Below are 55144 nucleotides of genomic sequence, written 5' to 3'. Positions count from 1 at the left end.
GCGCCATGACCAGCACCAGCAGCAGGACCACCAGCCCCACCACGGCGCCCTTGTTGCGCGCATAGCGCCGCGCGAAATCCCTCAACCGCTGACCTCCACGCGCGGATCGATGACCGCATAGAGCAGGTCCGTCACCAGGTTGAAGAGCACCACCATGACGGAGGTGGCGAAGAAGACGCCCAGCAGCACGGGATAGTCGCGCGCCAGCAGCGCCTCGAAGGCCAGGCGCCCGATGCCCGGCCAGGCGAAGACCGTCTCCACCAGGATGGAGCCGCCGATCAGCTGGCCGGCCTGGATGCCGGCGAAGGTGATGACCGGCAGCAGCGCATTGCGCAGCACATGGCGACGCACGACCTGCCCCTCCGGCACGCCCTTGGCACGCGCCGTCTTGACGAAGTCCTGGTCCGCCACTTCCAGCATGGTGGCCCGCGTCAGCCGCGCATAGACCGCCATGTAGAACAGCCCCAGCGTCAGCGCCGGCAGCACCAGGTGCTTGGCCAGATCGGGCACGCGGGCGAGGCCCGTGATATCGGCGCCCACCGTCATCATGCCGAAGCTCGGCAGCCATTCCAGCCAGACGGAGAAGACCAGCACCAGCATCAGCCCGACCCAGAAGATCGGCGTCGCATAGAAGGTCAGGGCGAGGACGGTGATGACGCTGTCCGCCCAGCGACCGACCCGCCCCGCGGCCAACGCGCCCAGCGTGACGCCAAGGCCGATGGCAAACAGAAACGCCGCGCCCGTCAGCAGCAGCGTCGCCGGCAGCCTTTCCCAGATCAGGGCGGCAACGCCCACCTGCTGCCGATGGCTGAAGCCGAGATCCAGCGTCAGCACGCCCTTCACATAGATCCAGAGCTGCACCAGCAGCGGCCGGTCCAGGCCGAATTGTTCGCGCAGCTGCGCGATGAAGCGCTCATCCGCCGCACCGGACTGCCCGGCAATCACGCTGGCCGGATCGCCGGGCGCGGCGTGAATCAGGAAGAAATTGCAGACGACGATCGCCAGCACGACGATCGCCGCCTTCACCACCCGCCGCAGCAGGAATCCAGGCAGCAGCGAGGGGTCCACGCTGGCTCAGGCCGTCAGGAAGACGTCGTCGTAGCTGGCATGCACGCCGGTGCCGAGCTTCACGGGGTTCTGCACCTTTTTGTCGTGGATGGTCGGGAAGGCCATTTCCATCAGCCAGATCTGCGGCACCTCCTCCACCAGGATCTTTTGCACTTCGCTGAAGGCCGCGGCACGCTCGGGCGCCGTCTGCGCCTCTCGCGCCGTGGCAAACAGCGCATCCACGCGCGGGTTCGAATAGCCGCCCGTATTGGTGAAGGTCACCTTCTGGATATTGGAGGAGACATAGGTGCGCTCCACGCCCAGCGTCGGGTCGCCGAACTGGTAGACGAAGTTGATCGAGGTCTCGTATTCCCAGGCGCCGATCCGCCGCGCCCAGGACCCGGCATCGGTGCTTTCCAGCTCCAGGTTGATGCCGACCTGGCGCAGCGACTGGCGCAGGTATTCCGAAAGCCGCGTCCAGATCTCGCCATAGGGCAGCACGAGATGCTTGATGGTGGTGCGCACGCCCTGGGCATTGGGGCGCAGCCCCGCGGCATCCAGAAGCTGGGCGGCGGCGCGCGGGTCGAAGCCGGGCAGCTTCACATTGGCATCGTGGAACTTCGTCGTGCTCGCCACCGGATTGGTCGCCGGCTTGCCGACGCCGAACCAAAGCCGCTGGGCGATGAAGTCGCGGTTGATGGCGCGCGAGATCGCCTGCCGCACCCGCACATCCGCCAGCGCCGGCACGCGATGATTGGTCTCGATCCAGGAGAGCGGGGAGAAATACTCCCACCCATCGGTGCGCACTTCCAGGTTCGGCCGCGCGCGCATCGCCGGCACGTCGAAGGGCTCGATATCGCCGGCGGCCGTCATCATCACCTGGCCGGTCTCCAGCGCCAGGCGGCGGGACTGGCTGTCAGGGACGATGCGGTAGATGATCGCGTCCAGATAGGGCTGGCCCGGCTTCCAGTAGTCCTCGAACCGCTCCAGCCGGATGAAGTTGCCGCGCTGCCACTCCGCGAACCTGAAGGGCCCTGTGCCGACCGGACGCTGCACCGCGGGAGCCGTGCGATAGTCCTGGCCGTCGAAGAGGTGCTTCGGCACGATGGCGCAGGCGGTGACGTCGAACATCAGCAGGAAGGGCTCGAAGGGCGCCTTCAAGGTCAGCGCGACGGTATGCGCATCCGGCGCCTCCGCCTTGTCGATCCGGCTGAAGATGGCGCGTGCGCGGGGCGCCACCTCCATATGGAACTTCATGATGGAGAAGATCACGTCCTCCGCCGTCATCGGGCGGCCGTCGTGGAACTTCACGTTCTGGCGCAGCCTGAAGGTATAGGTCAGCTTGTCGTCCGACAGCGACCAGCTCTCGGCCAGCTCCGGCATCGGCTCCAGCGTCGGGCTGAACTTGATCAGGCCCTGGAAGATCTTGCCGGCCGCGATCAGCGTCGGGCCCTGGTTGTTCACGCCGATCTGCAGCACCGGCGGCTCCGGCTGCAGGATGGTGGTCAGCGTGCCGCCGCGGCGCGGCGCGATGCCCTGGGCGCGGGCATCGGCCACGCGCATCAGGACGGGTGCTGCGGCAGTCGCGGCCATCAGGCCACGGCGCGTGATGCTCATTTTGCGAAGGCCCCCATGATCTTGCGCGAAGGCTAACGCTCGCCGGGCCGCATGGACAAGGCGGCATTCGCGCCTCTACCGTTCGGGGCATGAAGACATTCGCCGATCCTGCCCAGGAATTGCACAGCCCGCGCTTCTTCCTGCAGCGCGGGCAGGTTCGCGCCAATTACGAGGTGCCGGGCCGCGCCGCCTCGCTGGAGGCCGGGCTGCATCGCCTGGGCCTGGCCCCCACCACGCCGCCCCCCGCCCCGCGCGCGGCGCTGGAGGCGGTGCACCCCGCGGCCTATCTGGACTTCCTGCGAGATGTCCATGCGGCCTGGAGCGCCCTGCCCGGCGCGGGGCCGGAAGTGGTCGCGAATATCCACCCGACGCCCGAAATGCTGGCACAGGGCGCGCCGGTGCCGCAGGGCCTGGTCGGCAAGGTGGGATGGTACACGGCCGATGCCGGCTGCCCGATCGGGCCGCATACCTGGCAGGCCTCGATCGGCGCCGCCGCCTGTGCGCTCGCCGCGGCCGAGGAAGCCGCACAGGGTCGCAGTGCCTATGCGCTCTGCCGCCCGCCAGGCCACCACACCTATGCGGCGCGCGCCGGCGGCCATTGCTACCTGAACAACGCGGCCATCGCGGTGGAGGCGCTGAAGCGCGCCGGCGCGCAGCGCGTCGCCGTGCTGGATATCGACAGCCACCACGGCAATGGCACCCAGGGCATCTTCTGGGAGAGGCCGGACGTGCTGACCGTCTCGGTCCATGGCGACCCCTCGGGCTACTATCCCTGGTTCATCGGGCATGCCGAGGAACGGGGCGGCGGTGCCGGGATCGGCTGCAACCTGAACCTGCCCCTGGCGCAGGGCAGCGGCGATGCCGTCTGGCTCGCCGCCATCGGCACCGGTCTCACCGCCATCGGCAATTTCGGCGCGGATGCGCTCGTCGTCTCGCTCGGCTTCGATGCCAGCGCGCAGGAGCCGCTGAATTTTCTCTCCGTCACGGCGGATGGCTTTGCCGAGGCCGGGCGGATGATCGGGGCCGCGCGGCTGCCGGCCGCGATCATCCAGGAGGGTGGCTACAACGTCGAACTCCTCGGCACGCTGCTGGAGCGGTTCCTGACCGGATACGGCGGTTGATCTAGACCCGAAAAGAATCAACCCTGGGTGCGTGAGTTCCATCGCACGCATCCAGACCTTCGCCTTCGCGGGCATCGAGGCCCTGCCCGTCGAGGTGCAGGTGCAGATCGCGCCGGGCCTGCCCGCCTTCCTCATCGTCGGCCTGCCGGACAAGGCCGTGGGCGAATCGAAGGAAAGGGTGCGTGCGGCGCTGACCGCCATCGGCCTCTCCCTGCCGCCGAAACGTGTCCTCGTGAACATGGCCCCCGCCGATATCGCGAAGGAGGGCAGCCATTTCGACCTGCCCGTGGCGCTGGGCGTGCTGGCGGCGATGGAAGTGCTGCCGCGCGACGAGCTGCACGACTTCGCCGCGCTGGGGGAGCTGGCGCTGGATGGCAGCATCGCCCCCGTGGCCGGCGTGCTGCCCGCGGCCATGGCGGCCTCGGCCCGCGAACTCGGCCTGGTCTGCCCCGCGAGCCAGGGACCGGAAGCCGCCTGGGCCGGGCGCATCCAGGTGCTGGCACCGCCCGACCTGCCCTCCCTCATCAACCACTTCCGGGGCATCCAGACCCTGAGCCAGCCGGTGCCGCCGCGGCTGGAGGATGCGCCCTGGAGCGGCCCCTGCCTCAGCCAGGTGCGCGGCCAGGAAAGCGCCAAGCGGGCGCTGGAGATCGCGGCCGCCGGCGGCCACAACCTGCTGATGGTCGGCCCGCCGGGTGCGGGCAAATCCATGCTCGCCGCCCGCCTGCCCGGGTTGTTGCCCGACCTGACGCCGGCCGAGGCGCTGGAGATTTCGCTCGTCCATTCGGTGGCCGGCATGCTGACCGAGGGCCGGCTGCTGAAGCGCCCGCCCTTCCGGGACCCGCACCATTCGGCCTCCGTCCCCGCCTTGGTCGGCGGCGGCGCGCGCGCGCGGCCGGGGGAGATTTCGCTGGCGCATCTCGGCGTGCTGTTCCTGGATGAATGGCCGGAATTCCCGCGCGCGGCGCTGGAGGCGCTGCGCCAGCCGATGGAGACGGGCCGCACCACCATCAGCCGCGCCAATGCGCATGTGACCTATCCGGCGCGCTTCCAATGCGTCGCCGCCATGAACCCCTGCCGCTGCGGCCATCTCGGCGAGCCCGCCCGCGAATGCGCCCGCGCGCCGGGCTGCGGCCAGGACTACCAGCAGCGCCTCTCCGGCCCGCTGCTGGACCGGATGGATGTGGTGATCGAGGTGCAGCCCCTGCCCGCCGCCGAACTCACCCGCGCACCGCCCGGCGAGCGGACGGAGGTGGTGGCCGCCCGTGTCGCCGCGGCGCGCGAACGCCAGCGCGCAAGGGGTCTCGCCCGCTGCAATGCCGAGGCCGAGTGGGATGCGCTTCAGCCGCTGGCCGAGGCCGAGGCGCTGGCCTTGCTCGAGACGGCGGCGACGCGGCTGCGCCTGTCCACCCGCGGCCAGGTGCGCACCCTGCGCGTCGCGCGGACCATCGCCGATCTTGCGGCGGTCGAACGGGTCGGCCGCGGCCATGTGGCGGAAGCGCTGGCCTTCCGGCACCGGATGCCCGGCCGGGGCTGAGTCCCATCAAGCCCCGTCCGGGGCGCGCATCCGGATCGGCCGGCCGCCGAGCGGGACGCCGGTCACGGCATCGATCGCCACCGGCTCGATCTCCGCGCCGGTCTCCGCATCCACGAAGCGGGCGAGACCGCCACCGCGATGCCGCCGCGCCCAGGCGCCCAGCAGCATCAGCACCGGCAGGAAGTCGCGCCCCGCCTCGGTCAGCACATACTCCTCCCGCGGCGGCCTTTCCGAATACAGCCGCCGGGCCAGCAGCCCGTCCTGCGTCAGCGCCGCCAGGCGCTTGGTCAGCATGGTCGGCGCGATGCCGAGGTTCCGGCGGAACTGGTCGAAGCGCGTCAGCCCGCGATGCGCGTCCCGCAGGATCAGCATGCTCCAGGCATCGCCGACCGCGGCGAGGCCGCGTGCAACCGGGCATTCGGGAGGGGGGCTGTCGTGCTTGTCCATATCTTTTCAGTAGTGACTTGGTATCTTTTTGATAGTATCAGCCGGGGCAGCGGCCTTCCAGCCCCGAATGAGAGATCCATCAGATGAGCACGACACAGAACCGCATCGCCCTGGTCACGGGCGCCTCCTCCGGCATCGGCCTGGCCAGCGCCCTCGCCCTGGCCCGCGCCGGCTACCGGGTCTTCGGCACCAGCCGGAAGCCGGTGGCGGCAGCGCCGGGCGTGACGATGCTGGTCTGCGACGTCACGGATGCGGCCTCGGTGGCGGCCCTGGTGGCCGAGGTGATGCGCCAGGCCGGCCGCATCGACCTCCTGGTGAACAATGCCGGCATCGGGCTGATCGGCGCGGCGGAGGAATCCTCCATGGGGCAGGCACAGCGTGTCTTCGACGTGAACGTCTTCGGCGTGGCGCGCGTCGCGCATGCCGTGCTGCCGATCATGCGCGCGCAGAAGGGCGGCCGGATCGTGAACATGAGCTCGATCCTCGGGCGGATCCCCGCGCCCTTCAACGCCTTCTACGCCGCGACCAAGCATGCGATCGAGGGCTACTCGGAATCGCTGGACCATGAGGTGCGGGAATTCGGCATCCGCGTGGTGCTGGTCGAGCCGGGGCTGACGCGCACCGCCTTCGAGGAGAACCTGACCCGCGCCGACCAGCCCCTGCCCGTCTTCGCGGCGCAGAGCGCGCGCAGCCAGGCGCTGATGCGCCAGGGGGTCGAGGCCGGGGATGCGCCGGAGGTGGTGGCGGAGATGGTGGTGCGCGCCGCCACCGCCCCGAGGCCCCGGCTGCGCTATACGGCTGGCCGGCAGGCGACCCAAGTCGGCCGGCTGCGCCGCTTCTTGCCGGAAGCCATGGTCGACAAGGCCTTGCGCAAGTTCAACGGCCTGCCGGCCTGATCCTGGCGCGGCCGCCCTACCCCTTGGGCAGCCCCGGGCCAGGCGCGGGCCGCGGTGCCGGCGCGGCATCGGGCCCGGGCATGGTCGGGTCGAGGCCGCCCCGCGGCAGGTCCGGCGCCGTCGGGTCCAGCCGGCGGGCCGGCGGCGGGGCGCCGCGGCTCGGGTCCAGGTCCACCCCGGCACCGTTGCGCTGGCGCATCTCCGCCGTGCAGGCCGCCATATGCGGCAGGCTGGCCGCGGTGCCGCGAAGCCCAAAGTCCCAGGCGACGCCGGTGGCGAAGCGGATGCTTGCGGCGCTGGCATTGGCGAAGGCGACGACGAAGTTGCGGATTTCCGTCGGGTCGCTGGCGATCGGGCCGGCCGCGCCGCCCAGGCCGCTGCGCGCGTTGAAGTCGCCGAAGTTGAAGGTGACGGGGTAGCTGTTCTGCCCGACGCGGATCATCGCCTGCTGACCGCGCAGCCGGTCCAGCCGCATGTCGCGGCCACCCAGGAACAGGTGCAGGCCGGTGGTGTTCAGCATGAAGGAGACGGTGCGGCCGCTGGCGGGAAAGCGCGTATCCCAGGAACACCAGGCCCGCTGGCCGGGCGTCTGCACCAGCTTCACCGTCCATTGCCCGCTGCTGCGGCGCCAGATTTCATTGGCCTCCGCCGAGCCCATCCAGGTGGTGCAGGCCAGGATCGACAGGCCGATCAGCCGCGCGGCAATCCGCATTCCTTCATTCTCCGTTGCTGAGGCAGTCGAACGGTAACGGTTGTCCCGCCGCCTCGTCACCACGACGCCCCTACACGGACGCGGCATGTCGCGGCCGGGCGGCTGGTCTGCGTCGCCCGGGCTTGCCGCGGCGCCGGCCCTCCCGCAATCGGGCGGCCTTGGGCTCAGGGGGAACCGCCATGCAGATCATCCGCGACCTCGCCACGCTGCGCACCGCCAGCGCGGCGGCCCGGCGCGACGGGCGCCGCCTGGGCCTGGTGCCGACCATGGGCGCGCTGCACCAGGGGCATCTCGCGCTGGTCACGGCAGCGCGGCAGGTGGCGGAGACGGTGGCGGTCTCGATCTTCGTCAACCCGCTGCAATTCGCCCCCACCGAGGATCTGTCCCGCTATCCGCGCGACGAGGCGGGTGATCTCGCGAAGCTGCGCGAGGTGGGCTGCGACATCGTCTGGATGCCGGATGTGCCGACCATGTACCCGCCCGGCAGCGCCACGCGCATCGAGGTGGCAGGCCCCGCCCTGGGTTTCGAGGGCACCGCGCGGCCCGACCATTTCCGCGGCGTCGCCACCGTCTGCACAAAACTTTTCAGCCAGAGCCAGGCGGATGTCGCGGTCTTCGGGGAGAAGGACTGGCAGCAGGTGCAGGTGGTCTCGCGGGTGGTGGCCGACCTCGACCTGCCGATCCGGATCCTGCCGCATCCCACGGTGCGGGAGGCGGATGGGCTGGCCTGCTCCTCCCGCAATATCCGCCTGACGGCGGACCAGCGCGCCTTGGCGCCGCTGCTGCCGCGGCTGATGGTGACGGCGCTGGACGCCATCCGCGCCGGCGCCGCGCCGGGCCCGGTGCTGGAACGGGCGACGCGGCAATTGCGCGAGGCCGGCTTCGCGCCGGACTATCTTGCCCTCGTGCAGCCGGACACGCTGGCGGACTGGCAGGGCGGGCCGGGGCGGCTGCTGGCGGCGGCGAAGCTGGGGGATGTGCGGCTGCTGGACAATATGGCGCTTTAGCCTGCCGCCATTTCCCGCCGCGCCAGCACCAGGGGCGGCGGGAAGCGCACCAGCTCCAGTGCCAGGCCGCGCCCCGCGATGGGGCCGGTCCAGCCGGCCAGGGCAGCGTCCAGATCGACCCCGTCCTGGGCGAGCGTCGCATGCAGCACCCAGGCGCCGGGTTGGACATGCGGATGCAGCACCCCCGCCGGCACCGCTGCCGCCAGGGTGGCGTGCAGCGCCAGCAGGGCGGGCGTCACCACCGGGGCCAGGAACAGGACGGTGGGCGGACCGGGGAAGAGGCCGAAGCTGGCGAAGGTCAGATCCACCGCCGCCGCCTCCGCGGCCGCCATCGCCCTGGCGAGGTCGGCCTCGGCCGCATCCTCCCCGCGCAGCAGGGTGATGTGCGGCGCATAGACCAGCCGCGTGCCGAGCCGGGCCAGTGCGGCCTCGGCCTCGGCATCCAGCCGCAGGATCACCCCGACCGGCATCAGCCCATGGCCCGGAAGGCATCGGCGATCCGCCGCACCCGGCCCTGCCCGTCCACCAGCAGCACGTCGAAGCGCACGCCGGCCGCGCCATGGCCGGGATTGGCCGCCATCCAGGCCTCGGCGGCCGCCATCAGCCGGGCCTGCTGGCGCGGGCCGAGGGCGAAGGCGGCCTCCGCCAGCGTGGCGCGGGCTTTCACCTCGACGAAGACCAGAAGCCCGTCGCGCTCCACCACCAGGTCGATCTCGCCGGCGCCTGTCCTGATGCGGCGGGCAAGCGCCGCGAATCCCTCGGAGGCCAGGGCGGCCTCGGCGGCGGCCTCCGCCTGGCGGCCGCGCGCCTCGGAAGCTTGTCGTCGCTGCATGACGCTGGGGTCGGGCATGGCCTAGACTAGGCGCATCAGGCGGGTGGTCCCAATGGCGCTTCGAGTCCTTCTGCTGCTTCTCCTCGCCTTTCCAGCCCTGGCGCAGCCCGCGCAGCGGCACATGGCGGCGACCGCCAATCCGCACGCCAGCGAGGCGGCGCGCCAGGTGCTGCGGGAGGGCGGCGGCGCGCTGGATGCCGCCATCGCCGCCGCGGTGATGCTGACGCTGACGGAGCCGCAGGCGAGTGGCATCGGCGGCGGCGCCCTGCTGCTGCACTATGACGGCGAAAGCCAGTCGATCGCTGCCTGGGATGGGCGGGAAACGGCGCCGGCGGCCGCCACGCCGCGCCTCTTCCTGAACCCGGATGGCAGCCCGATGCGCTTCGCGGAGGCGATGGAGGGCGGCCGCAGCGTCGGCGTGCCCGGCCTGCTGCGGATGCTGGAGGCAGCGCACCAGGCCACCGGCCGCCTGCCCTGGGCACGGCTGCTGGCGCCGACCATCGCCCTGGCCGAGCAGGGTTTCACCGTCTCCCCGCGCATGGCGGCGGCCATCGCGGCCAATGCGGAACCGCTGCGCCGCGATCCCGGCGCGCGGGCCTATTTCTTCGCCGAGGACGGCCGCCCCCTGCCCGCCGGCCACACCCTGCGCAACCCGGCCCTCGCCGCGACGCTGCGGCAGGTGGCGCAGCAGGGGGCGGATGCGCTGCATCGCGGCACGCTGGCCGAGACCATCGCCGCCGCCGTGCAGGGCCATGCCAATCCCGGCGGGATGACGGCCGCCGATCTCGCCGGCTATGCGCCGGTGCTGCGGCCTGCCGTCTGCGCGCCCTATCGCGCCTTCCGCATCTGCGGCTTCGGCCCGCCGAGTTCCGGCGGCGTCGCGGTCGGCCAGATCCTGGGTGTGCTGGAGCATTTCGACCTGCAGGGCCTGGACCCGCTGGGGGCGGATGCCGCGCATCTGCTGGGCGAGGCCGGGCGCCTCGCCTTTGCCGATCGCAACCTCTATCTGGCCGATGCCGACTTCGGCCGCGTGCCCGTCGCCGGGCTGCTGGAGGAACCCTATCTCACCGCCCGCGCCCAGCTGGTGGACCGCGAGCGCGCCATGGCCCCGCCGCGCCCGGGCAATCCGCGCTGGCGGCTGGCCGGGCTGGCGCCGCAGCCGGCGGAACATGGCAGCGGCACCAGCCATATCTCCGTCGTCGACGGCTTTGGCGACGCCGTCTCGATGACCTCGACCATCGAAGCGGTGATGGGCAGCCGGATCTTTGTGGGCGGCTTCCTGCTGAACAATGAGCTGACCGACTTCAGCTTCGTGCCGGAAGTGGATGGCCGCCCCGTCGCCAATCGCGTCGAGCCGGGCAAGCGGCCCCGCTCCTCCATGTCGCCCACCATCGTGCTGGATGGCGGTGGGCGGCCCGTGCTGCTGGTGGGCAGCGCCGGCGGCGCGCGCATCATCGGCCATGTGGCACAGAGCCTGGTGGCGATGCTGGACTGGAACCTCCCGCCCGAGGCGGCGCTGGCCCTGCCGCGCATCGGCGTGGTGGGCACGGCGGGGGTGGAGCTGGAGGCCGGCACCGCGGCCGCCGCCCTGGCGCCGGCGTTGGAGGCCCGCGGTCATCGCGTGGATGTGCGGGAGATCAATTCCGGCCTGACCGCGATCCGCATCACGCCGCACGGTATCCTCGGAGCTGCCGACCCCCGCCGCGAAGGCGTCGCCCTTGGCGACTGACCCCTTTCACCCCTTGGCCCCAAGCCCGGCCCCACGAAGGATCCGCCCCATGCTCCGCCTTCCTGCCCTCCTCCTGCTCGCCGCCACTTTCGCCTGGGCCCCGGCCCGGGCGGAGGAGACGAAGGAGATCGGCCATGTGAACACGGCCATCACCAATCTCGGCCTGACCCGCAGCCACCGGGTCGTGGTGGAACGCTTCACGGATCCCGAGGTGCGCGGCGTCTCCTGCTACATCAGCCAGGCGCGCACCGGCGGCCTCTCCGGCATGCTGGGCGTGGCGGAGGACCCGGCCCGCTTCGCGCTGAGCTGCAGCGCCACCGGCCCGGTGGAGATCCAGCCCGGGGCGCGGCGCGGCGACCGGGGCGAGGTGGTCTTCGAAAGCAGCACCAGCCTGTTCTTCAAGGAAACCCGCGTGCATCGCTTCGTGGATGAGGAGCGCAATGCGGTGGTCTACCTGGCCTGGAGCACGCGGCTGATCGACGGCTCGCCCTATAACGCGGTGGCCGTGGTGCCGGTGCACCAATAAGGGTCAGGGCCAGCAGCGGGCCATCGCCTCCGGCTGGATCTCCCGCATCACCGGCGCCGCGATCAGCGGCGCCAGCTCCGGCTCCGGCCAGGGCACCACGTAATGCGACCAGTCGGTGGCGTCGAAGACCGACTGGGCCGCGGCCTCGGGCAGGGAGCAGTCGCGGCTGGAGGGCCAGGGCGGGCGGGTGAGGATGGAAGCCTCCATCCCCTGCCCCAGCGCCGCCACCAGCAGCAGCCCGGCGAGCAGCCCGCGCCGCCAGCCCGCCGCGCCCTGCAGGGCCGCGCCCGCGGCCACAGCGAGGATCGCGAGCGGGGCGATGCCGGTGCGCATCGTCATCTCATTGCCCGGCCCGAAGACATAGAGCGGCAGCAGCACCAGGATCAGCAGCCCCGCCGCCAGCAGCCGCGACCGCAGCAGCAGCAGCACGGCCAGTGCCACCAGCCCGAATTCCAGACCCAGGAACAGCGCCAGCCGCGGCAGCACCGCCAGCCCGTGTTCCGCCAGCAGCGCCCCATGCGGGATGGCGCTGGAGCCGGCGGCGAGGAACCAGGCCAGCGGCACGGCCAGCAGCAGGCCGAGCCAGTTCACCGGCCCCGCCAGCGCCGCGCGCCACAGCCCGCCGGAGAGCGCGGCCACCGCCGTCATCAAGCCCGCCCCCAGCGCGCCGAGCGGTGACCAGGCCGCCGCGGCCGCCAGCGGCAGCGCCGCCACAGCCAGGAAGCGCGGCTGCCGCGCATGGCGCAGCAACAGCAGCGCCGGAATCCAGGCCGGCAGCGCATGGTTCGGCACCCAGAGCAGCAGGGTGGCATGCCCGGAATACTGGAAGATGCGCGCCCACCATTCGCCGCCACGTTGCCAGTAGCTGAGCAGCCCGTCGCCCTCCGTCACGTCGAGGAAGACATTGGGCAGCAGGTCCAGCCCCCCGAAGGTGAGGAAGACCAGTACCAGCCAGCGCGCCCGCAGCCCCGCCTGCCGGGCGAGTGCCACCAGCAGCGCCAGCACCAGCGCCAGGCCAAGCGCGGTCCAGGCAAAGAGCGCCGCCTCCGCCACCGCCAGCCCGCCGACCCGCCCGGCGAGCGCGGCCGGCATGTAGTAGCCGAGCGGCGCCCGCAGCAGCCGCACCACATCCCCCACCACATAGCCCACCGGCCAGGGCCCGGTGGCGAGGTCGTGCAGCACCGCGTCGCGGATCTGCCAGTCCACGGCGGCATAGAGGAGGTGGTGGGTGCCGCTGCTGCCGAATCCCCAGGCGAGGCCACCCGCCAGGCAGGCCAGCGTCGACGGGCCCGAAAGCGGCCAGCCGCCGCGCCAGCCGGGCATGAGCGCGAAGCCCGCCAGGCCGATGGCCAGAAAGCCCAGCCACCAGGGCGCCGCGAAGAATCCGCCGCCAAAGATCAGCGCCGGCGCCAGCAGATAACCGACGCAGGCCAGCAGCAGCCGGTCCGGCGCAGCGCCGCCGAGCGCCGTGTCGAGGTTCAGCCGCGGCTTTCGCGCATGGTGGCCCGCTTGCGCGTATCCGGCTGCAGCTTCGTGCCCAGCCCCGGCCCCTGCATCGGGAGACAAAAACCCTTCTCCAGCCGGGGCAGTTCCGTCACCAGGTCGCGATACCAGGTGGCCAGCGTCGCGCGCACCACCTCCTGGAAGATCGCCGTCGCCGCGTGCAGGGCGAAGTGCAGGCTGGCGACCAAGGTCACCGGCCCCGTGCAATCGTGCGGGGCCACCGGGCGGGCCCAGGCCTCCGCCAGCGCCGCGATCTTCCGCGCTTCCGTCAGGCCGCCGCACCAGGTCAGGTCCACCATCACTACGTCGGTGGCGCCTGCCACCAGCAGGTCCCGGAACGCCACCTTGCCGCCGAGGGTTTCGCTGGCGCAGATCGGCATGCCTGGCACGGCGCGGCGCAGCTCCACCAGGGCGGCCGTGTCGTCCATCTTGCCGATCGGGTCCTCCACCCAGAAGGGCTTGATGGGGGCCAGCGCCTGGCAGATGCGGGTGGCGGCGGGGAGGGAGAAGATGGAGTGCAGCTCCGCCATCACCTCCATCCGGTCGCCCACCGCGCGGCGGACTTTTTCGAAGGGCTCCATGCCCTTCTTCAGATCCTCCAGGTTCATCAGCTGGCCGCCGGAGGCCGGGGCGTAGACGTCGAAGGGCCAGATCTTCATCGCCGTGAACCCTTCCTCCAGCAGGGAATGCGCCAGCTCGTCGGCGCGCTGCATGAAGGCGACCTGGTCGTCATAGGGGCCGATGGCGGCCTCCCCGGCGCGGATATCCCGGCGATCCTTGGCGCTGTTGTAGTCGTAGCCGGCGCAGGTGTTGTAGGCGCGGATGCGGTCCCGGCTCAGCCCGCCGAGCGCCTCGTGCACCGGCACGCCGAGCCGCTGGCCCATCAGGTCCCACAGCGCGATATCGACGGCGGAGGCCGCGCGCATCTCGGCCGAGGAGGCGCCGAAGCCGACATAGGGCGTCATCAGGTGGCGGTGGATGCGCTCGATGTTTCGCGAGTCCTGGCCGAGCAGGTAGGGGGCCACGAGTTCGTGGATCTGGCCCTCGACCGCCGCAGCACCGCGAAAACTCTCGCCGAGGCCGGTCAGCCCCTCTGCCGTCTCGATCTCGACCCACAGGATATTGGCGCGTTCGGGGACGCGGAGCGTGCGGACGCAGGTGATGGTGGAGGGTGTCATTCGGCGCGGATTCCCTGGCGGCGGACCACATCGGCCCAGCGGGCGACCTCTGCCCGCACATGCATCCCCATCGCCTCCGGCGTGCCGCCCAGCGGCGCCACGGCGAGCTCCGCCATGCGGGACCGCACGCGGGGGTCGGAGAGCGCCTGGTTGAAGGCGGCGTTCAGCGCGGCGATGGCGGCCGGCGGCGTGCGGGCCGGCGCCATGAAGCCGAACCAGCTGTCGATCGCCATGCCCGCCACGCCCTGCTCGGCGAAGGTCGGCACATCCGGCAGCTCCGGCAGCCGTTCCGCGCTGACGGCGGCCAGGCCGCGCACGGTGCCGGCGCGGAGATGCGGCAGGATGGAGGGCAGGTTGTCGAAGAAGACGTCGATCCGCCCGCCGATCAGGTCCGTGATGGCGGGGCCGGAGCCGCGATAGGGCACATGCACCATCTCGATCCCCGTCACCGCCCGCAGCAGCTCCGGACCCAGGTGGTTCGAGGCGCCGACGCCGGAGGAGCCGAAGCTGATGCCGCCGCGCTGGCTGCGGGCGAGCGCCAGGAATTCCTGGACGTTCCGCGCCGGCAGGTCGCGCCGCACCGCCATCACGTTGCGCACCGCGCCGGTCAGGATGACGGGGGCGAAGTCGGCCAGCACGTCGTAGCCGGCATTGGCATAGAGCGCGGGATTGGCGCCGCAGGGTCCGAAGGCGCATTGCAGCAGCAGCGTGCCATCCGCCGGGCCGCGCGCCACCTCCACCGTGCCGATATTGCCGCCGGCGCCGGCCTTGTTCTCCACCACCGCTCCACGCGGCAGATGGGCGGAGGCGGCCTCGGCCAGGACACGTGCGACGATGTCGCTGGTGCCACCGGGGGCGAAGGGGACGAGGATGCGGACCGGGCGGTCCGGCAGGTCCGCCGCGAAAGCGCTTCCGGCGCCCAGCAGGACGACGAGCACCGGCAGCAGCCGGCGCATGAAAGGCTCGATGACCATGTTTCCCCCGCCAACCCTTGTGGTTGTTGCGGGCAAGCTACGCCCCGCGCCGCGGCCCGCGGAAGCCCGGCAGAGGCCGGCGAGGTGGCCCTGGCTTGATTCCCCCGCGTTCCGGGACAAAAGTCACCTGATCATGATCCTCCTGATCGACAACTACGACAGTTTTACGTTCAATCTCTACCACTTCCTCGGTGATCTTGGGGCAGTGGCTGAGGTTCGGCGCAATGATTCCCTCTCGGTGCAGGCCGCGATGGACCTGCGGCCGGAGGCGATCGTGCTTTCGCCAGGCCCTTGCACGCCGAATGAGGCCGGCATCTGCCTCGACCTGATCGGCGCGGCCGCGGAAGCGCGCATGCCGCTTCTGGGCGTCTGCCTCGGCCACCAGGCCATCGGCCAGGCCTTTGGCGGCCGCGTGGTGCGGGCGCCGGAGCCGGTGCATGGCAAGGTCTGGGAGGTGACTCATGGCGGCACCGACATCTTTGCGGGCGTGCCCTCCCCCTTCCGGGCCACGCGCTACCATTCCCTGGTGGTGGAGGACCTGCCCGAGACGCTGATCCCCACCGCTCGCACCGCGGATGGCCTGGTGATGGGCCTCGCCCATCGCGACCTGCCGATCTGGGGCGTGCAGTTCCACCCCGAGAGCATCGCCAGCGAGCACGGCCACGACCTGCTTCGCAACTTCCTGGCCCTCGCGACGCGGCGAAACACCTTCGCCTCCACGACCGCGGCAGCATGAAAAAAATCCTTGCGAGGCTCGCGGCAGGCGAAAAGCTGGCGGAGAGCGAGGCGGAGGTTGCCTTCGGCATGATCATGGCCGGCGAGGCGACGCCGGCGCAGATCGCCGGGCTGCTGATGGCCATGCGCGTCCGCGGCGAGACGGTGGCGGAGATGACCGGCGCGGTCCGGGCCATGCGGGCACGGATGGTGGCCGTGGAGGTGCCGCCCGATGCCATGGATATCGTCGGCACCGGGGGCGATGCCGCGGGCACGCTGAACATCTCGACCGCAGCCGCCCTGGTGGTGGCCGGCTGCGGCGTGAAGGTGGCCAAGCACGGCAACCGCGCACTGTCCTCGCGCTCCGGCGCCGCGGATGCGCTGTCCGCCCTTGGCATCCCGGTGATGGAAACGCCGCTGGAGGCGCTGCCGCGGGTGCTGGAGGAGGCCGGGATGGTCTTCCTGATGGCGCCCCGCCACCATTCGGCGCTGCGCCATGCCGCCGGCCCGCGCGTTGAGCTCGGCACGCGCACCATCTTCAACCTGCTCGGCCCGATGGCGAGCCCGGCGCGGGTGACGCGGCAGATGACCGGCGTCTTCGCCCCCGAATGGCTCCGCCCGATGGCCGAGACGCTGGCGCGGCTGGGGACGGAACGCGCCTGGCTGGTGCATGGCATGGGCCTTGATGAGCTGACGCTGGCCGGTCCCTCCCAGGTGGTGGAACTGCGCGACGGGCGCATCCGGGAATTCGAGGTGGCGCCGGAACAGGCCGGCCTGCCGCGCGCCCCGACCTCGGCGCTCAAGGGCGGCGATCCGGCCGAGAATGCCGCGGCCCTGCAGGCGCTGCTGGAGGGGACGCCAGGCGCCTATCGCGATTGCGTCCTGCTGAATGCGGCGGCAGCCCTTGTGGTGGCGGGCCGGGTGGACGACATCCGCGCGGGCGTGCCGCTGGCCGCCACCTCCATCGACAGCGGCGCGGCCCTGGCCGTGCTGAACCGGCTGCGATCCAGCGCGGCCGTGCCCCCCTGACCCGAGCACCCTCCCCGATGAACGTCTCCTCCCCCGTCGTCTCCGATACGCTGGCCCGCATCCTCGCCGACAAATACGAGGAGGTGCGGGAGCGGTCCGCCGCCATGCCGCTCTCCGAGATCGAGAGCCAGGCCCGCCACGCCGCCCCGCCGCGCGACTTCACCGGCGCGCTCTGCGCCGCCGTGGCGGAAGGCCGGGTCGGGCTGATCGCCGAGATCAAGCGCGCCTCCCCCTCTGGCGGGCTGATTCGCGAGCCCTTCGAGCCGGCCGAGCTGGCCCGCGCCTATGAGGCCGCCGGCGCCGCCTGCCTCTCCGTGCTGACCGACGCGCCCTGGTTCCAGGGCGACCTCGGCCACATGGTGCAGGCGCGCGCGGCCTGCGCGCTGCCGGTTCTGCGCAAGGACTTCATGGTGCATCCCTGGCAGGTCTTCGAGGCCCGGGCCATGGGGGCGGATGCCATCCTGCTGATCCTGGCGGCCCTGTCGGACGAGCAGGCGCAGGAGCTGGAGGATATCGCCCGGTCGCTGGACATGGCGGTGCTGGCCGAGGTGCATGACCAGCGGGAGCTGGACCGGGCGCTGGGGTTGGAGACGCGGCTGATTGGGGTGAATAACCGGAATCTCAAGACCTTGGTGACAGATCTTGCAACCTCGGATGAGCTGATCCCGCAGATCCCGGCCGATCGCATCCCGGTCGGCGAAAGCGGCATCCGCACGCCGGAGGATGTGCGCCGCATGTGCCGCGCCGGCGCCCGCTGCCTGCTGGTGGGCGAGCACCTGCTGCGCCAGCCGGACGTGGAAGCGGCGGCGCGCGAGCTGATCACCGCGATCGAATGACCCTCACCCATTTCGACGCGGCCGGCGCGGCCGCCATGGTCGATGTCTCGGACAAGGCGGCGACGCATCGGGTGGCGGTCGCCCGTGGCCGCATCACCATGGCGCCCGAGACGCTGGCGCTGATCCGCCAGGGCACGGTCGGCAAGGGCGATGTGCTGGGCATCGCCCGCATCGCCGGCATCATGGCCGCCAAGCGCACCAGCGACCTGATCCCGCTCTGCCACCCCCTGGCCCTGGCCAAGGTGACGGTGGACCTCACCATCGCCGAGCCGGATGCGGTGGAGATCGAGGCGCTCGCCAAGGTCACCGGCCAGACCGGGGTGGAGATGGAGGCGCTGACGGCGGTGACGGTGGCCGCGCTGACCGTCTACGACATGTGCAAGGCCGCCGATCGCGGCATGCGGATCGAGGCGGTGCGCCTGGTGCATAAATCCGGCGGAAAGTCGGGGGTTTACGAGTCGGCCTGATGATCCCGCTCGAAGAAGCTCGCGCCCGCATCCTGGACGCCCTCCGCCCCACGGCGGCGGAGACGGTGGCACTTGCCGAAGGTTGGAATCGCGTGCTGGCCCAGCCCGTGGTGGCGCGGCTGACCCAGCCGCCGGCGGATGTTTCCGCCATGGATGGCTATGCGGTGCGTGCGGCGGATGCGGTTCTCGGCGCAACCCTCGCCGTGGCAGGGGCCGCACCGGCCGGGCATCCCTATGCGGGCCAGCTCGCCCCCGGCCAGGCAGTCCGCATCTTTACCGGCGGCTTCGTGCCGGAGGGCGCGGACGGGATCCTGTTGCAGGAGGATGCCGAGGCACGGGACGGGGCGGTGGAGGTGCGGGAGGCGGTTCAGCCCGGCCGCTGGATCCGCCGCCGTGGGCTCGACTTCTCTTCGGGCGAAACCCTGCTGCCGGCCGGGCGGCGGCTTTCCGCCCGCGACATCGGGCTGGCGGCGGCGGCCAACCACCCCTGGCTCGCCGTGCATCGCCGGCCGCGCATCGGCATCCTGGCCACCGGGGACGAGATCGCCCTGCCGGGCGAGCCGATTCCCCCGGGCGGCATCGTCAGCTCCAATGCCCATGCCCTGGCCGCCCTGGTGCGCGCGGGTGGCGGCGATCCGCTGGTGCTGCCGATCGTGGCCGATGACCGGGACGCGATCGCCGCCGCGGCCGCCGCCGCGCGGGGCTGCGACCTGCTGGTGACCACGGGCGGCGCCAGCGTCGGCGAGCACGACCTGATCCAGGCGGCGCTGGGCGAGCAGGGATTCGCCCTCGACTTCTGGAAGATCGCGATGCGGCCGGGGAAGCCGCTGATCTGGGGCCGGCTCGGCGCCACGCCGGTGCTGGGCCTGCCGGGCAATCCGGTCTCGGCGTTGGTCTGCGGCGTGCAGTTCCTGCTGCCGGCGCTGGCCGTCCTCTCCGGCCTGCCTGCCGCGCCGCTGCCCACGATCCTGGTCCGCGCCGGCACCGCCCTGCCCGCAAACGACCGCCGATTCGACCATCTGCGGGCGACTCTGCATCTCGATTCGGCCGGCCACACCGTGGCGACGCCCTTCCCGCAGCAGGACAGTTCCATGCTCGCGAACCTGGCGCGGGCGGAGGCGCTGATTCTGAGGCCGGCCCTGGCCCCGGCGCTGCCGGAGGGGGCCGAGGTGCCGGCCATTCCGCTGGGGCAATACGGCATCTGAGCCACCGATCTGCCTGCATTTGTGGCAGGTCGTGTGGAAAACATTTGACGCCCGAGCAGGAACCTACATAGAACATCCATGCCGGTTGCTTGTTTGTTCGGGGCCATCCAGGTCCGCCTGCCGGTGCTGGAGAAAACCATGCTCACCCGCAAGCAGCACGAATTGCTCATGTTCATCGACAAGCATCTGCGCGCGACCGGGTTCTCCCCCTCCTTCGAGGAGATGAAGGAGGCACTGCGGCTGAAGTCGAAGTCGGGCATCCATCGGCTGATCACGGCGCTGGAGGAGCGCGGCTTCCTGAAGCGCCGCGCGCATCGGGCCCGGGCGCTGGAGGTGGTGCGCCTGCCGGAGAATGTGGCGCCGCGCCGCGCCGAGGCCCCGCCCGCCCCGGCCCCGGCCCAGCCCGCCTTCACGCCGAATGTCATCCGCGGACATTTCGCGCCGGGCCTTTCCGGTGTGCAGAAGGCGGCGAACGAGGCGGGGTCTGTGGCCTTGCCGCTCTATGGCAGGATCGCCGCCGGCATGCCGATCGAGGCGACGCGGGACACGGCGATGGTCGATGTGCCGGCGGCGCTGCTGGGCGGCGGGGAGCACTACGCGCTGGAAGTGGCCGGCGATTCGATGGTGGAGGCCGGGATCCTGGACGGCGACACCGTCATCATCCGCCGCGGCGATACGGCCGATAACGGCGCCATCGTGGTGGCCCTTGTCGATGACCAGGAGGTGACGCTGAAGCGCCTGCGCCGGCGCGGCAATTCGGTGGCGCTGGAGCCCGCGAACCGGGCCTATGAGACCCGGATCTTCGGCCCGGACCGCGTCCGGGTGCAGGGCCGGCTGATCGGCCTGCTGCGCCGCTACTGAGGGTCGGGAGCCCCTCAGTAGGGGTCCCATTCCAGCTTGCGCGCATTGCGCCAGGCGTGCAGCCGCTGCCAGGCCAGCATCGTCATGGCGCCGGTTGCCAGTCCGACGCCCAGCATCAGGACCATCGTCATCGCATTTCCTCCTGGCCTCACTATTCCGTGATTTTCGGCCTTGGATGCAAAAAAATAGTTAACGCGCAGCCTCATCAACGGGGGCGAGTGGCAAAGTTTCCGCCCGGCCCGGCAGTGGCTCCGGCGGCACCCAGGGGCGGTCGCCGCGCCAGGCGCGATCGCTGAGCCGCCGGGCGCCCGCCTTCCCCAGCCAGGCGGCCTGGGCGCCATCCCGCCACATGGCGAAGCGGTCGATGCTCTCGCCGGTCGCGCAGCGCGGCCGCAGCGGCTCCAGCGCCACCACCAGTGCGCCGCAGAAGGGCGTGGCATCCAGCGGGGCGGATCGCTGGCCGCGGGCGGGTGGCGGGCCGCGCAGCAGCACCGCCTCCGCCGCATCGGGGCGTGGGCGGAATCGGCAGGCGGCCGGGGTGCAGGCCAGCGCGCCGCCGGCGGCCGTGCCGGTTTCCGGCAAGGCCAGCGCCTGCGTGGCACCCATGGCGCGCAGCATATTCTCCTGCAGGAAGGCGCGGGCGCCGGGCAGGCGGTGCAGATAGACCCCCTCCGCCGTCCGCAGCGCCACGATCCGCGCATCGCCCGAGACCAGCAGGTCCGGCGGCGGCGCGGCCAGCGGCGTGGCCAGGCCGGCCAGGATCATCGGAAGGCCCCAGGCGCGCAGCGCGCCGCGCCACAGGCACAGCCAGCAAAGGCCCAGGCTGGCCAGGGCCAGGCCCCAGCCGGGTAGCGGTGGCAGGGCCGGCGCGGCACCCGGCCAGGCGGCCACCACCCTGGCCACCGCCAGGATCCCCTCCACCCCCCATCCCATGGCCCAGAGCGGCCATTCCGCCAGACCGAGCGGCAGCGCCAGCATGGCCAGCAGCGCGGCCGGCATGACCAGCAGGGAGGTGAGCGGCACCGCCACCGCATTGGCCAGGATGCCGAAGAGCTGCAGCCGGCCGAAGTGATGCAGGCCATAGGGCGCCGTCGCCGCGCCGGCGAGCGCCGAGGTCAGCACCAGGCCGAGGACGAATAGCAGCGCCGGCCGCCACCAGCCGCCGCCGAGCCGCGCCAGCCAGGGCCGCGCCGCCTCATGCCCCGCGATCAGCGCCAGCACCGCGGCGAAGGACATCTGGAAGGAGGGGCCGAGCAACTCGGCCGGCGCCAGCGCCAGCACCCCGGCCGCGGCAATGGCGACGACCCGTGGCGAGAGCGCGCGCCGGCCGCTGAGCAGCGCGAGCGTCACCAGCGCCGCCATGCCGAGGCAGCGCTGCATCGGCACCTGGGACCCGGTCAACAGCATGTAGAAGCCACCCGCCGCCAGCGCCGCCAGCGCCGCCACCGCCTTGCCCGGCACCCGCAGCGCCACCCAGGGCACCAGCGCCAGCGCCAATCGCACGACGAAGAAGACCAGCCCCATGACGATGGCCATGTGCAGGCCGGAGACGGAAAGCAGATGCGCCAGGCCCGAATCGCGCATTGCGACCATGGCGGGGGCCGGGATGGCGCTCTGCGTGCCGGTGACCAGCGCCGCAGCCACCGCGCCCGCCGCGCCGGGGATGGCGGCTGCCACCTCCCGGTCCAGCCGGGCGCGCAGCGCGGCGAACCAGGACCCCTCCCCGCCGCCCTCCAGCCGCTCCACCGGGCCGAGCGCGAAGCCCGAACCGCCGAGGCCGGAGAAGAAGGCGGCGCGCTGGAAGTCGTAGCCGCCGGGCACGGCGGGCGCACCGGGCTCCCGCAGCAGGGCGCGCAGGCGCAGCCGGTCGCCGGGTTGCGGCAGGGTCGGGTCGTCCTTGCGCAGCCGGACCCGGATCTGCCGCGCCAGCGGCGGATCCTGGCCCAGGCTTGCGCCCCGCAGCGTCACGCGATGGCCCTCCGGCAGCGGTTCCACCTGCGCCACCAGCCCTTCCACCAGCACCGCGCCAAAGGGCAGGTGCAGGGGCGCCGGCTGGCGGGCCGCGTGCCAGGCGGTGAGCCCAGCGCCGAGCAGCGCCGCCGCCGGCAGGGCCACCGCCCAGCCCAGCAGCCACCGGCGCCGGGCCAGCCGGGCGGCAAGCCCGAGCAGCGGCACTGCCAGCCACAGCGGCTGCGCACGGGGCTCCGTCGCCTGGGCAAAGTACCAGAGCACGCCAGCGCCCAGCGCCACCGCCAGCCAGGGTGCGAACCTGCCGTGCTGCGCGGCGAGCTGCGCGAGCAGCCAGTCGCCGATCCGCGCGACCGCGCCCTGCCGTTCAACAGGATGAAGGGCGACAGACATTCAACCCATGGTGGAGACATTAACGCTGCGCCGCAACGGGCCTCTGCCCGGCCCGCTTTGGCGGCCCGCCGATCCGCGCTAAGCAGCCCGTCCCACTTTCCTGCCGGGACACGGAACATCATGTCGGTCCGCACGCGCTTCGCCCCGTCGCCCACGGGCTATCTGCATATCGGCGGCGCCCGCACCGCGCTGTTCAACTACCTCTTCGCCCGCCACCATGGCGGCCAGTACCTGCTGCGGATCGAGGACACCGACAAGGCGCGCAGCACCCAGGCGGCCGTGCAGCAGATCCTGGACAGCCTCGAATGGCTCGGGCTGAGCCCGGACGAGCCGCCGGTGATGCAGACCAGCCGGGAGGCGCGGCATGCCGAGGTGGCGCGCGCGCTGCTGGACGCCGGAAAGGCCTATCTCGCCTACGACACGCCCGAGGAGCTGGCGGCGATGCGGGCGGAGGCCGAGGCAGCCAAGCGCCCCTTCAAGTATGACGGCAGCCGCTGGATGAACCTTGACCCGGCCCAGGCCCCCGCCCTGCCCGCCGCCATCCGCATCAAGGCCCCGCGCGGCGGGGAGACGGTGGTGGCCGACCTGGTGCAGGGCGAGGTGCGGGTCGCCGATTCCGAGCTGGATGACATGATCATCCTGCGCTCGGACGGCACGCCCACCTATCTGCATGCCGTGGTGGTGGACGACCACGACATGGCCATCACCCATGTCATCCGCGGCGACGATCACCTGACCAACACGTTTCGCCAATGCATGGTCTATGACGCCATGGGCTGGCGGCGGCCGCATTTCGCCCATATCCCGCTGATCCATGGCGCGGATGGCGCGAAGCTGTCGAAGCGCCACGGTGCCGTGGGGGCGCTGGAATTCGCCGAGCAGGGCTTCCTGCCGGAGGCGCTTTGCAACTACCTGCTGCGCCTCGGCTGGGGCCATGGTGATGAGGAGATCGTGCCGCGGGACCGGGCGATCGAACTCTTCGACCTGGCCGATGTCGGCCGCGCCGCCTCCCGCATGGACTATGCCAAGCTGACGCATCTGAACGGCGTCTATCTGCGCGCGGCGGAGGATGACCGGCTGGTGCGGGACGTCCTGGCGCGCTTCACGAAGCGCGGCATCGACTTCGGGACGGAGGCCGCTGCCAGAATCCGCGCCCTGATGCCGGACCTGAAGGCGCGGGCCAAGACGCTGGTGGAACTGGCCGATGCGGCGGTCTTCGCGGTGGCGAACGGCGCCCCGGTGCCGGATGCCAAGGCCGCCGCGCTGCTGACCGAGGAGGCCCGCGCGCGGCTGGCCGACCTCGCCCAGTTCCTGGCCGATGCGCCCTGGGAGCGGGCCGATCTGGAACAATGGCTGCGCGACTATGCCGAGGTGAAGGGCGTCAAGCTCGGCCAGGTGGCACAACCCCTGCGCGTGGCGCTGACCGGCAGCACCCAGAGCCCGCCGATCGATGCGGTGCTGGTGGCGCTGGGCCGGCCCGAGGCTTTGGCGCGGATCCTGGCCGCGTCCGGGGAGGCGCTGTGACCTGACTTCCTGCTTGACGTGCGCGCCGGGGAAAGTCTAAAAATTAGATTAACGGGCGATAAATTAGTCGCTCCACCCCGGAGGTCGGCATGCTCAGCGTGTCCAAGGTCAGCTTCTGGCTCGCAGGCTTCGTCGGCACGGCGGTCTGGACGAGCTCCATCATCGCACTCACCAGCCTGCCGCTGCCAGCGCAATTGGCGCTGGGCGCGATGATGCTGGTGGGCTGCGTCTGGGGCCATTCGGTGCTGTTCCCGCAGCCGCGGGAAGAGGGCGGCGCCGTGGCGCCGGGCCGGATGCAGCGGGAGGAGGCGATGCGTGCCCTGCCCGCCGCGCCTCTGCCGCTCGGCACGCCGCGGGTGCCGGTGGCCCGCCCGGCCCGCCGGCCGACGCAGCGCCTGGCCTGAGGGGGCGCGCCTCGCGCCCTGGCTGGGCATTTCCGGCCGGAAGGCCGAAGCTGCGGCGGCCGCCGGCCGGGATGGGCGCGGCCTTTTCCCGCCTTCAACGCGGCGTGACGATCCGGCAGGCGCGCGCCGTGGCGCGGGCCAGCAACAGCATGCGCCGCGCCGCCACCGCGCCGGTCGCGGCATCGCCGACCACCGAGGCGACCAGCGGGTTCGTGGTCACCGCGGTGACCGCCGCATTGATGGCCACATCGGCGGCGGCCACGGCCCCGGCCTCGAACAGCGTGCGCCGCAGCAGCTTCAGCGTGCCGAGCAGCCCGGGGCGCAGGCCGTGGATCGCCGCCACCTCCCGCACCAGTCGCAGGCCGCGCCAGGCGATGAAGACGCCATCCAGCGCCGGGGATGGCACGATGGCGGTGGCCGCCAGGGATTGCAGCGCGGCGGCGCGGCCGGCGGCCACCGCGGCGCGGTCGAGCGTCGCCAGGGGACCTGCCTCCAGCAGGGCGAGCAGCGTCGGCAGGTCCGGCGCCTTGCGCAGCGCGGGCAGCATGGCCTGCGCCTCCGGCAGCCTCGCCGCCCAGTCCAGGATGGCGGACCGGCTGGCAGAGAAATCACCGCGCGCGACGGCGGCCCGGCCGCGCTCCACCGTGCCGAGGCCGGCCAGCCCGCGCAGCTCCCGCAGGAAGGCCGCGGCGATGAGCCCGTAGCCCGCAACGGCGACGGAAAGCGTCACCCAGCCCAGCCAGGGGGCGCGCGAAAACTGGTCCGCGACATAGCCGCCGACATCGATGGCGGAGAGGCCGACCAGCAGCACGCCGATGCCGCCCGCGGCCAGGCTGAGTGCGGACCAGCGGCCGCCCGGGGCCGGCGGCAGCACCACCGGCGCCACCGCCTGGTCCCAGCCGAAATCGAGGCGCGGCGCGGGGGCCAGGCTGTCCTCGGTCAGGATTCTGGGGCCGCGCGGGGCGTCGCGGGGACCGCGCGGGGTATCGCTCAAAGCAGGTCTCCGATCAGGGATGCCAGCATCCGGTCCAGCCCCAGATGGGGCATTCCGGACAGCCCGTCACCGGTCAGCCGCGGCGGGCGGAAGACGGGCATGCGGAATTCGCCATGGCTCCAGAAGGCGTGATCGGGCCGGCGGTCCGGCACCTCCCCGGGATAGATCCGCGCGCTGCGCCCGCCGTCCAGCAGCACGCCCCGCACCGCCTGCACGTCCCGCCCGTCGACGCGGGCCAGGTCGTCCTGGGTGCAGCGGAGGGCGGCGATGGCGTGGACGGAGGTTGTGGCGCCCCCTGCCCCCGCCGTGTCCCGCCCCACCAGGTCGCCGAGCAGCCCCACCAGCGCATCCCGCTGCGCGGCCGGCACATGGTCCGCCTTGGTGGCGGCGAAGCCCACATGCTGCACGCCCTGGCCGGTCAGCAGGTTCAGCCAGCCGCCGCCGCGCCGCAGCGCCGTCGCGATGGCCGACAGCGCGGCGGCGGTGTCGTCGAAGGCCTCCTCCCCGGCATGCAGCGCGCCCAGCGCATCCACCAGCACCGCCTGGCGGCGGAAGCGGCGGAAGAAGGGTTCGAAGAAGGCGGTTCGCTGATCTGCCAGATAGGCGGCGTGGCGGCGCGCCAGCAGCCGGCCCAATTCCCCCTGGCTGCCGCCGGGCAATGGGAAGAACCAGAGCAGCGGCGCCTCCCCGCGCGGCCCGGGGTTCAGCGCGCGTCCGGGCTGCAGGAAGCGGAAGCCGAGGTCGTCCCGGCAGCGCAGCAGGGCGGCGCGATAGAGGCGAAAGCCCTGCCGGGCCAGCGCCTCGTCGTCTCGCGCGCCGGGCGGCAGGGAATCGACGAACTGAAGAAAGTCCTGCGCCACCGCGGCACGCCGGCCCTGGCGCAGCCGGGCCAGGGTTTCGCGCGACCAGTCGTCATAGGACTGGTCCAGCATCGGCAGGTCCAGCAGCCATTCGCCGGGATAGTCCAGCAGCTCCAGCGTGACGCGCCGCTCCCCCGCCACCCAGCCGCGCGCCTGGCCGAGCCAGGAGGCCGGCGCCAGGTCCAGCGCGATCTCGAGGGTGGACAGGTCCTCGGTGCGCTCCGGCCAGCGCGGCGGGTCGGCGGCCAGGGCCTCCAGATGCGCGGCGGCGTCGAAGCGCGGCGTCGCCTCCACCCCCGGCGGCACCAGCCGCGCCCCGCGCAGCCGGTTGCCGGAGGCGGCGGCCAGCGCCGGCAGGGTATTCACCCCCGCCCCTGCGGCCAGCAGGTTGGCGACCAGGGAGGTCAGGAACACCGTCTTGCCGGCCCGCGACAGGCCGGTGACGGCAAGCCGAACCCTTTCCCGCCCCGCCAGCGCCCGCGCGGCATCCGTCATGCCGGCGAGGGCATCCTCCAGCGGTGTCAGGATCGCCATGTGGCCGGGATTACTTCCGCTCGATCAGCTCGATCTTGTAGCCGTCCGGATCCTCGACGAAGGCGATGACCGTTGTGCCGAATTTCACCGGGCCGGGTTCGCGCGTGATCCTGGCGCCGCCGGCGCGCAGCCTGTCGCAGGTCGCGTAGATATCCGGCACGCCGACGGCGAGGTGGCCGAAGGCATTGCCCATCTCATAGCTCTCGGTGCCGTAGTTGTAGGTCAGCTCGACCACGGCGGCGCCGGTGGACTCCTCGGCATAGCCGACGAAGACCAGCGTATACTTGCCCTCCGGCACGTCGCGGCGGCGCAGCTCCTTCATGCCGAGCAGCCTGGTGTAGAAGTCCACGCTGCGGTCGAGATTGCCGACGCGGATCATGGTGTGCAGCAGCGAGCCCTGGCTCATGGCGAAATCCCTTCCTTGAGGATCTGGTCGGCATCCATCGCCAGCAGGAACAGCCCCGCGGCGTCGGCCTCCGATATGGTGGCGTCGCGGTCGAGAACGATGGTGCCGACGTGACCGTTCCGCCGCGCCTCCACCGCGATGCCGCGCAGCCCGGCGGCGGCGGCGGCGCGGATGGTGTCGGGGCCGATGGCGGGCAGGTCCACCAGCTTGCTCTGCGCCGGCTTCACCAGCTTGACCAGGACACCGCCCGGGCCTTCGCGGCGCAGCTCGCCGGCGCGGGCGAGCATGGCGTCGGTGCCCTCGATCGCCTCCAGCGCCAGCACCAGCCCCTGCTGCACGACGCAGCCCTGGCCGGCATCGGCGGCGCCGAGCTGGCGGGCGACGGCGATGCCGCGCCGGATATCCTCCAGCGCCTCGGCATCCGGCTGGGCGCGGGTCGGGCAGCCGGCCTCCATCAGCAGCTCGGCAAAAACCTGCTGCGCGCCCAGCGGCTCGAACCCCTCCTCGCGCAGCACGGTGACGATGGCAGTCAGCAGCGCGTCGTCGCCGCCGAACAGCGCCCGGCGCCCGACCCGGGCCATCAGCCGCACGCCTTCCCCGTCCAGGCCGAGCGAGAACAGGGAGGGCCGCTTGACCCGCCCGGCCAGCACCAGCTGCCGCGCGCCGGCGCGGCGCAGCAGGCCCAGCATGCGGCCGATGGCGCCGAGGCGCACCACCTCATGCGGCCAGGCGGCCCATTCGCGGGGATCGGCAAAGCCCTCGACCAGCACGGCGAAGACCGGGCGGCCGGCGCGCCGCGCCGCATCCGCCACGCGCAGCGGCATGATGCCGCCGCCGGCGATCAATCCGAGGGGCAGACCGAGGGGGAAGGTCACGAGGCCTCCCCGCTCTCCTCCTCGTCGGAGTAGCGGCCGAAGGGGATCAGGCCGTGGCGCCCGCGGTTGCGGGCGAAGGCCAGGATCTCGGCCACCTGGGGATTGCCCGGATAGGCGGCAGCGACGGCCTCCACCGCCTCATCCGGCCGGCCACCGCGATAGAGGTCGTGCACCGCGCGCGCCACCGTCATCACCTGGTCCTTGCTCAGGCCCAGGCGGCGCCGCATGGCGATGGTGTTCAGCCCGGCATGCTTGGCGCGAAACCCCTTCACGCGGCCATAGGGCAGCACATTGCGCTCGACGCCCGACATGCCGGCCACCATGGCCATGCGGCCGATGCGGACGAATTGCTGGATGGCGGCGCCGCCCTGGATCACGGCGAAATCGCCGATCTCGACATGGCCGGCCAGCATCACGTTGTTCACCAGGATGACGCCATCGCCGATATTGCAGTCATGGCCCACATGGGCCACGCACATCACCAGCCCATCGGCGCCGATGCGCGTCATGCCATCCCCGCCGGTGCTGCCGCGATGGATGGTGGCGTGTTCGCGCACCTGGGTGCGGGGGCCGATGGCCACGCCGGTGGGCTGGCCCTTGTATTTCAGGTCCTGCGGCGGCAGGCCGATGGTGGCGAAGGGATAGACCTTCACTCCATCGCCCAGCGTCACCCGGCCATCGAGCACGACATGGGCGATCAGCTCCACGCCCTGCCCCAGCACGGCCTCCGGCCCCACGACGCAGCCCGGCCCGATCCGGCATCCGGGGCCGATCTGGGCCCCGTCCGCGACGTAGGCGGCGGGATGGATGAAGGCCGGCATCATTTCGGAATCCACGGGGCCGCTTTCGCTCACTTGTCGAGGATCATGGCGGCGTAGCTGGCCTCGGCCACCACCTTGCCGTCCACCTTCGCCTCCGCCGTGAATTTCCAGATATTGCCGCGCTGCTTCTCCTTCTGGACATGCACGCGCATCTGGTCGCCGGGCACCACCGGCTTGCGGAACTTGGCGCTGTCGACGGTCATGAAATAGACCAGCTTGCCCTGGGCGGAGGGTCCCAGCGTCTCCACCACCAGCACGGCCGCGGTCTGAGCCATGCTCTCGATGATCAGCACGCCCGGGAAGACCGGGTGCTGCGGGAAGTGGCCCTGGAAGAAGTTCTCGTTGATCGAGACGTTCTTGATGCCGATGGCGGAGACATTGGGCACGATCTCCACCACGCGGTCCACCAGCAGGAAGGGGAAGCGGTGGGGGATCGCCTGCATGATGCGGGCGATGTCGGCCGTCCCCATCGCGGGCTCCGGCGTGTTTTCTGCGGTCGCGTCCATGATCCTGTCTTCCGTTCGCTCCCTGGCGAATTAAGGCGCCGGCTTGCCGGGCTTGGCGGCCAGCCGCCGCAGCGTGGCATGGGCGCGCAAGGTCTCGCGCATCGGAAGGGCCGGCGAGCCGCCGACAACCTCCCCCGGCCCGACATCGGACATCACGCCCGACTGGGCCGCGATCTGCGCCCGGTCGCCGATCTCGAGATGGCCGGTGACGCCGGCCTGTCCGCCCATCTGCACCCCGTTGCCGAGGCGGGTGGAGCCGGAAATCCCGACCTGCGCGACCAGTACGCAACCCCGGCCGGTGCGCACGTTGTGGCCGATCTGCACCATGTTGTCGAGGCGCGTGCCGGCGCCCAGCACGGTATCCGTCTGGCTGCCGCGATCGACGCAGGCATTGGCGCCGATCTCCACGAAATCCTCCAGCAGCACGCGGCCGAGCTGGGGCATGGTCTCGAAGCGTCCCTCGGGGGTGACGGCGAAGCCGAAACCCTCCTGCCCCACCCGGGCGCCGGGATGCAGCACCACGAAGCGACCCGCGATGGCATGGCTCAGGCTGGCATGGGCGCCGATCCGGCAGCCCTCCCCCAGCACCACCCCGGCGCCGACGACGGCATGCGGGCCGATGATGCAGCCGGCGCCGATCTCGGCCCCGGCCTCGATCACCGCGAAGGGACCGATTTCCGTGCCCGGGCCGATGCTGGCGCTGGGATCGACCACGGCGGCGGGATGCACGCCCGGACGGGGCGCGACGGGGGGATGCAAGGCGCGGGCGATGCGGCCGAAGGCGAGATAGGGCTGCGCGGTGACGATGGCGGCGCGACCGGCGGGCAGCTTCGCCAGCATCTCCGGCGCCAGCACCACCGCCGCCGCCTGGGTGGCGGCGAGCTGGGCGGCATAGCGCCGGTTGTCCAGGAAGCTGACCTCCGCCGGCCCGGCCGATTGCAGCGGGCCGACACCGGTGATGCGCAGCGCGGCATCGCCGCCCACCAGCTCACCGCCGGCGGCGGCGGCGGCCTCCGCCAGGGTCAGGGCGGATCCCGCCGGGAAGAAGCGGGGATCCGCGGCCATCCCTCAGTTCCGTCGCGCGGGCGCGGCCGGGGCGGGCGGCGGCGGCGGCGGCGGGGCGCCATCGGCGGCGGGCGCACCGGCGGCCGGCGCATCCGCGGGGGCGGCGCCCTCGGCCGGCAGGTTCACGCTGCGCAGCACGCGGTTCATCTGGGCGGAGATCTCATCCGTCAGGTCGAAGGCGGCGTCGTTGAAGATCACCAGCGGCCGCGGCAGCACGATATTCACGCCGCGGGAGGCCGCGACCTGACGGATCACGGCGCCCAGCGCCTGCTCGATCTGCTGCAGCCCGCCCTGCGCCGCCTGGTCGATGGCGCGCGAGCGGTCGCGGAAGATGCGCTGGGCATCGGTGATCCGCTCCTGCAGCTCCCGCTCCCGCGCGCGCAGCTGCTCCGGCGCCAGGGTGGCGCGGGCGGCGGCCAGCGCCTGCTGTTCCTCGCGCCAGCGGCCCTGCTCGCGCTGCAGATCCTCGTTCAGCTTGGCGCGGCGCCGCTCGATCTCCTCCCGCACCTGGTTGAAGGCGGCGGAGAGGCGCTGCACCTCGGGGATATCGACGATGGCGATGACGGGTGCCGGCGGGCGCTGGCCGGCCGGGGCGGTGGCCGGCCGCTGCTGCTGTTGCTGCGGCGGGCGCTGTGCCTGGCCCTGCGCCGGCTGGCCCTGCGGCGGGCGCTGCTGCTGGCCCTGGGCCTGGGCGGGGGGGACGAACCACTGCTGGCCCTGCTGCTGCTGGGCATCCGCCTGCGGGACCAGCAGCAGGGAGGGCGCGAGAACCAGGGAGGCCGCGAGAAGATGACGCAGGCGCATGGGGCGAGGATTCCGGATAGGGCTCAGAAACGGGTGCCGAAGCCGAAACGCACCAGCTGCGTCTCGTCGTAGGACTTCTTCACCACCGCCTGGGCGATGTCGATATTGATCAGGCCGACCGGCGTGCGCCAGGAAATGCCGACGCCGGCACCGACGCGCGGCGAGGCATCGTCCTGCACGCCCTCGCCAGAGACCGGCGTGCGCGACAGCGAGCCGACATCGACGAAGGCGCGGCCGAGCAGCCCGATCTCGGAGGGCAGCGGCAGCGGGAAGCGCAGCTCCGTGGTCTGCGTCCAGATCAGGCGGCCACCCAGGGGGTCGTCATTGCCGGCGCTGGAGGTATCGCGCGGGCCGGCACCGGCGAGCGCAAAGCCACGCAGATTGTCGCCGCCCAGGAAGAAGCGGTCGATGATCCGCTCCGGCCGGTCGCCCCAGGGGGTGAGCAGGCCGACGCCGCCCTGCAGCGCCAGCACGTATTCCGGCGCGCCCAGGTAGCGCTCCAGCGGGATATAGCCCGCCACGTCACCGCGCCAGCGGACATAGGCGACATCGCCGCCGAGGCCCGCCACATCGGTGCCGACGCGCGCGATATAGCCGCTGCGCGGCTCGATCCGGCTGTCGCGCACGTCGTAGGACAGGGTGGTGCCGATCTGCGACAGCAGGGTGACGCCGCGCTGCTCCTGGATGTAGCGGCTGGCATCGGTCTGCACGTCGAAGATATCGCGCTGCACCAGGCTGTAGGACCAGCTCTGCCGCACGCGCTCATTGAATTCGTAGCCCGCGCGGATCGCGAAGCCGACGCGCTTCTCCGAATAGCTCGACGTGTCCTGCAGGTCGCGGGTGATGTAGAAAAGGTCGAGCCCGGCGGCCAGGTTGCGGTCCATGAAGGACGGGTCGGTGATCGAGAAATCGACCTGCGTGCGGCGCTGCGCCAGCAGGGTCTGCAGGCGCGTGTCGACGCCGGTGCCTAGGAAGTTGCGCTCCCGGATGCCGAAGTCGGTCAGGAAGCCGGCATCGGTGGAGAAGCCGCCGCCCAGCGAGATCTCGCCGGTCGGGCGTTCCGTCACCGTGGTGGCCAGCACCGTGCGGTCCGGCGCGGAGCCGGGCTGCACATTGATCTCGGCATTGCCGAAATAGCCCAGGTCGCGGATGCGCTGGCGCGAGCGGCGCACCTGCGCGGCATTGAAGGCATCGCCCTCCGCGATGCGGAATTCGCGGCGGATCACGCGGTCCGCGGTGCGGCTATTGCCGGTGATGTCGATGCGCTCGACATAGGCGCGCGCACCCTCGGCGACCTCGAAGGTCACGTCGACGCGGCGATTCTCCCGGTCCCGCACCACGCGCGGGCGGACCTCGACGAAGGGCACGCCGCGCAGGCCCACGGCATCCGACAGCGCCTCGACCGAGCGCTCCACGGCGTCGCCGTCGTACCAGTCGCCTTCCGAGATCGCGAGCTCGCCGCGCAGCGAATCGGGCTCCACGCCGCGGAGCGAGCTGGTGATCTCGGCGCGGCCGACGCGGTAGCGTGGGCCCTCGTCGATCGTATAGGTCACGAAGAAGCCGCTGCGGTCCGGCGCCAGCTCGGCCACCGCGCCGGTGACCTGCACATCGGCATAGCCCTGGCGCAGGTAGTAGCGGCGCAGCAGCTCGCGGTCGAAGTTCAACCGCTCCGGGTCATAGATGTCGGAGGTCGACAGGATCCGGTACCAGGCCTGCTCGCGGGTCGCGACCACGTCCTTCAGCCGGCTGTCGGAGAAGGCGGTATTGCCCACGAAGCTGACGCGGCTGACCAGGGCCGCATCGCCCTCGGTGATCTCGAAGACCACGTCGACGCGGTTCTGGTCGAGCTCGATCACCTTGGGCTCGACGCGCGCGGCGAAGCGGCCGCGGCGCGCATAGAGGTCGAGGATGCGCTGCCGGTCGGCCTGCGCCGCCTGCGGGGTGAAGACCGCGCGGGCGCGCAGCGTCACCTCCGGCGTCAGCACATCGTCGGAGACCTTGCTGTTCCCCTCGAAGGCCACGCGGTTGACGATCGGGTTCTCCTGCACCGCGACCTGGATCCGGTCTCCCGCGCGGGCCACCGTCACGTCCCGGAACAGGCCGGTGGCGAAGAGCGTGCGCAGGCTGCGGTCCAGCCGGTCCGCATCGAAGGGATCGCCCGGCTGCAGCAGCATGTAGGAGCGGATGGTATCCGCCTCGATTCGCTGGTTGCCGGTCACGTCGATGCCGCGCACGACGCCGGAGGCGGCGGGCGATGCGGCGGCGGGGGCGCGCGGGCCGCGTGTCTGCGCCTCCGCGGTCAGGGCGAGGCCGACCGGGACGAGGCAGGTGGCGGCGAGCAGGAGAAGCCGATTGGCGACCAAGAGGTGTATCCCCGGGGGGGTGAGTAAGGCGGCGGAGACTACCCGAGCGGCCGGAGGGCCGCCACCCCCGGCGGCGTGACCGCCCGCCCCCTGCCCCGCAAGCTGCCGGTCAAAAGCGGCCGAAGCGGGGCAGATTCGGCCTGCCCCGCGGCGCTGCTTGCTAAAATGCGAGGATTTTCAGCGCGCTCCGACCTCAGCCGAAGAGCCCCGCCGCCCAGCGCACCACGCCGAGTTGCGACAGGTCATTCCAGGTGGCGAAGACGAAGAGCGTGATGAGCAGCGCGAATCCGGCGCGGAAGCCGTATTCCTGCGCCCGCGGCGGCAGTGGCCGGCCGCGGATCGCCTCGGCCGCATAGAACATCAGGTGGCCGCCATCCAGCACCGGGATGGGAAACAGGTTGATCAGCGCCAGGTTCACGGACAGGACCGCCATGAAGGAGACCAGGCTGGCGATGCCGAGCTCCGCCACCTGGCCCGACATCTGCGCGATGCGCAGCGGGCCGCCGAGATCCTCCGCCCCCCGCCCGCCGGCGATCATCTGCCAGACCGCGGCCAGGGTCTGCCGGGTGATATCGACCGTCTGCACCGTGCCGGCCCAGAGCGCGCTGAGCGGGTTCAGCCGCTCGAACTGCGCGGGCGCGGCGCCGACGCCGAGGATGCCCACCGTGGTCTCGCCGGTCGTGCGCGCGGCGGGCGTCGCGGTCAGGGTGCGCTGCGCGCCCTCCCGCTCCACCGTCACCGCCACGGGCGTGCCGGCGCGCGGCTGGATATGGCGCTGCACCTCCTCGAAGCGCGTCACCGCCTGGCCGTCCAGCGCCAGGATCCGGTCGCCCGGCAGCAGGCCGGCAGCGGCGGCGGCGGAGCCTTCCTGCACGGTGCCGACCGCGGTGGTCGCGGCCGGCTGGCCCACCGTCATGTAGAGCGCGCCGAACATCAGCGCGGCGAGCACGAAATTGGCCAGCGGCCCGGCGGCCACGACGATGGCGCGATCGCCCACCGGCTTCTCGTGGAAGGTCTGGCCAGGGCGCCAGCTGGCGCGGACCTCCTCCGACACGTCTTCCGGCTGTTCCTGGCCGTGTAGCTTCACATAGCCGCCCAGCGGCAGCCAGCCGATGCGCCATTCGGTGCCCTGCCGGTCGGTCCAGGAGGCGATGGCCCGGCCGAAGCCGACCGAGAAGCGCTCCACATGGACGCCGCGCCAGCGGGCGGCGAGGTAGTGGCCGAGCTCGTGGAAGAACACCAGCACGCCCAGCACGACCACGAAGGCCAGGAGGGTGCGGATCGGGTCGGGCAGGAAATCCAAGGTGTTCTCCAGCGGCCCGTCAGGCCGAAATCTCAGTTCACCGCGGCGCGGGCCCCGGCATGGCGGGATGCGGCCCGGCGGGCGGCGGCGTCGAGGGCCAGGATATCCTCCAGCCCCTCCGCCCGCGCGGTCACCATACCCTGCAGAGTCGCCTCCACCACCGCCGCGATCTCCAGGAAGCCGAGGCGGCCGTCGAGGAAGAGCCCCACCGCCACCTCGTTCGCGGCGTTCAATATAGTCGGGGCGCCGCCGCCCGCCTGCAAGGCCTCCCGCGCCAGGCGCAGGCAGGGGAAGCGCACCGGGTCGGGCGCGGAGAAATCCAGACGGCCGAGCGCGGCCAGGTCCAGCCGCGGCGCGCCGACATGGATGCGCTTCGGCCAGGCCAGGGCGTGGGCGATGGGCGTGCGCATATCGGGCGTGCCGAGCTGGGCCATCAGCGAGCCATCGGCGAATTGCACCAGGCCGTGCACGGCGGATTGCGGATGCACCAGGATCTCGATCCGCGCCTCCGGCACCGGAAACAGGCGCGCGGCCTCGATCAGCTCCAGCCCCTTGTTCATCATGGTGGCGGAATCGATGCTGATCTTGGCGCCCATGGACCAGACCGGGTGGCGCACCGCCTCGGCCGGCGTGGCGTGGGCCATGCGCTCCAGGCTCCAGTCCCGGAAGGGGCCGCCGGAGGCGGTGAGGATGATCTTCTCCACCCCCGCCGGGTCCTGGCCATCGAGCGCCTGGAAGATGGCGTTGTGCTCGGAATCGACCGGCAGCAGGGTGGCGCCGCCCTGCTTCGCCACCGCCAGCACCAGCTCCGCCGCGCAGACCAGGCTTTCCTTGTTGGCGAGCGCCAGCGTGCCGCCGCGGGCGAGGGCGGCGAGCGTGGACCGCAGGCCGGCGGCGCCGACGATGGCGGCCATGGTCCAGTCCGCCGGCCGGGCGGCCGCTTCCTCCACCGCCGCCGCGCCGGCCGCGGCCTCAACGCCGCTGCCGGCCAGCGCCGCCTTCAGATCGGCATAGGCCGTCTCATCGGCCACCACCGCCAGCCGCGCCCGGTGACGCAGCGCCTGTTCGGCAAGCTGCGCAGAATCGCGATTGGCGACCAGGGCCTCGACCCGGAAGGCACCCTCCGGCGCCGCATCCAGCAGCGCCATGGTGGAGCGGCCAACGGAGCCGGTGGAGCCCAGGATCGAGACCGAACGTGTCACCAGGCCCATCCCCATAGCGGCCGCCCCTGCCCCAGCGCATAGGACAGCAGCGCCGCCACCGGTGCCGCCGCCAGCACGCCATCCAGCCGGTCCAGCAACCCGCCATGGCCGGGGATGAGGGAGGAGGTGTCCTTCACCTTGAAGTGGCGCTTGATCGCGGATTCCAGAAGGTCGCCCGCCTGGGAGGCGATGCTGACCAGCAGCGCCACCATGGCGACCGCCGGCCACCAGGCGCCGGGCGTGAAGGCCAGCGCGCAGGCCCCGCCGAAGACGAGCGCCGCGGCCAGCCCGCCCAGCGCGCCCGACCAGGTCTTGTTGGGCGAGATGGCGGGCGCCAGCTTCGGCCCGCCCAGCGCCCGGCCGGCCATATAGGCGCCGATATCGGAGGCCCAGACCACGACGAAAAGGAACAGGACATTGCCGCGCCCGGCCTCGTTGTCGTGCCGCAGCTCGATCAGCGCGAGGCCGGCGAGCCCGATATAGAGCACGCCGAGCGCAAGGCGCCGCGCCGGCTGGGTGATGCCGGACCGCCGCCCGAGCAGGGACACGCCCAGCCAGGTGGCGGCGGAGCCGGCCAGCAGCAGCACCAGGCCGAGCCGCACCTGCTCCATCACCGCCAGCGCGCCGGCGGCGCAGACCACCAGCGGCACGGCCAGCCCCGGGAAGACCCGGGTGCGACGGCCGCAGAGATGCACCCATTCCCAGGCCAGCACGGCGCCCGCGATGGCCACCATGGCGGTAAAGGATTCGGCACCGAACCAGATGCAGGCCAGCGCCGCCGGCAGCAGCACGGCGGCCGAAAGCGCCCGCTTGCGCAGGTCGGCCCAGTTCCGGCGCGGGGCGCCGGGCTGGCCGGGTACCGGGGCGGTGATCATCGCAGCGGCCGGCTCACGCGACCCGCAGGCCATAGCGGCGTTCGCGGCGGGAGAATTCGGCGATCGCCTCCGCCAGATGCGGCGCGCCGTAATCCGGCCAGAGCACGTCCTGGAAGACGAATTCGGCATAGGCCGATTGCCAGAGCAGGAAGTTGGACAGGCGTTGCTCGCCGCTGGTGCGGATGATGAGGTCCGGATCCGGCATGCCGGCGGTGGAGAGCTGGCCGGCGAATTCGGCCATGTCCACCTTCTCCGCATCCAGCGTGCCGGCCGCGACGCGGCGCGCGATCTGCTGCGCCGCCGCGACGATCTCCGCCCGCCCGCCGTAGGAGACGGCGACATTCAGGTTCAGCCGCGTGCCCTGCGCCGTCGCGGCCTCCGCCGCCGTGATGGCCTGCGCGGTCTCCGCGCCGAAACGCTCGCGCTCCCCGATCACGCGCAGCCGGATCCCCTCCCGCGCCAGGGTCGCGACCTCGGAGCGGAGGTACATGCGCATCAGGCCGGTCAGGTCGCGCACCTCCTCGGCCGGGCGCTGCCAGTTCTCGGAGGAGAAGGCGAAAAGGGTCAGCCAGCCGATGCCGGCCTTGGCCGCGGCCTCGATGGTGCGGCGCACCGCCTCGGCACCGGCCTTGTGGCCGAGCGCGCGCGGCAGGCCACGGGCGGTCGCCCAGCGGCCGTTGCCATCCATGATGATGCCAATGTGCCGGGGCGGCCCGCCCTCGCGCCCTGCGCGGGCCGGCGCCGTGCCCTGCGGCAGGTCGCGCGCGGCCGCGCCTTCCAGCGGCTTCGTCGCGATGCCGTCCAGCGGCTTCGCCGCGGCGCTCATCGCCCGACCGTCCAGGCCGCCACGCTTGCCATCAGCTTGTCCGGATGTCCTTTTCCTTCTCGGCCAGGGTCGCATCCACGGTCTTGATGCTCTGGTCGGTCATCTTCTGGATCTCGTCCGTCCACCGCTTCACGTCGTCCTGGCTGACCTCGGACTTCTTGTCCTTCTCCCAGGACTTCACGGTCTCCATCGCATCGCGCCGAACGCCGCGCATGGCAACCTTGCTGGCCTCGGCATATTTGCCGGCGGTCTTCACAAGGTCGTTGCGCCGTTCCGTGGTCAGCGGCGGCAGCGGCACGCGCACCACCTGGCCCTCGGTCTGCGGGTTCAGGCCGAGGCCGGAATCGCGGATCGCGATCTCCACCGCCTTCACCACGGACTTGTCCCAGACCTGGACCGAGAGCAGCCCGGGGCCTGCCACGGAGATATTGGAGACCTGCACCAGCGGCTGGACATTGCCATAGGCCTCGACGCGGATCGGCTCCAGCAGCGCGGGGCTGGCGCGCCCGGTGCGAAGGCCCTGGAATTCCTTCTTCAGCGTCTCCAGCGCGCCGTCCATGCGGCGCTGCAGCTCGCGCTTGTATTCGGCGAAGTCAGCGGCCATGCCAGCTTTCCCTTATGGATCGACCACGGTGGTGAACTTCCCCTCGCCCTTCATGACGGCGGTGAAGGCACCAGGTTCGTGGATGTTGAACACGACGATCGGCAGCTTGTTCTCCCGCGCCAGGCTGATGGCCGCGGCGTCCATCACCGCCAGGTCGCGGGACAGGACATCGAGATAGGTGATCGTGGTGTAGCGTTCGGCGTTCGGGCTCTTGCGCGGATCGGCGGAATAGACGCCGTCCACCTGCGTGCCCTTCAGCAGCGCGTCGCAGCCCATCTCATTGGCGCGCAGCGCGGCGGCGGTATCCGTGGTGAAGAAGGGGTTGCCGGTGCCGGCGGCGAAGATCACCACGCGGCCCTTCTCCATGTGCCGCATGGCACGGCGGCGGATGAAGGGCTCGCAGAGGCTGGCCATCGGGATGGCGGACTGCACCCGGGTCGGCACGCCCAGCTTCTCCAGCCAGTTCTGCATGGCCAGCGCGTTCATCACGGTCGCCAGCATGCCCATCGCATCGGCCTGCGTCCGGTCCATGCCCGCCGAGGCCCCGGCGACACCCCGAAAGATATTGCCGCCGCCGATCACCATGCAGACCTCGACGCCGAGCGCCACGACGTCGTGGATATCCTGCGCGATGTTCTTCAGCACGGCGATGTCGAGGCCGTAGTCGCGCGTGCCCATCAGCGCCTCGCCGGAGAGCTTGAGCAGGACGCGCTTGTAGATCGGGGGTCTGCTCATCTGCGGTCGGGAATCCGGTGGCTGGCGTTGCGAAACATAGGCGGCGCACCATGGCGGCCGCAAGGCGAAGGGAAAGCCGCCCTGTGGCGGCGCCTCCGGCAAGCCGGATGGCGGCGCGGCCCCGCCCCCGGGACAGGAGCGGGATCGCGGGCGCGCGGGCGAACCGGCCGCCCGCGGGCGGCCGGGCGGGGCCTCAGCCCTTGGCGGCGGCGGCCACTTCGGCGGCGAAGTCGGTCGCCACCTTCTCGATGCCCTCGCCCAGGTGGAAGCGGGCGAAGCCGGTCAGCTCGCCACCGGCCTTCTTGACCACTTCCTTCACGCGGCTCTCGCCGTCATGCACCCAGACCTGCTCCAGCAGCACCACTTCCTCGTAGTACTTGCGGATGCGGCCCTCGATCATCTTCTCGACGATCTCGGGCTTCTTGCCGGAGGTGGCGGCCTGCTCGCGCAGCACCGCCTTCTCGCGCTCCAGCGCCGAGGGGTCGACGGCGGAGACATCGAGCGCCTCCGGCCGGGTCGCGGCGACATGCATGCCGATCTGGCGGCCGAGCGCCTCCAGCGCCTCGATCTCGTTCTCGGCCTGCAGCGCCACCAGCACGCCGATCTTGCCGAGGCCCGGCTTCACCGCATTGTGCATATAGGTGGCGACGGTGCCGGAGGAGACGCGCAGCACCTTGGCGCGGCGGATCGACATGTTCTCGCCGATCGTGGCGATCAGGCGGGTCAGCTCCTCCTGCGTGGAGTGCGTGGTGCCCGGATAGGTCGCCGCCTTCAGCGCCTCGATGTCGTCTCCGACCGAAAGGGCCAGGCCCGCCACCTCGGCCACGAAGGCCTGGAAGGCATCGTTGCGGGCGACGAAGTCGGTCTCGGCATTCACCTCGACCATGGCGGCGACATTGGGGCCGGAGGCAACGCCCACCAGGCCCTCGGCGGCGACGCGGCCGGACTTCTTGGCGGCGGCCGAGAGGCCCTTCTTGCGCAGCCAGTCGATGGCGGCTTCCATGTCGCCGGCCGCCTCCACCAGCGCCTTCTTGCAGTCCATCATGCCGGCGCCGGTCTTCTCGCGCAGCTCGCGCACCATCGCCGCGGTGATCTCGGCCATATCGATCATCCCCATCGCATCACGGCCGCACCAGGGTGTCCCCAGAGGACCCCGCAGCGCGGCTTTTTTCCAATTGCCCGGCCCAGCGGCCCGGCCTTTCCCCCCGGCGGGGCCGGGGGGCGCGCAGATCAGGCGGCCGGCGCATCCTTGGCGGGCTCGGCCGCCAGCTCGGCGCTGATCTCGGCGGCCACCGCCTCGGGCAGCACATCGGCGACGTCGGGCAGCGCCTCGGGTGCCAGCTCCTCGGCCGCGCCGAGGTCGGCGCCGGAGGAGCCGAGCTCGGCCGAGATGCCGTCCAGCACCGCGCCGGCGACCATGTCGCAGTACAGGTGGATGGCGCGGATCGCATCGTCATTGCCCGGGATCGGATAGGCGATGCCCATCGGATCCGCATTGCTGTCGACCACGGCGACCACCGGGATGCCGAGCTTGTTGGCCTCCTCGATCGCCAGCTTCTCCTTCACCGTGTCGATGACGAAGATGATGTCCGGCAGGCCGCCCATGTCCTTGATGCCGCCGAGCGCGCGGTCGAGCTTCTCACGCTCCCGCGTCAGCATCAGGACTTCCTTCTTGGTGAGGCCCTGGATGTTGCCGCCGAGCTGCTCTTCCATCTGCTTCAGGCGCTTGATGCTGCCCTGGATGGTCTTCCAGTTGGTCAGCATGCCGCCCAGCCAGCGGTGGTTCACGTAGTACTGGCCGCAGCGCGCGGCGCTTTCGGCGACGTAGTCGGCGGCGGCCTTCTTGGTGCCGACCAGCAGCACGCGGCCACCGGCAGCCACCACGTCACGGATAGCGCGCAGGGCGCGGTCCATCATCGGCACGGTCTGCTGCAGGTCCAGGATATGGACCTGGTTGCGCACGCCGAAGATATAGGGCGCCATCCGGGGGTTCCAGCGGCGGGTGTGGTGGCCGAAGTGAACGCCGGCCTCGAGCAGGCCGCGCAGGGTGACGTCGGGCATCGCCATCGGCGAAATCCTTTCTTCTTCCAGTGGTCCGGTTGAGCCTCCGCGCTGCCGCCCCCGCCCGTCAGACCGAAGGGAGGGGACCGGACCTTCGGGGGAGACCCCCCGGAAGGTGCAGCGCGTGCGAATTTGCCGCCCCCCTGCATCTGCCCAGGGCCGGCGGGCGCGGTATGCCCCAGCGGGGACGCTGCTGCAACCCCGGCAGACCCTTTGCCGGGCAGGTGCTTGCCGCGCGCGGCCCCTCCCCTATCCTGGCCGCCTGCCTTCCGGACAGCCCGAGCCCCATGCGAATCCTGGTCGTCTCCCCCACGCCGAGCCATCCGCAGGATGCCGGCAACCGCGCCCGCATCCATGCCGTGCTCTCCGGGCTGAAGGCAGCCGGCCATGGCATCACGCTCTGCCTGCTAGACCGTGAGAAGGTCGCGCCCGAACACCTTGATTCCATGCGAAGTGCCTGGGACGAGCTGATCCTGGTGCCGCATGACCGCAGCCTGGAGAAGCCGAGCCTGCCCGATGGCAGCTTCGGCCTCGACGACTGGATCCAGCCGGCGCTGGAGGATGCGCTGGTCGGGCTCGCGGCGCGGCGGCCGGGCTTCGACATGGTGCTGGTGGAATATGTCTTCCTCAGCCGCGCCTTCACCTTCTTCCCGGCGCCGCACCTGCGCTTCCCGGCGCCGGTGCTGAAGGTGCTGGACACGCACGACCAGTTCGGCGGCCGCGACAAGCGGTTGCGCGCGCTGGGGCTCAATCCCTCCTTCTACTTCACGACGGAGGCGGAGGAGGCGCGCGGCTTCGGCCGGGCCGATCTCGTGCTGGCGATCCAGGACGAGGAGCGGGAAGCCTTCGACGCCTACAGCCCCAAGCCGGTGCTGACGCTGGGCCATGTCCCGGCCGAAGACCGCCCGCCCCTGGCGCCGCGCCCCCCGGATGGCCGCTTCGTCATCGGCTATCTCGGCAGTTCGAACCCGATGAATACCCGGGCGCTGGGCCGATTCCTGGCGGCGCTGGACCTGCCGGCCCTGGCCGCGGCCGGCGCCGAGCTGCGCATCGCCGGCAGCGCCGCCGGGCACCTCGCGCCGCAGCCGGGCCTGACGCTGCTCGGCCCCGTGGCCGATCCGGACGAGCTCTATGCGACGGTCGACCTGGTGGTGAACCCGCATGAGGGCGGCACCGGGCTGAAGATCAAGACGGTGGAGGCCCTGGCGCGCGGCCGACCAGTGGCCGGCACGGCGGAGGCTTTTGCGGGGCTCGCGCCGCAGCTGCCCTTCCAGGCCGCGGCGGATGCCCCGGCGCTGGCCGCCCTGGTGCAGCGCCTGGTGGCGGAGCCGGCGCTGCGGCCGGGGCTGGCCCGGGATTCGGCGCGACTCTGGCAGGGCTATGCCGCCCGGGTGGCGGCGGAACAGCGCCACCTGGCCAGCCCGGCGGAGCTGCGCCTGGCGATGCAGCGGCCGCGCACCCTGCTGGTGACCGACCTGCGCTTCTGGGAGGAGCGGCTGGGCAACCACGCCCGCATCGCCTCCCTCGCCCGCGCGGCGCGGTCCGAGATGGACCTCGACCTCTTCTTCCTGGGCACCATGTCCGAGACCGAGCAGGACCGTGCCCGGAAGATCCTGGGCGGAAGGTGCCGCCTCTTCCCCACCGGGCCGCTGCCGGCGACGCCGGAAGCGATCCTGCCCAAGGGGCTGACGCCTTTCGAACGCCGCTCCACCATCGCCGCCGCCCTGCCGCTCTTCGCCCGGCACCTGGCGGAGAACCCGCCGGATGCGGTGGTGCTGGAGTATATCCGCCTGTCCTACCTGCGGCACGCCATCGCCCAGCCGGTGCTGAAGGTGCTGGACACGCACGACATCATGTCGCTGCGGGCGCGCAACTTCGCCCATTTCGGCCGCCGCCACTTCATCGAGATCAGCGTGCAGGAGGAGCTGCGGATCCTCTCGGACTTCGACCAGCTGCTGGCCATCCAGCAGGACGAATTCGCCTGGCTCGAAGCCCTGCTGCCCGGCCGCGTGCTGCTTGCGCCGCATGTGGTGCCGCTGGTGCCGCGCGCCGCCGGCAGTGCGGAAGGCCCTGTGCGGATCGGCTTCCTGGGCGGCGACAGCCCGATGAACCGGGATGGCCTCGCCTGGCTGCTGGACCAGGTCTGGCCCGCCATCGCGCCGCTGGGGGCGGAGCTGCATGTGGCCGGCCAAGTCTCCGCCGCCGTGCCGCCGGGCCGCGCGGGCGTGGTGGCGCATGGGATGGTCGAGCGGCCGGAGGAATTCCTGGCGAGGCTCGATATCGGCGTGAACCCGGTCTTCTACGGCGGCGGGCTGAAGATCAAGACGGTGGAGTATCTCTGCCACGGCCTGCCGAGCGTGCTGACGGCGGAGGCGCTCTACGGCCTCAGCGGCGGCGCCGGCACCGCCTATGCCCTGGCCGAGGACCGCGCCGGCTTCGTCGCCGCCCTGGCGGAACTGGTGCTGGACCCCACGGCGCGGGCGCGCATGGGCGATGCGGCGCAGGCCTTCGGCCGGCGCCATTTCGGCCCGGCGGCGCTGGCGCCGGCCATGCGCAGCCTGGCGGGCCTGGCGCGCGGCATTCCCCGCCCGGCGGCCCGCCCCCGCGCCGCAGGCGCCTGACTTGGCGCCCCCGGCGCCGCAGGCGCCTGACTTGGCGCCAACGCCGGGGCTGCGCTAAGGGACAGGCAAGATTGGCAACAGGGTCGGGAACTCAGATGGGCCGCAGCCCACAGGCGCCGCTGAGGCTGGCCGGATGACCCCGCCGCCGGCCGGGCGCCTCGCCCATCTCCTCATCCTGCTGCCCTCCACCCGCCTTGGCGGCACCGAGGGCCATACGCTGCAACTGGCCGCGCGGCTGGCGGCGCAGCCGGGCCTGCGCGTGAGCCTGGCCGCCGAGGCCGCGCTGCTGCCCGAACTGGCCGCCGCGCTGCCCCCCGGCCCCGCGCCGGCGCTGCACCCGGCGCCGATCGGCTGGGGCGGCCGGGTGCCGACGCCGGAGGAGATCGCCGGCCAGAAGGCCGCCGCCGCCGCGCTGATCGCGCGCCTCGCCCCCGATATCCTGCTGATCCCCCTGCCCTGGCCCAATGCCGGCCTCGGCCTGCTGCGCGCCGCCCCTGGCCTGCCGCGGCTGGCGGTGCTGCACCTGGTGCCGGAGGCGCCGCCGGCCGGGCTGGCGGAGGCGCTGGAGGGACTGGCGGTCCGGGAGATGGCCTGGTGCGCCGTCTCCGCCGCCGGCGCGCGCCGGGCCGAGGGCTTCTTCGGCCTGCCGCCGCTGGCCTGCGCACAGATCGACAACCCCGCCCCGCCACCACCGCGGGCGGATCGCGCCCTGGCCCGCGCTGCGCTGCGTGCCGCACTCGGCCTGCATGCGGATGCGCCGCTGATCCTCTTCGTCGGCCGGCTGGAAAAGGCCAAGGGCGCGCATCTGCTGCCGGAGATCGCGACCTCCGCCGGGATGACGCTGGCCTGCGCCGGCAGCGGTCCGCTGCGCCCCCTGCTGGACCGCCAGGCGGCGGCGGATGCGGAGGGGCGGCTGCGGCTGCTCGGCCAGCTGGCCGATCCGGAAGCCTGGTACCTGGCCGCCGATGCGCTGGTGCTGCCCTCGGTGCTGGAGGGGATGCCGCTGGTCTTCCTGGAGGCGGCGGCCGCCGGCTGCCCCGTTGTGGCAACGGCCTCCGCGCTGGAGGGTCTCGGCCCCGCGGCGCCCGACCTCGCCCGGCTGGTGCCGAGGCCGGAGGCCGCGCCCTTTGCCGCGGCCCTGCGCGACCTGCTGGCGGACCCGGAAGGCGCCGCCGCCCTGGCCGGGCGCGCCCGGGCCGAGGCGGCGCGCCGGTCCTGGGACCGCATCCTGCCCGAATGGCTCGGCCTGCTGCGCGCCGCCGCGGCACGCCGGCCGATGGCCCGCAATCCGGAGACGCCCGCATGACCGCATTCCTGATCGGCGCGGCCGAGCGCGCCGCCCTGGCCGCCGGCCAGCCCGCCGTGGTCGCCCCGCCCGGCATGCTGGGGCTGGAGCGGCTGCCCATGGCGGTGCTGCGCCCGGTGCAGGGGGTGCTGCGGCAGGATGGCACGCCGGATGGTGCGGCGGAGCCGCTGCCCGCCGGCCTGCGCCCCTTGGCCATCCTGGCCGCGGATGCGGCCGGCGCGGCGGAGCTGGCGGCCGGCCTGCCCCCCGGCCTGCCCCAGGTGACCGGCAACAACCCCCTGCCCGCCCTGCTGGAACTGGCCATGCAGGCGCTGGCGATGTCGGAGGCCGCGCGGCTGCGGCTGCAGGCCGCGGCCGTCGGCCAGCCCGCTGCGCGGCAGCGGGTGATCGACCTGCCGCCCGCCCCCCTGGCGCCGCCGCCGCCCGCCCGCGTCACCCAGCATCTGGGTCGCCCGGCTGAGGGGTTTTGCGCCCTGTCGCTGCATCTCGCCGCCGTCCATGCCGGCCCGGCCAGCCTGCTGCGGGTGCGGCTGCTGGCCGGCGGGCGCGTGCTGGGCGCCTGGGCGGTGCCGGGGCCGGATCTCGCCCCCGGCTGGCTGGCGCTCGACCTGCCGGAGCCGGCGCCGCCCGGCGCGGCAGAGGCGGTGCTGGAGGTGGCGGCCGAGGTCGCCGCCAGCGACATTCTTCAACTCTCCGCCGCCGGCGATGGGGCCCTGGCGCCGCTGGCGCTGAGGGCGGAGACGGCGGCGCCGCATCACCTGGCGCTGCCGCGCCATTTCGACTGGGCGGCGCGCGACCTGCCCGCCCCCACCGCCGGCCTGGCCATGCCCCTGCCGGAGGCCGCCTGGGCGGCGGCGGTGGTGGAGGGCGCCGAATCCCGCATGGTGGCGGCGGGTGGTGAGGCGCCACGGATGCTGCTGGAGCTGGAGCCCGGCAGCACCGCGCAGCTGCGCCTGCCCAGCCTGCCGCCCGGCGCCGCCGACCTCGCCTTGGCGGAGCTGGCCTGCCGGCTGGGCGATGCGGCGGGCCTGCAGGTGGCGCTGAGCGCGGGGCCGGAATCGGGCCCCACCCGTGACAGCGGCTGGCGGATCCCGGATGCGACCGGGGCGCTGCGCATCGCCCTGCCGCTGCCGGCGGGCCTCGGCGGCGCGCTGCGGCTCGGCCTCGCGCTGCGCAACCGGGGCACGGCGGCGCTGACGGTGGAGGTCTCCGCCCTGGCGCTGATGGCCGGCGCCGCCGGGGCACCGCGGCGCCTGCTGCCGGAGGCCGGGCGGCCCGGCACGACATCGCAGCCCGCGCGGCTTTCGGTGCCGCTGCCCGGCACGGTCCCCGCGCCGCTCTCGCCCGATCCGGTGCCGCCGGCCGTGGGCCTGGCTGGACCGCCGCCACGCGCCGCCGCCACGCAGCCGCCGCTGGCCGGTGGCGAGGCCGGCGGCCCGCTGCCGCCGCCGGCGCCGGCCACCACGCCGATGACCCTGGCCGCGCCGATGCCGGTGCTGGCCGGCGACATGCCGCCGGGCGGGGCGGATTTCCAGGACATCAAGCTGCACCAGCACACGGCCAATGCCGATGGCACCTACCGCCATGTCGATCTCGGCCTGACCGGACTGGTCTCGGCGGCCGGCGTCTGGCGGGAGGTGCGGCTGAAGCTCTTCGAGCGGCGCGGCACCGTCGGTCTGGAATTCCGCCGCATCAAGGGCTGGCCGAATATGTTCGAGACCTGGCCGAAGGGCGGCAGCGACCAGTTCGGCCCCTATTTCCGGCTGGAGACGGAGGGCACGGCGGAGGCGATGGCCCAGCTCACCTCGCCGCAGGACCGGGCCATGATGGCGGCGCTGCTGGAGGTGCTGCCCGCCCTGGTGCGCCGCGCCGCGCGCCTGGCCGGGCTGCCGGCGGAGGAGCAGGAGGGCTGGGGCGAGCGCGGCCGAGCCCTGGCCAGCGCCGTGGAGGCCAGCCGCCCCGGCGCCCCGCGCGCCGGCATGGTCGGCCCCGGCTGACGCCTTCGCCGACCTCAGCCGAGGTCGGCTAGCCAGGCTTCCAGCCGGCGCGTGACGGAGTCCCAGCGCGCGCCGAAATAGCGATAGATGGCGAGGTCGAGGCCATTCGCCTCGGCGATGCGCGCGGCCAGCACGGGGTCGGCGAGGCGTGCGGCGATTTCCGCCCGCTCCGCCGCGGCCGCCGCATTCACGCGCAGCCGCGCGGCCGGCGCGCGGGGCGCGGCCAGCAGCGCCGTGAGTGCCCGGAAAGCCAGCGCATAGCTCTCCTGCAGGCCAAGGAAGGCGTAGTGCGCCTCGATATGCGCGATGGCCGCGGCGGCGTCCCCGGCATCCAGGATCGGCCTGGGCACCAGGTGGCGGGCGGCGCGATTGCGCTGGCCGGGCAGGTCCAGGAAGGCGTCGAAATCCGGGATGCGGCGGCGCACCTCCTCGGCCAGCGGATGCATCGGGGACCGCTGGTAGAGATAATCCGAGACCAGCCGGGCCGCGGGGTCCCGCAGCATGGTGAAGAGCCGCGTGCCCGGCACGCCCTGCATCAGCCGCGCCACCTGGCGCTGCTGCACATGGCCGGAGGCGAAGCGGAAGGGCGTTTTCGCGAAGGCCTCCAGCGCCTGTTCCACCACGGTGTCGTAGCGCGCGAGCGCCGGGCGGCTGCGATCGAGATGGTCGATATGCAGGCTGCGATAGGGCGCCACATCCGTCGCGATCTCCGCCGCGAGCGAGGAGCCGGCGGTCTTCGGCACATGCACGAAAAGCCAGAGCGGCGGCGCCGGATGGGCGCTGGCGCGCCATGTCGAAAAATCGCCGGTGAAGAAGGCCTGGAGCGGCGTCATCCCAGCACGGCGCGCAGCGCCGGGGTTGCGGTGCGCAGCGCCTCCGCGAAATGGTCGTAGAGCGCCGCATCCATCGGGTTCAGCGCACGGATGCGCGCGGCCGTCGCGGCATCCACCGCATCCGTGCCGTCCTCATCCATGTTCACATTGGCCCGGATCTGCGGCGCCTGCTGCCGGCCCGCCAAGGCGGTGATGGCGCGGAAGGACAGGTCGTACATTTCCTGGATGCCGACGAAGGCGAAGCAGCGCGCGACGTGCTCGATGGCGGCCGCCGTATCGCCGCGGGCCAGGATCTCCTGCGGCACCAGGTGCAGCGCCGACTTGTCCATCTCCCAGCGCAGCGCGAGATAGGCGTCCAGATCCGGCACGCGCTGGCGGAAGGCCTCGAAGCCGGGCTGGCGCGGGGACCGCTGGTGGCGATAGTCGGAGATCACCCGCGCCACCGGGTCGCGCAGCATGGTGATGAAGCGCGCCTGCGGCAGGCGTTCCGCGATGCGCGCGACATGGCGCGCGACGATATGGCCGGAGGCGAAGCGGATGCCGCCAGGCCCTGCCTGGTCGAGGAAGCGCTCCACCGCCTCGTCGATGCGTTCGCGGAAGCTGCGCGTGGTGTCGGTATAGTCGACATGGATATTGACGTCGGGCGGCAGGATCGCCGCGAGCTCGGCGCGCAGGGACGTGCCGGCGGTCTTCGGCACATGCACGAAGATGCAGGGCCCGGCGGTGAGGTCGGCCTCGCGCAGGAAGGCCAGGGCGCGGCCCTCGGACAACAGATGCATGGACATGGGTTCAGCCGGCCAGCAGGCGCCGCAGATGCGCCAGCACCTGGCCGGCCGCTTCCTCCGGCGTCAGGCCCGGGGTTGCGATGCGCAGTTCCGGTGCTTCGGGTGCCTCGTAAGGGCTGCTGATTCCCGTAAAGTTGCGGATCGTGCCGGCCAGGGCCTTGGCGTAGAGACCCTTGGGGTCGCGCCTGATGCAGTCCTCGATCGGCGTGTCGACGAAGACCTCGATGAACTCGCCCTCGCCCATCATCTCCCGCACCATCTGCCGCTCCGCCCGGAAGGGCGAGATGAAGGAGCAGATGACGATCAGCCCGGCATCGACGAAGAGTTTTGCCACTTCGCCGACACGGCGGATGTTCTCGACGCGGTCGGCATCGGTGAAGCCGAGGTCGCGGTTCAGCCCGTGCCGCAGGTTGTCGCCGTCCAGCGTATAGGTGTGCCGGCCCTCCGCATGCAGCGCCTGTTCCACCAGCTTGGCGATGGTGGACTTGCCGGAGCCGGAGAGGCCGGTGAACCACAGCGCCAGCGGCTTCTGGTGGTCCAGCGCCGCGCGGGCGGCCTTGTCCACCAGGAATTCCTCCGCGTGGATATTGGTGGCGCGGCGCAGGCTGAAGGCGACCATGCCGGCGCCGGCGGTGCGGTTGCTGAAGCGGTCCACCAGCACGAAGGCGCCGGTCTGGCGATTCTCCGCATAGGGGTCGAGCGGCACGCGCTGGGCGGCCGAGAGGTTGCAGAAGCCGATCTCGTTGAGGTCGAGGCGCCGCGCCGCCTGGTGTTCCAGCGTATTCACATCGACGCGGTGGCGGATGGAGGTGACGGAGACCGGCGTCCAGAGATTGCCGGAACGCATCAGGTATTGCCGGCCGGGCAGCAGCGGCTCCTCGTCCATCCACAGGATATGCGCGGCGAACTGGTCCGTCACCGCGGGGCGCTCGGCGGGCGGCACCAGCACATCGCCGCGCGCCACATCCACCTCATCCGCCAGGCAAAGGGTCACGGCATCGCCGGCCGTGGCCACCGTCTGGTCGCCATCCGGGCCGAGGATCCGGGCGATCGTGCTGGCCTTGCCGGAGGCGGCGACCACCACCGCCTCGCCGGTCGCGATGCGGCCGGAGGCGACGGTGCCCGAGAATCCGCGAAAATCCTGGCTGGGCCGGTTCACCCATTGCACGGGGAAACGGAAAGGGCGCGCCGCCGCCTCGGCCTCCGGCTCCACCTGCTCCAGATGCGCGATCAGCGTCGGTCCGCGATACCAGGGCGTATTGCCGGACTCGCCCGAGACATTGTCGCCGAAGCGCGCCGAGACGGGGATCGGCTGCATGGTGTGGAAGCCGAGCCCGGCGGCAAATCGGGAGAAATCGCCGGTGATGCGGTCGAAGACGGCCTGGTCGAAACCCACCAGGTCGATCTTGTTCACCGCCAGCACCACGTGCCGGATGCCGAGCAGCGAGCAGATATAGGCGTGGCGCCGGGTCTGGGTCAGCACGCCGCGCCGCGCATCGCACAGGATGATGGCGAGGTCGGAATTGGACGCCCCCGTCGCCATGTTGCGCGTGTACTGCTCATGCCCCGGCGTATCGGCGACGATGAAGCTGCGCCGCGGGGTGGCGAAGAAGCGGTAGGCGACATCGATGGTGATGCCCTGCTGGCGCTCCGCCTCCAGCCCATCCACCAGCAGGGCGAGGTCCACCTCCTCTCCCACCGTGCCGTGCTTGCGGCTGTCCTTGGTGATGGCCGCCAGCGTATCCTCCATGATCAGGCGGCTGTCGAAGAGCAGCCGGCCGATCAGGGTGGACTTGCCGTCGTCGACGGAGCCGCAGGTGAGGAAGCGCAGCAGGCCGCGGGAAGGCGGGATGGCGTCGTGGCGGTGGCTGTCCATGGCGGTCCGTCCGGCTCCTGATGCGCGTGGCGGGTGGCCCTGCTTGCCTTTCGGCTATCCCATGACCACCCTCGGCGCGGCAAGATGCGCCGCATGCGACAGGAACCCGACCGCAATGACCGACCACGGCCCCCTGCTGGCGCGCCTCTCCGCCATCGCCGCCGAGGCCGGCCAGCGCATCGTCGAGATCCGCGCCCGGCCGCATGACGTGCAGGCCAAGGCCGATGGCTCGCCGCTGACCGAGGCGGACCTGGCGGCGGAGGCCGTGATCGCGGCCGCCCTGCCCGCCGCCGCCCCGGGGATCGCCGTGGTGTCGGAGGAGGATGCGGCGCGGGTGACGCCGCCGCCCGGCGCCACCTTCATCCTGGTGGACCCGCTGGACGGCACGCGCGAATTCCTGGGGCCTTCCGGCGAGTTCACGGTGAACATCGCCCTGGTCGAGGCCGGGCGGCCGGTCTGTGGCGTGGTCTATGCGCCGGCGCTGGGGCGCATCTGGCGCGGCGCGGCGGGCTTCGGGGCGGAGATGGCGGCGCTGCCGCCGGGCGCCGATCCGAAGCGCGCCGCCTGGCGGCCCATCCGTGCCCGGCCGCGGCCGGCGGCGGATTGGACCGCGGTGGCCAGCCGGTCGCATATGGATCCGGAGACGGAGGCCTGGCTGGCGCGGCTGCCGATCGGCGAGCACCGGGCGATCGGCTCCTCGCTGAAATTCTGCCTGCTGGCGGAGGGGGTGGCGGATGTCTACCCGCGCTTCGGCCCCACCATGGAATGGGACACCGCCGCCGGCCAGGCGGTGCTGGAGGCCGCCGGCGGGCGGGTGGAAACGCCGGAGGGTGGGGCCTTCGCCTATGGCAAGGCGGGCGCCGGCTTCCGGAACGGGGCCTTCATCGCCTGGGGGGCCTAGGCTTCGGAATTGGCCTCGGCGTCCAGCAGGTCCAGCAGCTCGGCCGATTCCTCGGCCACCTTGCGCGTGAAAGGCTTGTTGGAGGCGCGGAGGTCGGTGATCTGCTCCGGCAGCAGGAAGACGAAGGGGCGCGGCTTGGTGTCCCAGCGGATATGGAGGGGGCTTGCCACGCGGCGCTCAGGATGCGGGACCGCCTTCATGAAGGCGGTCTGGAAGAAGCTCTCATCCGGGATGGCCGAGTAGCGGAAGTGGCGGGTGAAATCGGGATTGGCCTGGAGGAAGGCCTCGATCCGGCCCAGCGCTTCGCCGGTCAGCGACCACCACTGGCCCCCGATATGAACCGGGTTGCGCTGCAGGAACTCCGCGCGCGTCTGCAGCAGTTCGATCGCCGCCAGCAGGTCGGGCACGTCGGAAGGGGCGAGGAAGCGATCGGTGATCTGCGCCTTGAGCGTGCCCATCGTGGTGTCGGGCATGAAGATCCGCTCGGTCCTCACCCTGCGACTGTCCCTTGTCACCGGCTGGCAGGAAATCGCCTCGGTGGCGGAGCAGAGGAATTCGCGCATCCGCCGATCCGGAAAAATCGGATAGCTGTCGCCTGAGAGCAGGGTGATGCGGTGATAGGGCCTGGTGGCGCGCATCTCCGCCAGCAGGGCCAGCGTCGCCTCGATCATGGCGAAGGAGCCCCAGCGGATATTGAAGCGCCGCCGCGCCAGGTGCAGCCGCCCAGGCAGGTGCTCGATCCCGCTGGGGACGAAATCCTCCAGCGTCACCTTGGCATCGATGTGCAGATAGACGTCCCCCAGCCGCAGCAGGCGCCGGACCAGGCGCTGGCAGACCGGCGGCGCCCGATGCGCCAGGACGGCGAAACCGGCTTCCATCACCTGCGCCCCTGCCGCACCCGCTCAGGCTGCCGCGGCAAAGGACACGGTGGGGAAATGGTGCCGCAGGCTGTGGCGCCAGACGCCGAGGTTCTTGCCATAGCTGTTGTCGTGCAGCGTGCAGTCCTTGCCCAGCAGCGCCGCGCCGATGCCGACATGCAGGCGGTCCGAGACGATGGGCGGCGCGGTGCGGATCATCTCCAGGAAGCACCAGGCGGAGGTCTCCGCCTTGCCCGGCCAGGTGCCGAGGGCGAAGATTGCCGAGATATCGGCATCCGCACCGCCGATCGATCCCGCGCGTTCCACGTCACGGCGGGCGAAATAGACCTTCTCCTTCGCCTGCAGCGCGGCCAGGTCCACCTTACGGGCGGCCAGAGCCTCCTCGAAGGCCGGCTGGTAGCGCAGGGCGGCGTCGGAGGATTGCAGCAGGCGCTCCACATCCGTGTGGAAGGCCATGTCATGGCCCAGCAGCACGCGGGCCTGGGTCGCGGTTTCCGAGGCGTGGCGATAGCTTTCCACGTCGCGCGCGATCAGGGTGACGTTGCTGCCCATGCGCTGCAGCAGGTCCTCATTGCCGCGGATGGTATGCGGCAGAAGGATGATCTCCTTCGCCGTGTCGAGGAAGTTCTCGAAGGCCTTGCGGATGGTGCCATAGGCCGGGATGAAGTTGCCGCCGCCGCCCAGCAGCACCGCCTCCCCATCCACCTTGGCGCCGGGGCCGACAGCCTTGTAGCGAATACTCATCCGGTCCAGACAGTGCATGGTGGCCAGGTTGATCAGCGAATCCCCGGCATTGCCGCTGTTCGGCATGAACAGCACCGAGCGGTTCCGAAGTGGCCGCAGGACCTCCTCGACGAGCATGCGATGGAAAGGGTGGGTCATCATGGTCCCGATTGTCGCCGAGGTGGCGCCCAGCCAGCGGCAGGTCGCGGAGCGGGCGAGGCTAGCTTGGCAGCCTGGGCCAGCCAAGCCGCGCCCACGGCCCCGCCTGCCCCACAGTGCACGGCGCGGACGCTTTACTCGAACGTCCAGCTTCGACATGATGGTAAGCGGTGGAAATGCGCGAAAATGCCCTGTTTCGGGGTGCGGCCTGGGCCTTTCCGTTTCGGGACTTCCTTTTGTGCAGATGGGTGATTGATGTCTGGAATCCCTGGCGTCATCGGAACAGGGACGGTCTACCGGCCTCTCCGCTCGGACAATACCGGCAACATATTGCACGCCGTCGCTGCGCGCCGACTTTTGCAAAGCCACGTCGATCTGCCGACGATCCGCCCCTGGACCGATAAGGACCTGGAAAAGGCAAGGGGTGTCTCGCATATCGTCCTGGTCATGGCGAATGCCATCCGGCTTGGCAGCACGCAGAACAGTCTCTCGGCCTTTCATGACATCATGGCGCAGAATATCGCCAGGACCGACCAGCCGATCGTCGTCTTCGGGCTCGGCGCCCAGGCCGCCTCGGAAAGCGAGGTCAATATGACGATCCCCGAGCCCACCCTTCGCCTACTGCGTATGATCGCCGAGCGCTCGAACCGCATTGCCGTCCGCGGGGCTTTCACGGCCGAGGTGCTGGAGAAGCTGGGCATCAAGACCGCCGCCGTGGTGGGCTGCCAGTCCTGCTTCCTGAGCCTTTCGCCGAACTTTCCCCATGCGATGACCCGGCCGCTGAAAGAGGGATCGCAGATCGCCTTCAACTACACCTCGATCAGCCGAGAGGCGCCGCTGGTGAAATGGGCGTTCGAGCGCGGCTTTGACATGATCGGCCAGCAGGAAAGCCACGAGGAATTCCTGCAGGCGGACCAGCCGCCGCCCGCCGATGCCAAGATGGAGCGCTTCTTTTCCGCCCAGGGCATTTCGCCCGAATCCTATGCCGCCTATTGCAAGGCGCATTTCCGCAAGTTCTTCGACCTGGATACCTGGCTGGCCCATATGGCCCGTTACGATTTCAGCACCGGCAGCCGCTTTCACGGCAATATGTTCGCGCTCCAGGCCGGCGTGCCGGCCCTCTGGCTGCGGCATGACCGGCGGACGCAGGAGCTTTGCGACCATCTGAAGCTGCCCTCCATGCCGCTGGAGGAGGCGATGCGGATCAGGGACGCGGCCTCGCTGCGTGCCGCGGTCGATTATTCGGACTTCCTGGCCGCCTATCCGGCCCGCTATGCGCTGTTCAAGGCCTATGTGGAGGAATCGGGTCTGCCGCACCGGCTGGCCTGATGGTGGCGCGCCCCCCGTAGCACGGGCAGCGGTGCCGTTTTCCACCCGCACCGGTTGACAGGCCGCACTTAAGCCCGTTTGACGGCAGCGGGCCCGCGGCGAACCGATGGGCGGATGCGCCCGGCAGGAGGGTCTCGGGTGGTTCACCCGGTCGAGGATGAATTGCAGCTAGGCCTGGACGCGCTCGCCCCCCTGCCTGGTGGTCGCGCCCTCGCGCTCGGCTGGCTGCGCGCCCCGCAGGCGCCCGGCGCCGCCCTGGCGGTGGAGGCCGCGAGCCCCTGCCCCATCGCCCATGCCAGCTTTCACCCGCGGCCGGACCTGGCCGGGACCCAAGACGACCCGCCCGCGCAGGGTTTCGCCCTGCTGCTGGCCAGC

General features: G+C 71.9%; 53 protein-coding genes (2 of these 53 only partly in view). 20 read left to right on the top strand and 33 right to left on the bottom strand.

What is annotated here, in order from left to right; translation table 11 throughout:
- The 3 genes in view from ACTIF1_RS02580 to ACTIF1_RS02570 are tightly spaced (at most 6 nt apart) and all read right to left on the bottom strand, a layout consistent with a single transcriptional unit that may run on beyond the window.
- Positions 1–85, bottom strand: the start of a protein-coding gene (locus ACTIF1_RS02580) for an ABC transporter permease (RefSeq protein ID WP_439594804.1). It extends 764 nt beyond the left edge of the window; only the first 85 of its 849 coding nucleotides appear in the window; it begins with the start codon at positions 83–85; its stop codon lies beyond the left edge, outside the window.
- Entirely contained in the window at positions 82–1068 is a 987-nt protein-coding gene (locus ACTIF1_RS02575) for an ABC transporter permease (RefSeq protein WP_439594803.1), read from the bottom strand. The genes ACTIF1_RS02580 and ACTIF1_RS02575 overlap by 4 nt, the downstream gene beginning before the upstream one ends.
- Before the next feature lie 6 nt (positions 1069–1074).
- Positions 1075–2664 carry an ABC transporter substrate-binding protein gene (locus tag ACTIF1_RS02570; protein ID WP_439594802.1) on the bottom strand — a complete coding sequence of 530 codons (1590 nt, stop codon included), beginning with the start codon at positions 2662–2664 and terminating at the stop codon, positions 1075–1077.
- Positions 2665–2753: 89 nt separating this feature from the next.
- Here ACTIF1_RS02570 and ACTIF1_RS02565 point away from each other — a divergent pair, with 89 nt between their 5' ends.
- The gene (locus ACTIF1_RS02565; RefSeq protein ID WP_439594801.1) at positions 2754–3785 is read left to right on the top strand and encodes a histone deacetylase family protein; all 1032 of its coding nucleotides are present in this window, start codon (positions 2754–2756) and stop codon (positions 3783–3785) included.
- A 31-nt stretch (positions 3786–3816) separates the two neighbouring features.
- Positions 3817–5322, top strand: coding sequence for a YifB family Mg chelatase-like AAA ATPase (locus tag ACTIF1_RS02560; protein ID WP_439594800.1), 1506 nt, complete (start codon positions 3817–3819; stop codon positions 5320–5322).
- A 6-nt stretch (positions 5323–5328) separates the two neighbouring features.
- On the opposite strand, the gene ACTIF1_RS02555 is transcribed toward ACTIF1_RS02560, so the two are convergent.
- Positions 5329–5769, bottom strand: a complete 441-nt coding sequence (locus tag ACTIF1_RS02555) for a winged helix-turn-helix transcriptional regulator (protein ID WP_439594799.1) — start codon at positions 5767–5769, stop codon at positions 5329–5331.
- An 83-nt stretch (positions 5770–5852) separates the two neighbouring features.
- On the opposite strand from ACTIF1_RS02555, the gene ACTIF1_RS02550 reads away from it, so the two are divergent.
- Positions 5853–6665, top strand: coding sequence for an oxidoreductase (locus ACTIF1_RS02550; protein ID WP_439594798.1), 813 nt, complete (start codon positions 5853–5855; stop codon positions 6663–6665).
- 16 nt (positions 6666–6681) lie between these two features.
- On the opposite strand, the gene ACTIF1_RS02545 is transcribed toward ACTIF1_RS02550, so the two are convergent.
- Positions 6682–7377, bottom strand: a complete 696-nt coding sequence (locus tag ACTIF1_RS02545) for a hypothetical protein (RefSeq protein WP_439594797.1) — start codon at positions 7375–7377, stop codon at positions 6682–6684.
- 179 nt (positions 7378–7556) lie between these two features.
- Here ACTIF1_RS02545 and panC point away from each other — a divergent pair, with 179 nt between their 5' ends.
- On the top strand, positions 7557–8384 hold the full coding sequence (gene panC, locus ACTIF1_RS02540; RefSeq protein ID WP_439594796.1) for a pantoate--beta-alanine ligase: 828 nt from the start codon (positions 7557–7559) through the stop codon (positions 8382–8384).
- On the opposite strand, the gene ACTIF1_RS02535 is transcribed toward panC, so the two are convergent.
- Together ACTIF1_RS02535 and ACTIF1_RS02530 are read right to left on the bottom strand one after the other, a co-directional pair.
- Complete coding sequence (locus tag ACTIF1_RS02535; protein ID WP_439594795.1) at positions 8381–8854, bottom strand: 2'-5' RNA ligase family protein; 474 nt, start codon at positions 8852–8854, stop codon at positions 8381–8383. The two genes, panC and ACTIF1_RS02535, sit on opposite strands and share 4 nt — an antisense overlap.
- Entirely contained in the window at positions 8854–9234 is a 381-nt protein-coding gene (locus ACTIF1_RS02530; RefSeq protein WP_439594794.1) for a YraN family protein, read from the bottom strand. Before ACTIF1_RS02530 ends, ACTIF1_RS02535 begins: the two co-directional genes overlap by 1 nt.
- Positions 9235–9268: 34 nt before the next feature.
- On the opposite strand from ACTIF1_RS02530, the gene ggt reads away from it, so the two are divergent.
- Both ggt and ACTIF1_RS02520 read left to right on the top strand, forming a co-directional pair.
- A complete protein-coding gene (ggt, locus tag ACTIF1_RS02525; RefSeq protein ID WP_439594793.1) occupies positions 9269–10945 on the top strand; it encodes a gamma-glutamyltransferase in 1677 nt (558 codons plus the stop codon).
- Positions 10946–10994: 49 nt separating this feature from the next.
- Positions 10995–11471 (top strand): CreA family protein, encoded by a 477-nt coding sequence (locus tag ACTIF1_RS02520; RefSeq protein WP_439594792.1) that lies wholly within the window; start codon positions 10995–10997, stop codon positions 11469–11471.
- A gap of 3 nt (positions 11472–11474) precedes the next feature.
- Here the strand turns inward: ACTIF1_RS02520 and ACTIF1_RS02515 are convergent, their stop codons facing one another.
- Genes ACTIF1_RS02515 through ACTIF1_RS02505 form a run of 3 tightly spaced genes read right to left on the bottom strand, consistent with a single transcriptional unit; the run spans position 11475 to position 15126 of the window.
- Positions 11475–13037 carry a hypothetical protein gene (locus ACTIF1_RS02515; RefSeq protein ID WP_439594791.1) on the bottom strand — a complete coding sequence of 521 codons (1563 nt, stop codon included), beginning with the start codon at positions 13035–13037 and terminating at the stop codon, positions 11475–11477.
- Entirely contained in the window at positions 12950–14152 is a 1203-nt protein-coding gene (locus tag ACTIF1_RS02510; RefSeq protein WP_439594790.1) for a mandelate racemase/muconate lactonizing enzyme family protein, read from the bottom strand. Before ACTIF1_RS02510 ends, ACTIF1_RS02515 begins: the two co-directional genes overlap by 88 nt.
- The gene (locus ACTIF1_RS02505; protein ID WP_439594789.1) at positions 14149–15126 is read right to left on the bottom strand and encodes a Bug family tripartite tricarboxylate transporter substrate binding protein; all 978 of its coding nucleotides are present in this window, start codon (positions 15124–15126) and stop codon (positions 14149–14151) included. Before ACTIF1_RS02505 ends, ACTIF1_RS02510 begins: the two co-directional genes overlap by 4 nt.
- Positions 15127–15259: 133 nt before the next feature.
- Between ACTIF1_RS02505 and ACTIF1_RS02500 the strand changes: the two genes are divergently transcribed.
- The 6 genes from ACTIF1_RS02500 to lexA all read left to right on the top strand — a co-directional run bounded on the left by ACTIF1_RS02500 (position 15260) and on the right by lexA (position 20238).
- Positions 15260–15862: an anthranilate synthase component II gene (locus ACTIF1_RS02500; protein WP_439594788.1), complete on the top strand. Its 603-nt coding sequence runs from the start codon at positions 15260–15262 to the stop codon at positions 15860–15862.
- Positions 15859–16869, top strand: a complete 1011-nt coding sequence (gene trpD / locus ACTIF1_RS02495; RefSeq protein WP_439594787.1) for an anthranilate phosphoribosyltransferase — start codon at positions 15859–15861, stop codon at positions 16867–16869. Before ACTIF1_RS02500 ends, trpD begins: the two co-directional genes overlap by 4 nt.
- Before the next feature lie 17 nt (positions 16870–16886).
- On the top strand, positions 16887–17705 hold the full coding sequence (trpC, locus tag ACTIF1_RS02490; RefSeq protein WP_439594786.1) for an indole-3-glycerol phosphate synthase TrpC: 819 nt from the start codon (positions 16887–16889) through the stop codon (positions 17703–17705).
- On the top strand, positions 17702–18172 hold the full coding sequence (moaC, locus tag ACTIF1_RS02485; protein ID WP_439594785.1) for a cyclic pyranopterin monophosphate synthase MoaC: 471 nt from the start codon (positions 17702–17704) through the stop codon (positions 18170–18172). Before trpC ends, moaC begins: the two co-directional genes overlap by 4 nt.
- Positions 18172–19377: a molybdopterin molybdotransferase MoeA gene (locus tag ACTIF1_RS02480; RefSeq protein WP_439594784.1), complete on the top strand. Its 1206-nt coding sequence runs from the start codon at positions 18172–18174 to the stop codon at positions 19375–19377. Before moaC ends, ACTIF1_RS02480 begins: the two co-directional genes overlap by 1 nt.
- Positions 19378–19515: 138 nt before the next feature.
- Positions 19516–20238, top strand: a complete 723-nt coding sequence (lexA, locus tag ACTIF1_RS02475) for a transcriptional repressor LexA (RefSeq protein WP_439594783.1) — start codon at positions 19516–19518, stop codon at positions 20236–20238.
- A 189-nt stretch (positions 20239–20427) separates the two neighbouring features.
- On the opposite strand, the gene ACTIF1_RS02470 is transcribed toward lexA, so the two are convergent.
- Positions 20428–22599, bottom strand: a complete 2172-nt coding sequence (locus ACTIF1_RS02470) for a ComEC/Rec2 family competence protein (protein WP_439594782.1) — start codon at positions 22597–22599, stop codon at positions 20428–20430.
- A gap of 120 nt (positions 22600–22719) precedes the next feature.
- On the opposite strand from ACTIF1_RS02470, the gene gltX reads away from it, so the two are divergent.
- Together gltX and ACTIF1_RS02460 are read left to right on the top strand one after the other, a co-directional pair.
- A complete protein-coding gene (gltX, locus tag ACTIF1_RS02465) occupies positions 22720–24123 on the top strand; it encodes a glutamate--tRNA ligase (RefSeq protein WP_439594781.1) in 1404 nt (467 codons plus the stop codon).
- A gap of 89 nt (positions 24124–24212) precedes the next feature.
- On the top strand, positions 24213–24527 hold the full coding sequence (locus tag ACTIF1_RS02460) for a hypothetical protein (RefSeq protein ID WP_439594780.1): 315 nt from the start codon (positions 24213–24215) through the stop codon (positions 24525–24527).
- A gap of 94 nt (positions 24528–24621) precedes the next feature.
- Here ACTIF1_RS02460 and ACTIF1_RS02455 read toward each other — a convergent pair whose 3' ends face one another.
- The 17 genes from ACTIF1_RS02455 to rpsB form a co-directional block, all read right to left on the bottom strand.
- On the bottom strand, positions 24622–25521 hold the full coding sequence (locus tag ACTIF1_RS02455; RefSeq protein ID WP_439594779.1) for a DUF697 domain-containing protein: 900 nt from the start codon (positions 25519–25521) through the stop codon (positions 24622–24624).
- Positions 25518–26915, bottom strand: coding sequence for a YcjX family protein (locus tag ACTIF1_RS02450; RefSeq protein ID WP_439594778.1), 1398 nt, complete (start codon positions 26913–26915; stop codon positions 25518–25520). Before ACTIF1_RS02450 ends, ACTIF1_RS02455 begins: the two co-directional genes overlap by 4 nt.
- Before the next feature lie 10 nt (positions 26916–26925).
- The gene (gene gloA, locus ACTIF1_RS02445; RefSeq protein ID WP_439594777.1) at positions 26926–27321 is read right to left on the bottom strand and encodes a lactoylglutathione lyase; all 396 of its coding nucleotides are present in this window, start codon (positions 27319–27321) and stop codon (positions 26926–26928) included.
- Entirely contained in the window at positions 27318–28196 is an 879-nt protein-coding gene (locus tag ACTIF1_RS02440) for an LpxI family protein (RefSeq protein ID WP_439594776.1), read from the bottom strand. The genes gloA and ACTIF1_RS02440 overlap by 4 nt, the downstream gene beginning before the upstream one ends.
- Positions 28193–29017 (bottom strand): acyl-ACP--UDP-N-acetylglucosamine O-acyltransferase, encoded by an 825-nt coding sequence (gene lpxA / locus ACTIF1_RS02435; RefSeq protein WP_439594775.1) that lies wholly within the window; start codon positions 29015–29017, stop codon positions 28193–28195. The genes ACTIF1_RS02440 and lpxA overlap by 4 nt, the downstream gene beginning before the upstream one ends.
- 29 nt (positions 29018–29046) lie before the next feature.
- Positions 29047–29523 (bottom strand): 3-hydroxyacyl-ACP dehydratase FabZ, encoded by a 477-nt coding sequence (fabZ, locus tag ACTIF1_RS02430; RefSeq protein WP_439594774.1) that lies wholly within the window; start codon positions 29521–29523, stop codon positions 29047–29049.
- Between the two features lie 30 nt (positions 29524–29553).
- The gene (gene lpxD / locus ACTIF1_RS02425) at positions 29554–30588 is read right to left on the bottom strand and encodes a UDP-3-O-(3-hydroxymyristoyl)glucosamine N-acyltransferase (RefSeq protein ID WP_439594773.1); all 1035 of its coding nucleotides are present in this window, start codon (positions 30586–30588) and stop codon (positions 29554–29556) included.
- Positions 30589–30591: 3 nt separating this feature from the next.
- A complete protein-coding gene (locus ACTIF1_RS02420; protein WP_439594772.1) occupies positions 30592–31392 on the bottom strand; it encodes an OmpH family outer membrane protein in 801 nt (266 codons plus the stop codon).
- A 23-nt stretch (positions 31393–31415) separates the two neighbouring features.
- Entirely contained in the window at positions 31416–33755 is a 2340-nt protein-coding gene (bamA, locus tag ACTIF1_RS02415; protein WP_439594771.1) for an outer membrane protein assembly factor BamA, read from the bottom strand.
- A 193-nt stretch (positions 33756–33948) separates the two neighbouring features.
- A complete protein-coding gene (gene rseP / locus ACTIF1_RS02410) occupies positions 33949–35058 on the bottom strand; it encodes an RIP metalloprotease RseP (RefSeq protein WP_439594770.1) in 1110 nt (369 codons plus the stop codon).
- A 32-nt stretch (positions 35059–35090) separates the two neighbouring features.
- Positions 35091–36269 carry a 1-deoxy-D-xylulose-5-phosphate reductoisomerase gene (gene dxr / locus ACTIF1_RS02405; protein ID WP_439594769.1) on the bottom strand — a complete coding sequence of 393 codons (1179 nt, stop codon included), beginning with the start codon at positions 36267–36269 and terminating at the stop codon, positions 35091–35093.
- Complete coding sequence (locus ACTIF1_RS02400) at positions 36257–37135, bottom strand: phosphatidate cytidylyltransferase (protein ID WP_439594768.1); 879 nt, start codon at positions 37133–37135, stop codon at positions 36257–36259. The genes dxr and ACTIF1_RS02400 overlap by 13 nt, the downstream gene beginning before the upstream one ends.
- Positions 37136–37148: 13 nt before the next feature.
- Positions 37149–37961, bottom strand: a complete 813-nt coding sequence (gene uppS / locus ACTIF1_RS02395) for a polyprenyl diphosphate synthase (protein WP_439594767.1) — start codon at positions 37959–37961, stop codon at positions 37149–37151.
- A 31-nt stretch (positions 37962–37992) separates the two neighbouring features.
- Entirely contained in the window at positions 37993–38565 is a 573-nt protein-coding gene (frr, locus tag ACTIF1_RS02390) for a ribosome recycling factor (protein WP_439594766.1), read from the bottom strand.
- 12 nt (positions 38566–38577) lie between these two features.
- Positions 38578–39300, bottom strand: a complete 723-nt coding sequence (gene pyrH, locus ACTIF1_RS02385; RefSeq protein ID WP_439594765.1) for a UMP kinase — start codon at positions 39298–39300, stop codon at positions 38578–38580.
- A gap of 193 nt (positions 39301–39493) precedes the next feature.
- Positions 39494–40402: a translation elongation factor Ts gene (tsf, locus tag ACTIF1_RS02380; RefSeq protein ID WP_439594764.1), complete on the bottom strand. Its 909-nt coding sequence runs from the start codon at positions 40400–40402 to the stop codon at positions 39494–39496.
- 128 nt (positions 40403–40530) lie between these two features.
- Positions 40531–41367 (bottom strand): 30S ribosomal protein S2, encoded by an 837-nt coding sequence (rpsB, locus tag ACTIF1_RS02375; RefSeq protein ID WP_439594763.1) that lies wholly within the window; start codon positions 41365–41367, stop codon positions 40531–40533.
- A gap of 281 nt (positions 41368–41648) precedes the next feature.
- Between rpsB and ACTIF1_RS02370 the strand changes: the two genes are divergently transcribed.
- From ACTIF1_RS02370 to ACTIF1_RS02360, 3 genes are all read left to right on the top strand, one after another.
- Positions 41649–43982, top strand: coding sequence for a glycosyltransferase (locus tag ACTIF1_RS02370; protein ID WP_439594762.1), 2334 nt, complete (start codon positions 41649–41651; stop codon positions 43980–43982).
- Positions 43983–44115: 133 nt separating this feature from the next.
- Positions 44116–45288 carry a glycosyltransferase gene (locus ACTIF1_RS02365; RefSeq protein WP_439594761.1) on the top strand — a complete coding sequence of 391 codons (1173 nt, stop codon included), beginning with the start codon at positions 44116–44118 and terminating at the stop codon, positions 45286–45288.
- Positions 45285–47285, top strand: coding sequence for a DUF6212 domain-containing protein (locus ACTIF1_RS02360; RefSeq protein ID WP_439594760.1), 2001 nt, complete (start codon positions 45285–45287; stop codon positions 47283–47285). Before ACTIF1_RS02365 ends, ACTIF1_RS02360 begins: the two co-directional genes overlap by 4 nt.
- A 14-nt stretch (positions 47286–47299) precedes the next feature.
- On the opposite strand, the gene ACTIF1_RS02355 is transcribed toward ACTIF1_RS02360, so the two are convergent.
- Genes ACTIF1_RS02355 through cysN form a run of 3 tightly spaced genes read right to left on the bottom strand, consistent with a single transcriptional unit; the run spans position 47300 to position 50779 of the window.
- Positions 47300–48118: a hypothetical protein gene (locus ACTIF1_RS02355; protein ID WP_439594759.1), complete on the bottom strand. Its 819-nt coding sequence runs from the start codon at positions 48116–48118 to the stop codon at positions 47300–47302.
- Positions 48115–48903, bottom strand: coding sequence for a sulfotransferase (locus ACTIF1_RS02350; protein WP_439594758.1), 789 nt, complete (start codon positions 48901–48903; stop codon positions 48115–48117). Before ACTIF1_RS02350 ends, ACTIF1_RS02355 begins: the two co-directional genes overlap by 4 nt.
- Positions 48904–48907: 4 nt before the next feature.
- Entirely contained in the window at positions 48908–50779 is a 1872-nt protein-coding gene (gene cysN / locus ACTIF1_RS02345) for a sulfate adenylyltransferase subunit CysN (protein WP_439594757.1), read from the bottom strand.
- Between the two features lie 115 nt (positions 50780–50894).
- Between cysN and cysQ the strand changes: the two genes are divergently transcribed.
- Positions 50895–51680, top strand: a complete 786-nt coding sequence (gene cysQ / locus ACTIF1_RS02340; protein WP_439594756.1) for a 3'(2'),5'-bisphosphate nucleotidase CysQ — start codon at positions 50895–50897, stop codon at positions 51678–51680.
- Here the strand turns inward: cysQ and ACTIF1_RS02335 are convergent.
- Together ACTIF1_RS02335 and ACTIF1_RS02330 are read right to left on the bottom strand one after the other, a co-directional pair.
- Positions 51677–52558, bottom strand: a complete 882-nt coding sequence (locus tag ACTIF1_RS02335) for a beta-1,6-N-acetylglucosaminyltransferase (RefSeq protein WP_439594979.1) — start codon at positions 52556–52558, stop codon at positions 51677–51679. The two genes, cysQ and ACTIF1_RS02335, sit on opposite strands and share 4 nt — an antisense overlap.
- Before the next feature lie 24 nt (positions 52559–52582).
- Entirely contained in the window at positions 52583–53443 is an 861-nt protein-coding gene (locus tag ACTIF1_RS02330; protein ID WP_439594755.1) for a polysaccharide pyruvyl transferase family protein, read from the bottom strand.
- A 252-nt stretch (positions 53444–53695) separates the two neighbouring features.
- Here ACTIF1_RS02330 and ACTIF1_RS02325 point away from each other — a divergent pair, with 252 nt between their 5' ends.
- The gene (locus ACTIF1_RS02325) at positions 53696–54769 is read left to right on the top strand and encodes a polysaccharide pyruvyl transferase family protein (RefSeq protein ID WP_439594754.1); all 1074 of its coding nucleotides are present in this window, start codon (positions 53696–53698) and stop codon (positions 54767–54769) included.
- A 138-nt stretch (positions 54770–54907) separates the two neighbouring features.
- Positions 54908–55144 carry the 5' portion of a hypothetical protein gene (locus ACTIF1_RS02320; RefSeq protein ID WP_439594753.1) on the top strand. 1287 nt of this gene lie beyond the right edge of the window, so only the first 237 of its 1524 coding nucleotides appear in the window; its start codon is at positions 54908–54910; the stop codon falls past the right edge of the window.

This window comes from Falsiroseomonas sp., from assembly GCF_051860665.1.
In the GTDB taxonomy this organism is placed as follows: Bacteria; Pseudomonadota; Alphaproteobacteria; order Acetobacterales; family Acetobacteraceae; genus Falsiroseomonas.
This window is presented reverse-complemented; position numbering and strand designations above follow the sequence as displayed.

Bases quoted from the DNA above. Each gene is read 5' to 3' on its own strand.
- pyrH (WP_439594765.1), bottom strand. From the start codon at position 39,300: ATGAGCAGACCCCCGATCTACAAGCGCGTCCTGCTCAAGCTCTCCGGC.
- moaC (WP_439594785.1), top strand. From the start codon at position 17,702: ATGACCCTCACCCATTTCGACGCGGCCGGCGCGGCCGCCATGGTCGAT.
- ACTIF1_RS02355 (WP_439594759.1), bottom strand. From the start codon at position 48,118: ATGACGCCGCTCCAGGCCTTCTTCACCGGCGATTTTTCGACATGGCGC.
- panC (WP_439594796.1), top strand. From the start codon at position 7,557: ATGCAGATCATCCGCGACCTCGCCACGCTGCGCACCGCCAGCGCGGCG.
- frr (WP_439594766.1), bottom strand. From the start codon at position 38,565: ATGGCCGCTGACTTCGCCGAATACAAGCGCGAGCTGCAGCGCCGCATG.
- ACTIF1_RS02330 (WP_439594755.1), bottom strand. From the start codon at position 53,443: ATGATGACCCACCCTTTCCATCGCATGCTCGTCGAGGAGGTCCTGCGG.
- ACTIF1_RS02545 (WP_439594797.1), bottom strand. From the start codon at position 7,377: ATGCGGATTGCCGCGCGGCTGATCGGCCTGTCGATCCTGGCCTGCACC.
- cysN (WP_439594757.1), bottom strand. From the start codon at position 50,779: ATGGACAGCCACCGCCACGACGCCATCCCGCCTTCCCGCGGCCTGCTG.
- ACTIF1_RS02510 (WP_439594790.1), bottom strand. From the start codon at position 14,152: ATGACACCCTCCACCATCACCTGCGTCCGCACGCTCCGCGTCCCCGAA.
- ACTIF1_RS02470 (WP_439594782.1), bottom strand. From the start codon at position 22,599: ATGTCTGTCGCCCTTCATCCTGTTGAACGGCAGGGCGCGGTCGCGCGG.
- ACTIF1_RS02565 (WP_439594801.1), top strand. From the start codon at position 2,754: ATGAAGACATTCGCCGATCCTGCCCAGGAATTGCACAGCCCGCGCTTC.
- ACTIF1_RS02480 (WP_439594784.1), top strand. From the start codon at position 18,172: ATGATCCCGCTCGAAGAAGCTCGCGCCCGCATCCTGGACGCCCTCCGC.
- ACTIF1_RS02400 (WP_439594768.1), bottom strand. From the start codon at position 37,135: ATGATCACCGCCCCGGTACCCGGCCAGCCCGGCGCCCCGCGCCGGAAC.
- ACTIF1_RS02530 (WP_439594794.1), bottom strand. From the start codon at position 9,234: ATGCCCGACCCCAGCGTCATGCAGCGACGACAAGCTTCCGAGGCGCGC.
- uppS (WP_439594767.1), bottom strand. From the start codon at position 37,961: ATGAGCGCCGCGGCGAAGCCGCTGGACGGCATCGCGACGAAGCCGCTG.
- ACTIF1_RS02500 (WP_439594788.1), top strand. From the start codon at position 15,260: ATGATCCTCCTGATCGACAACTACGACAGTTTTACGTTCAATCTCTAC.
- gloA (WP_439594777.1), bottom strand. From the start codon at position 27,321: ATGAGCCAGGGCTCGCTGCTGCACACCATGATCCGCGTCGGCAATCTC.
- lpxA (WP_439594775.1), bottom strand. From the start codon at position 29,017: ATGCCGGCCTTCATCCATCCCGCCGCCTACGTCGCGGACGGGGCCCAG.
- ACTIF1_RS02520 (WP_439594792.1), top strand. From the start codon at position 10,995: ATGCTCCGCCTTCCTGCCCTCCTCCTGCTCGCCGCCACTTTCGCCTGG.
- ACTIF1_RS02505 (WP_439594789.1), bottom strand. From the start codon at position 15,126: ATGGTCATCGAGCCTTTCATGCGCCGGCTGCTGCCGGTGCTCGTCGTC.
- ACTIF1_RS02535 (WP_439594795.1), bottom strand. From the start codon at position 8,854: ATGCCGGTCGGGGTGATCCTGCGGCTGGATGCCGAGGCCGAGGCCGCA.
- ACTIF1_RS02335 (WP_439594979.1), bottom strand. From the start codon at position 52,558: ATGGAAGCCGGTTTCGCCGTCCTGGCGCATCGGGCGCCGCCGGTCTGC.
- ACTIF1_RS02555 (WP_439594799.1), bottom strand. From the start codon at position 5,769: ATGGACAAGCACGACAGCCCCCCTCCCGAATGCCCGGTTGCACGCGGC.
- dxr (WP_439594769.1), bottom strand. From the start codon at position 36,269: ATGGGCCTGGTGACACGTTCGGTCTCGATCCTGGGCTCCACCGGCTCC.
- lpxD (WP_439594773.1), bottom strand. From the start codon at position 30,588: ATGGCCGCGGATCCCCGCTTCTTCCCGGCGGGATCCGCCCTGACCCTG.
- ACTIF1_RS02450 (WP_439594778.1), bottom strand. From the start codon at position 26,915: ATGGCGATCCTGACACCGCTGGAGGATGCCCTCGCCGGCATGACGGAT.
- fabZ (WP_439594774.1), bottom strand. From the start codon at position 29,523: ATGGACGCGACCGCAGAAAACACGCCGGAGCCCGCGATGGGGACGGCC.
- ACTIF1_RS02325 (WP_439594754.1), top strand. From the start codon at position 53,696: ATGTCTGGAATCCCTGGCGTCATCGGAACAGGGACGGTCTACCGGCCT.
- rpsB (WP_439594763.1), bottom strand. From the start codon at position 41,367: ATGGCGATGCCCGACGTCACCCTGCGCGGCCTGCTCGAGGCCGGCGTT.
- ACTIF1_RS02420 (WP_439594772.1), bottom strand. From the start codon at position 31,392: ATGCGCCTGCGTCATCTTCTCGCGGCCTCCCTGGTTCTCGCGCCCTCC.
- ACTIF1_RS02350 (WP_439594758.1), bottom strand. From the start codon at position 48,903: ATGTCCATGCATCTGTTGTCCGAGGGCCGCGCCCTGGCCTTCCTGCGC.
- ACTIF1_RS02460 (WP_439594780.1), top strand. From the start codon at position 24,213: ATGCTCAGCGTGTCCAAGGTCAGCTTCTGGCTCGCAGGCTTCGTCGGC.
- ACTIF1_RS02550 (WP_439594798.1), top strand. From the start codon at position 5,853: ATGAGCACGACACAGAACCGCATCGCCCTGGTCACGGGCGCCTCCTCC.
- ggt (WP_439594793.1), top strand. From the start codon at position 9,269: ATGGCGCTTCGAGTCCTTCTGCTGCTTCTCCTCGCCTTTCCAGCCCTG.
- ACTIF1_RS02570 (WP_439594802.1), bottom strand. From the start codon at position 2,664: ATGAGCATCACGCGCCGTGGCCTGATGGCCGCGACTGCCGCAGCACCC.
- ACTIF1_RS02365 (WP_439594761.1), top strand. From the start codon at position 44,116: ATGACCCCGCCGCCGGCCGGGCGCCTCGCCCATCTCCTCATCCTGCTG.
- ACTIF1_RS02360 (WP_439594760.1), top strand. From the start codon at position 45,285: ATGACCGCATTCCTGATCGGCGCGGCCGAGCGCGCCGCCCTGGCCGCC.
- trpD (WP_439594787.1), top strand. From the start codon at position 15,859: ATGAAAAAAATCCTTGCGAGGCTCGCGGCAGGCGAAAAGCTGGCGGAG.
- lexA (WP_439594783.1), top strand. From the start codon at position 19,516: ATGCTCACCCGCAAGCAGCACGAATTGCTCATGTTCATCGACAAGCAT.
- gltX (WP_439594781.1), top strand. From the start codon at position 22,720: ATGTCGGTCCGCACGCGCTTCGCCCCGTCGCCCACGGGCTATCTGCAT.
- cysQ (WP_439594756.1), top strand. From the start codon at position 50,895: ATGACCGACCACGGCCCCCTGCTGGCGCGCCTCTCCGCCATCGCCGCC.
- ACTIF1_RS02370 (WP_439594762.1), top strand. From the start codon at position 41,649: ATGCGAATCCTGGTCGTCTCCCCCACGCCGAGCCATCCGCAGGATGCC.
- tsf (WP_439594764.1), bottom strand. From the start codon at position 40,402: ATGGCCGAGATCACCGCGGCGATGGTGCGCGAGCTGCGCGAGAAGACC.
- trpC (WP_439594786.1), top strand. From the start codon at position 16,887: ATGAACGTCTCCTCCCCCGTCGTCTCCGATACGCTGGCCCGCATCCTC.